Origin of the sequence: Bradyrhizobium lablabi (assembly GCF_001440475.1) — a bacterium.
In the GTDB taxonomy this organism is placed as follows: domain Bacteria; phylum Pseudomonadota; class Alphaproteobacteria; order Rhizobiales; family Xanthobacteraceae; genus Bradyrhizobium; species Bradyrhizobium lablabi.
The window spans coordinates 89,986-147,656 of sequence record NZ_LLYB01000034.1; the positions used below are offsets into that span (position 1 = coordinate 89,986).

Consider the following 57,671-nt stretch of genomic DNA (forward strand, 5'->3'; position numbering starts at 1 on the left):
AGCGCCAAACCGCGCGTCGAGATCGGCGAAATTCTGATCTGCTGGTTCACGACAGGCTTGCTGCTCGCGTTCTTTGCGTTTCTGCTCAAGATCGGCGTCGATTATTCGCGCGGCGCCTTCGTAGTATTTTATTTTGTCGCGCCGGTCGGGTTGCTCGCGGTCAGGAAGGGCACCAAGTTGGTCCTGGCGGCCGCCGTGTCACGCGGCATGATCGGCCGACGGGACATCGTGCTGATCGGCGATTTCGAGGAGATCGCCGCATTGGAGCCCCGAGATCTCCTGGTCTTCTTCGGAACTTCTGAAGTCAGCCGCTTCACGCTTAGTGCGGACGACGACCACGAGAAGCGCGAGTCGACCGACATCAACATCATCAACGCAGCTGCAAACTTCGTCAGGCGCAACAATTGCCGGGAAGTCATGCTCGCTGTGCCGTGGGAGGACGCGGGCCGGCTGGAGTTCATCCGCGAGCACGTCAAGATGCTTCCGGTCGCGGTACGGCTGTTGCCCGACATCCGGGTTCGGACGTTGACGAATTATGCGTCGTCGGCGCGCCAGCGCGTTCTGGCCATCGAAATTCAACGTGCGCCGCTCAGTGCCGCGGAGCGCTTCGTCAAGCGCGTGATGGATATTGTCATCGCATCGCTGGCGCTCGTGTTCTTTCTGCCCATCATGGCGCTCACGGCGATCGCCATCAAGCTTGACAGTCCCGGGCCGGTGATTTTCCGGCAGTTCCGAAAGGGATTTAATGGCAAGCAGTTCATGATGTTCAAATTCCGCACCATGATCGTGCAGGAGAACGGGCCTGCTGTCGTCCAGGCCACGCGTGACGATCCCCGGGTAACATCCATTGGCCGTCTGTTGCGATCGGCAAGCATCGATGAATTGCCGCAGCTATTGAATGTCCTCAAGGGAGACATGTCCCTGATCGGTCCGCGTCCGCACGCGCTGGCCCATGACAATTATTTCGAGACGGTATTGAGCGAGTATGCTTTCCGGCATCACGTCAAGCCAGGCATGACCGGTTGGGCACAATGCAACGGAGCGCGCGGGGGCACACCTACGATTGAGCACATCTCCGAACGCGTAAAACTAGATCTCTGGTACATCAACAACTGGAGCCTGTGGCTGGACATCCAGATCGTGATCAAGACCTTCTTCGAGGTATTGCGCAAGCGCAACGCTTACTGATCGAAGCAAGGTGGCAGGCGCTTGCTGGCAACCTTCCAAACACGACTGGTTCGGCCTGATAGCGAAAGGGAACTTTGCTACCTGCGGTCTAGTGAGCATCGCTCCGCTTGCGAAAATTGAGGAAAGTCTTAAGCAATGTTCGTGGCTTAGATCGCGATTTGAGAGATATTTGAACCACTTAGATTAGACACTCGGCAAATCCGCATTTCGCGGAGATTTTCCGCCGAATCTACAATTTTGCTGGAAAGGGCCAGCGCTGGATTTATAGTTCATTTCGAATCGTGATGGTCGCGAGCGGGATGAACAAGAAGCCAAATTTCGATGGAATGTCGGTAGACGAGTTGTGGCAGCTCCATGAGGAGCTCAGTCAGGTGTTGTCCGTTCGGCTGACGTCGGAAAAGCGCGAGCTTGAAAAACGGCTGGCGCAACTTCGGCGCGAGAAGGAAATGCGACAGCCGGAGTCAGCGGAGGCGCGAAGTGCGCCGCGCGAGCGCCGGAAGTACCCGCGCGTATTCCCGAAATACCGAAATCCGGACGAGCCTTCCGAAACCTGGTCGGGCCGCGGAAAGCAGCCTCGCTGGCTTACGGCAGCTTTAAAGACTGGCCACAAGATCGAGGAATTCGTGATTGGCAAGCCGGAGGGCAGTGGCGAAAGTTCTCGCCGCCGCCGCGCTTAGGTTTCGTCATCGCGAGAGCCGTATCATCGGAGGTCTCCATGAAGCTCGCGCTCTGCGCAGCGTTGTCCCTGCTGCTGATTGGAACCGCCACCGCAGGCCAAAGCAACGTCTCGATCGGCAAATTGCGCCTGGCTGATGCTACTACTGATGCCTGCTTTGCCAACTGCGCCAGCCAGAACGATGCCTGCAAGCGCGTATGTCCGACCACGCTCGGCGCGCCCTGCCAGAGCGCCTGTGACAGTCAGGCGCAAACCTGCCGGCAGAGCTGCCAGAGCAGGTAACAGGTCGTTGCAACGCCATCGCCGGGAGCGAACGTGACGTTAGCAACTATTTTGCGGCCTGCTTGTAGAAGTCGGCCTCGGCGTCCCAGGCGGATGCTTCGCTCCAGCCGAGTTCCGCCCCGTCAATCCGATCGGTATTGATCCGGACCATCGGTTCGGCGAATTCCTGCTGTTGCAGTAACGTGACGGGACAGGGCACCCCAAGGCGGGATGACATCTCGGCAGCGAAGCGTTGGGCGAAGGCGCCCTGGCTCTCGACATAGAAGCTCGGATTGAGCTTCGCTATGCCCTGACGCAGCGGCACGCTCTCGGCAAAGCTTGCGTAGGCTTGCGCCAGCAAATCAACATGAATGTTGTCCCGCACGTACAAGGGAGTTCGTACCGTCGGCACTTCGCCCTTGAACCAGGAGCGTATCAGATAGTTGCAGAACCGCGGCTCCTCGAAAGGGCCAATGGGATTCGCGATCACGAACTTCCCGAGATTGAAATTCAGGGTCTGGCTCAGGAAGCGATAGTGTTGCCAGGTGAGGCCCTTCGATAGTCCGTAGGGCGAGAAAGCCCTGAGTGGCGCGTCTCCCGCACCCTCGTCCTGCTCGAAAACCGAGCCGGTGAGCACAACGGCCACCGGGCCACGATCCATCATCCTCTTCAGGACCGCGACAATATTTTTCGTGTTGTCGGCGACGGCGCCGATGACGTCGAAGTCTGGATTGCGGTAGTCGCCTGTTTGAGCCGCATGCTGACACAACAGGTCCCATGAGCCGGTGCTGGCGAGATCGAGAAAGCGGTCCGAGCCAAGGGGACAGTCCTCGATGACCTCGGCAACACGGCGAAGCTCGGCAACGCGACTGCCGCGCAGCCCCGAATAGTCGCTGCCCCTGAGGGGGGCGACGACGGTATGGCCCTTTGCGGCAAGGCTGCGCGCAAACCACAGACCGGTGAACGAGCTGCCTCCGGTCAGAAGGATTCTCACGTCAGACCTCGCAGGGATTCGATGCCATGGAAGACAGGGTCGAAGTCCGGCCAGCTACGGTCCTTGTCCGAAATTTCCACCGGCTGCCGCGGCCACTCAATGCCAAACCGTGGATCGTCGAAGCGCAAGCCGCGCTCGTGCTCGGGCGAATAGAACGCGTTCACCAGATAAAAAGCCTCGGTGTCGTCGGTGAGCGTCATGAGGCCGTGTGCAAAACCCTGCGGAACGAAAATCATCGTTCGGTTTTCCGCGGTGAGCTCGACGCCGAACCATTTCCCGAAGGTCGGTGAGTCCGGACGCAGATCGACGATGGCGTCGTAGAGCGCGCCGCGAATACAGCGCACTACCTTGATCTCCGCGGCCGGCGCCAATTGATAGTGCATCCCGCGCAGGGTGCCGGCTTTCGCGCTCAGGGAGTTGTTGATCTGAACAACCGACATCGGCACGCCGGCCGCTTCAAATTCCTTCTGGCAAAAGAAGCGCGCGAAAAAGCCCCGATCGTCACCGCGCTTTTCAAGTTCGATCGTGTAGGCGCCATGAAGCGGCGTAGGGTGAAACTTCACGATGTCAGGCCTTTCGAGGATTATTGCCAGCGGAGATCGGTGGACAGGCGACCCACTGCAATGTGGTCCTTGAGCGTCTTCAGTCGCATCAGCGAGGATGTGCGGAATTCCTTGTCCGAGAACTTCATGCCGTTCAGTCCGGCATGGAGATTTCGGACGGACTGGGCGAGCGGGACCGCAGGCAGATGCGCCGGAGCCAACTCGGCGAACAGCGAAAAATCAACCTGATAGGAACGCAAATCCGGCGGCGCTGCCGTGTTGATGCTCACCTTTGTGCCGGGCAGTTCAGCGGCCACGACCTCCGCCAGATCGCGGACCTGATAATTTCCCTTGTTGCTGCCGGCATTGACCACGAGGACCCGTCCGCCCTGGTCGGCATCGCGCCCGATTGCCCATTCAATGGCCCGGGCCATGTCGGCCACGTCGATCAGCGGCCGCCATGGCGTGCCGTCGCTGAGCACGGTGATCTCGCCGGTGGCGAGCGCGCCGGCGACAAAGTCGTTCAGAACCAGATCCAGCCTCAAGCGGTCCGACATGCCGCAGGCGGTCGCAAATCTCAGGCACGTGACCGTCATCTCGCCCGCATTGCTCGCGCGAAGCGCATTTTCCATTGCGACCTTGGACCGTGCGTAGGCGGTGAGGGGATTGAGCGAATCGCTTTCGCGTTTGGGGCGGCCTTCGGCGGCGCCGTAAATACTGCAGCTCGAGGCGAACACGAAACGGCCGACGCCGCGCTGCTCGGCCATCTCCGCAAGCGCAACGCTGGCCTTTTCGTTGATCGCTTCGGTGACGCCTTCGAATTCCTTGCCCATCGGGTCATTGGAAATCGCAGCCAGATGGACGACGACATCGACGCCATCGAGCAACTCGGGCGGAAAGTTGCGGATATCGCCGAAATGCACACGATCAAGCAGCGACTCGGGCAGCCTGGTCGTTCCGGTAAGATTGTGGGCAAAGAACGCGGTATCGAAGCCGATCAGTTCGGCGTCTGGAAATTTCTGCCGGAGGTGACGCGTCAGGATGGGGCCGACATAGCCCATCGAACCGGTAATAAGAATACGCATGGAATCTGTCTTCGTTACCATTTTTTCCAGGGAGCCTTATTGCTTGACCAAAGATCTTCCAAATATCGCTTGTCCCGCAACGTATCCATCGGGTGCCAGAATCCGTCGTGGAGGAACACGCTGAGCTCGCCTTCATTCGCCAGTTTCGTCATCGGTTCCTTTTCCCACACGGTCGCGTCGCCTTCGATGTAGTCGCCGACCTTGGGCGACAGCACGAAGAAGCCGCCATTGATCCAGTTGCCGTCGCCGCGCGGCTTTTCCTGGAAGCCGGTAACGCGGGGGCCCTGATGGTTGATGGCGCCAAAGCGGCCGGGCGGCTGCGTGCCGGTCACGGTCGCAAGCCGTCCCTCGCGACGATGAAAAGCGATGCTTTCGGTGATGTCGATATCGGCCACGCCGTCGCCGTAGGTCAGGCAGAACGCATCGTCATCGCCGATGTAGGGCAGGATCCGCTTGATGCGGCCGCCGATCATGGTTTCTTCGCCGGTGTCGATCAACGTCACCCGCCACGGCTCGGCGTGCTTCTGCAGAACCTCCATCCTGTTTTCGCGAAGGTCGAACGTGACGTTCGACTGATGCAGGAAGTAGTTGGAAAAATATTCCTTGATGACGTAGCCCTTGTAGCCAAGGCAGATGATGAAGTCGTTGATGCCGTGGCTCGAGTAGATCTTCATGATGTGCCACAGGATCGGCTTGCCGCCGATTTCGATCATCGGCTTGGGACGAACGTCGGTTTCCTCGGCAAACCGGGTTCCCAGGCCACCAGCCAGCAATACAGCGCGCATTAATTTGCCATTCAATTCGTTGAGATTAATAGGTTTACCGGTATCACTACATGAAATGGGGAAGCGGCGCGAGGCCATGCCGTCATTTCGTGGCAGAATGGTTTATTTGATTTCGCCCGTCAATTTATGGGTTCCCCTGCGGTAATGACTGATAAATCGATTGCCGAGACCATGCGCGTTGAGGTTGAACGCAGCCAAGTAAGGTTGATGGGTTAGCTTAATCTGCGGCTTTAATTGAACCGATCATGGACGGAGCTATGATGAAGCATGAAGCGAAATCGCCCGCAACAGAAGGTTGTCACAAAGCGTAAATCGCGGGCTCGGCCCGATGATCTCGCGAAAAAATATCGGGAAGTGTGCGAGCTCCGGCGCAAACTCGAATGCATTACCGCCGCGGTGGCTTCTCTTCGTTCCAGACAAGTTGAGATGTGAACACGCCGCCGCCAGCGCGACCAGCACTTCCGTGCCGGAGTTAATCCGATGAACCGCTACAATCCGTTCCAGAGCACGTCGTTCAGCCCGGAGCGGGCGTGGGCGGACACCTGGCATCTCTGGACGGTCATGGTGCCGAGACGCTCGATTACCGGGCGGCTGTTGTGGGGCAAGGTATGGCGCCGGCACGACGGCAGGCGCTGGATCTACAAGAAGTTCATCGAATACGAGCCCGACGACCGCGGTTGATGGTTTTGGCCGATCGCTCAGGCGCTGCGGGACGTGCCACTGCGACGCTCGGCGCGAAGTGCCAGCGCAACGCCGATGGCGATGATGGTCATCGTCGCCAGCAGACTGGCCGGAGCGGTGCAGTTGATGCACGTTCCAACGATCGAGAAGGTCTCGCTCACGGGAGCTGCGACAAGGTTCGTCATACCGTCATCCCTGCATCCAGGCTCAAAAGGCCGGAATTAAATGTAGCAGCTTCGTCCTGATCCAGCCAGCGCCCCCAGCGCTCGCCCAAGTCAAATCAGTGATATTTACTCTACCTTGGGTGAATATTAATCGGTCCGAAACGGACCCATCGAACCCCTGATTTTTCTCGCCGCAAAGGCTGCTTTCGAGGCGTCGCAGCTTCGCGTCTCTCCCGTAGCGCGAACCCGATTTACTGTCGATTAACCATGATGTTTTACCGATTATTTACGCGCCAATTTATTTCAGGGCGCGAAGTTTATTTGGGGGGTTTTTCCTTTGTCGTTTTCTCGTAGCCGTGCGACGAGATTAGCCGCCTGCTGGGCGGCCACACTCGTTGTGTCGGGCTGCACCACCCCCATCGCAACGCCCCTGACGACGGTATCGCAACCCAGATTGACTTCTGGGCAGCCGGTGTCTCTGGAAGAAACCTATGCCCAGGCCGGCGGTCCGACCGGCGCGGTGCCGCTTCCGTCACCCTCATCGCAGGCGGTTGCCGTCATGGACGGCGGCAGCGGCAGCATGATCGGCGGGACCTATTCGAAGCGGAAGGCCGCCGGCGCCGACGGGAACGTGGTTCTCAATCTGGCGAGCGTTCCGCTTCAGCAAGCCGCCAAGACCGTCCTCGGCGACATGATCGGCGTGAACTACGTCGTCGATCCCCGCGTCGACGGAGTGATTTCGGTGCAGACGACGCGCCCGGTCAGCAAGGCCGAGGCGCTGGAGATGTTCCAGACCGCGCTGGTGCCGATCGGCGCGGTGCTGGTGCAAAGCCGCGGCACCTACCGCATTGCGCCGGCCGACCAGGCGGCAACGGGCGCGATCGCGACCGGCGACGGTCCCGCCGACAGCGCGATTGCCGGCAACGGCATTCGCGTGGTTTCCCTGAAATACGTTTCCGCCACCGAAGTCGCCCGCGTGCTCGAGCCGATGGTTCCGAAGGGCGCCATCGTGCAGGCTGACGACCAGCGCAACATTCTCGCGCTGAAGGGCTCTCCGGCGGAGATCGAAAGCATGCTCGACTCGATTTCGGTGTTCGATGTCGATGTCATGAAGGGCATGTCGTTCGCCGTCGTTCCGGTGAAAACCTCGCAGCCGGAAAAGATGGTCGACGAATTGAAGGCGATCTTCGCGGCCGAAAAGGAAGGGCCGCTCAAGGGGCGCGTGCGATTCATCGCCAACACCCGGCTTGGCGCCATTCTGGTCGTGACATCGCAGCCGAGCTACCTGCCGCGGGCGCAGACCTGGATCAGGCGGCTCGATGCCAAGGCCGCCGGCTCCGAGCGGCAGCTTCACGTCTATCAGGTGCAGAACCGGCCTGTCGCCGAGCTAGCCAGCGTGCTGCAGTCGATGTTCTCGAACGAAATGAAAGTGGTGAAGCAGCCGACGCGCAGCGTTTCACCGCGGTCGAGGCAGGCCAGCTTCTCGGCAAGCTCGGCCAGGTCGCCCGGACCGGGCGGCTCGGTGACGGATATGGATCAGAACGCCGCGGCCGGCCTGCTCCGGGGCGGGGTCAATCCCGGCAACAATGATCTGCAGAGCCTGCAGCGCGCGCTGAACAACGAGCCGGATGCACTGACGGCGGATCCGACGGAGCGACTTCCGTCGTCCGGCGGCAGTGCACCGGACGGCGAACCGCCGCTCAAGATCGTGGCCGACGAGACCAAGAACTCGCTCCTCATCATGGCCAATGACCGGGATTACCAGCGCGTGCTGCGCGTGATCCAGGGGCTGGATGTCGTCGCCAGCCAGGTCCTGATCGAAGCCGTCATTGCGGAAGTGACGCTTAACGACAAGCTGCAATATGGCGTGCAATGGCAGCTTTCGAAGAAGGGCACGCCGACCGCCTCGTTCTCGAACGCGCTGACCGGCGGCGTGGCATCCGTCTTCCCCGGCTTCAACTATGCCGTCAACGCCGCCAGCATAGCGTCGACGCTCAGCGCACTGAACGCGCTCACGCGCGTCAACGTCATTTCGACACCTTCGCTGATGGTTCTCGACAACAAGACGGCACGCTTGCAGATCGGCGATCAGGTGCCGATCACCACGCAGACCGCGACCAGCGTCGTGACGGCGCAAACGGCGATCGTCAATTCGATCACCATGCAGGACACCGGCGTGATCCTTTCGGTGACGCCGCGCATCAACGAGAGCGGCAGGGTGCAGCTCGAGATCGAGCAGGAAGTCAGCGCGGTGGTTAAGACCACGTCATCGGGCATCGACTCGCCGACCATCCAGCAGCGCCGCGTCAAGACCACCGTCGTTGTCAATGATGGTGAGGTCCTCGCGCTCGGCGGCATGATCCAGGAACAGGCCAGCAAGACCAGCAACCAGATTCCGCTGCTCGGCGACATCCCCGGGCTCGGCGCCGCGTTCTCCAACCGGGGCGATCAGGTTCAGAAGACCGAGCTCGTCATCCTGATCACGCCCAAGGTGGTCCGCGACGGCACCGAAAGCCGTCTTGTGACCGAAGAGTACCGACGCAAGATGCATGTCTACATGCCGCATACGACGTCGCGCGAGCGTACGCCAGCCAACACCTTTCAGCGGATAACGTCACAGTGAGGAAGCGAGCCGCAACCTGTTTGAGGAATTTCTCGCTGTCGGCGAGCCTGGTTTGCTCGCTGGCCGGCTGCGTGACCTATGCCTATCCGATCGTCGAACCGCCGCCGCCCTATGCGGTCCTGCCGGTCGATGAATCCATGAGCTGCAGCGGCATCGCGGCGTCCTTCCGTTATGCGGCGCGCCGTGCCGCCCGGCTGGAATATTGGCTCGCCGTGGGGCCGCTGGCGGGCTACGGCTACGAGCGTTATCCGCTCGATGCGCCCAAGCAGCTCATCGATGAACGCAGGCGGCTCGACGCGCTGGCGGATCTGCAGCGCTACAAGGGCTGCACCGTGATGGAGCCGGGCCCCGCCGTTGTCGAGGAGCGGCTGAAGCTCGAAGGCTCGGTACGTCCGCCACCGCCTCCACCTGTACCTCCCATGCCACCGCCGGTCGTGCTCAATTCAAAGGGCTAGCTAGGGCGTGAACCCATAAAATCAGAGTGCTCGGCGGACGTCCGCTTTGGTGCGCATTCCGGACTCAAGTCTTATATTGCGTGAGGTCCGAAAGGGCCAAAAACCGACATCGACAGCGTGGGGGCTGACGCTACGCGAACAGATCAGCACCGGCCGGTGTGAAACGCACATAAGTGCCGCTCTCATGCATCGTCAGCCAGCCGCGCTCGATGGCGAGCGCCATGCCCGCGCCGTATTCGGCCGAGCTGCCCTTGTCCTTGAACAAAAACGGGCCGTTGATCAGCTCGACGTGGAGGCGCCCGTCCTGCACCGGCTCGACGGTGCTGGCGATCTCAACGATGCGGGCGCGCGGCCCTCTCGGGATCAGCGTAGGGTCGAGCTTCGGAGTATTTCATCAACGTTCTTTCGATGAGCTACGGGCGCGACGCAATGCCTTTTCCAGCTCGCTCTTCTGCTTGTGCCAGCGTGCGTCTTCAGCCTGTGCCCGTGCTTCGATGTCGGCGCGCTCGGTCTCGATGACATCAACCCTACGGGTATGCTCCCGCTCGGCCTTATCAAGCGCGGCCTGAACTTTCTCAATGGCCCGCTCGCGACGCTGGCGGGCATTTTCCCTCGCCGCCTCTTCCTTTCGGCTCTCGGTGTCGCGCCTCCATTTCTCATAGGCAAGTGCCGCCTTGACTACCTTCTGGTCGATCTCGCGAGGTGACCGTTCCTTTCGCTCCCGCGCTGGCGATCCGGTCAGAACGTCCGCGAAGTATTCCTGCTCGGGATCGCCGCTCAGGTTGAAGGAGAGAACGGCGACCGAAGGTTTATCCGGAAGCGGCAGAGTGGCCTTCGGTGGTTCTATAGGGCTATCGTAGCCTGCTACGCCCGAGGGCTCTTGCGCTGCCCGCACTTGTCCAATGAAACGGAAGCCTCTGCGCGGCAGGGTTTTGATGAGGCGCTGTTCGCCGCCCGAATCGCCAATCGCGTTCCGGGCGACATTCAGGCGGGTCGTCAGCGCTGCATCGGACACGCTGCGCCCGTTCCAGATAGCGTTAATGAGGTCGTCTTTGCTAACAACGCGCGCCCTGTGGCGGATCAAGTATTCCAGCAAATCGAATACCTGTGGCGTGACAGAGACGACGTCCGCTCCGCGATACAGCTCGCGCAGGTTGGTGTCGAATGCGTAGTCCTCGAAGAGATAGCGCAAGGCGCGTGATCCCTTGGATGAGGGGCGATTTCACGGCCCGGCCGTCGGCCGGGTAGTCCAAGAATAAGCTTCTGGTGAGGAAAATGTAAGCTGCTGATCAAGCACGCCTGCCGATCTCCTGCCGCCTTGAATGGTGCAGCACCCTCGAGAGGCCCGAATGAGCACGATCAACGACATAATTTGGCTGGATAATCTCGCGCATGAGGTGAAACGAGCCAATGATCTCAGGGAAAACAGCAAGCCATAAAAGCCGTTGCACGGCGTAGGGCGCGGCTTCCGTTGTCAAAAGGCGACATCGCGCGGCTCCACATGCGTTTCTGTTTTACCCTTGAAGGCGGACATTCGTACGGCAGGTCGGTTAAGGGCCTAAGAGCAGACCTTTGGACTGTCGGCTGCGATGGCTTCGACTGGCGTTTCGGTCAGCTAGTTATCTCGCGTTCCGCTCCACCAACGCATCTGCTGCGCCTTGCCGCTCTGCTCCAAAATCATCTGCAGAGCTGCGGCAAGACGTTCGACCGTGTCGGTTGTTGGGATCTTCCTCAGTAGCCGTCGAACGAAAGGACGCGAAGGTTCGATGAAACACAGGAAGCAGTTCTCGCATTTCTGGTAATTGCCGCATCCGACCCAGACGGGAAAAGCAGGATTTTCGAGATCGATCCGCCACCCCCAATCCTCCGGACCCACGCGCGAAACCGCGAACCCGTGGCGCGGCAGCTCCTCCGACAAAAACTCTGCCAGTCGTTTTCCATACAGCCCGGGATTGACCTGTTCATCCTCGCCAGGCTCAGGCGGAAACGCTGTGGAGACGAATTCGAGATGCGTTCTCATTTGAGGGGCGTGGTTGGATCGTTGTGCCGGGCGGCGAGAACCAATACGGTCTGAAGGTTACCGAGCGATTGCGAAATCCTGAGCATTTGCAGAATGGCCGCTTTGGGTCACAAGCGGCGGTCCGACCACTCAGATCGTCAGGTCCGCTCTCGCCTTGCTCAAAGGGGCTGACGAAAATGCCGTCGATCCGGCGCGCCAGTAGTCGAGCGAGGTTGGTCTTTCGGAGGTGCAAGGGCAGTTTGCGAACGTCCAATTCATTTATCAGCATCTAGCTGTGGGTGCTGATCAACAATAGGAAAAATTAGGTCCCGCGCAACATAGCCCATTATATCCTCGATTGCGCGCTTGTAGCACGTCCGTTCTTGATCGTCGCTGATATTTTCGACCTCATCCAATATAGCCCCAATCGTTTTGTCTATGGAAATCGCTAACGCTATAAGTTTTTGGGCGGTTGCAGCATCCATTTTGAGACTCCGCGATCAAACGTTCAGCTAGTAATCGGCATTTGGCCTCAAGCATTTTCGTATACAGCGCCGATAGAGGCCAGGGCGATCGGATGAAGGCCAAGTCCCTGACGCCTCTATCAGGTAGACCTTCATTGCAGAACCTCGGTCAGTCAGAGACCCCCCACTTAATGGCAGAAAATGCCTTCTGGACGAGTTAATAGCTTAGGTCAAAGTCACCAAACTGTGGACTTCGGCTTCGGGTCATTCGCGTCGATTTTGGCATGTCCCCAGCATGTCCGGTTAGGGGTTAATCTCGGAAATGCCGGTTGTCCGATTTTGCCAGGTGAAGGCATCGGTTCGGACGTGATTCAAGCGCTCAAATCGGGGCCTCGAATCATGCGGGATGAACTGACGGACTTTGAATTGGTTGCCATCAGGCCGTTCCTTCCGAACAAGCCGCGTGGCATTCCCCGTGTTGACGACCGGCGCCTCGCATCAATCCGAATTTGGTTGTGGGCTAATGGGTCCGCGCCCTAGTTGCAGCTTCATCGTCGATGTGGAAGCTCAGCTTGCCGCCGCATCGCGAACACGCAGGCACGCACGTCCCGTGCCCTGGGCGCTTTCGTGCCGCGTGCTTGATGAATCGATATCGCCGCGTCGCCATTCGCGAATGACGAAGGGACGCCCGTTGCCGCCTTCCAGCGAGACCAGCGCCTCGCGTATGAAGCGGGTGCCGTCCGAGGCGCTGATATCCGCGCGGATGGTTATGCTGCCGCCTGTGGGCAGGCCCCGCTTGCCGGCCACCTGCTTCGGCTCGACATTCAGCAACCTCAGTGTCGCAGGAGAGGCGGCTTCCATGTCGGGCTCGGGCCGGCCGGAGCGAACCGTGACATGGCGAAGCGCCGCCCGAAACAGAAGGGGCGACATGCCGTCGATCTGATCGAGCTGCATCACGGTGGTGAAGCGTGCTTCATTGGGTCTCGCGCCTGGCGTGCTCTGCGCCTTGGGTTTGCGGAATTCGATGATCTGCGACACGATGCGGCTGCCTCTCGACTGATCGCCCGTGAGTGCGGTGAAGAAGCGCGTCAGCGCGGCCGGGCTCGCCGTGTTCAGGTCGATCTTCCCGGTCTCTTCCTCGACCGTGATGGTGGCGCGTTCGCCGCCGGGCAGCCGGCACCGAAGCGGAAAATTAACGGCTTGCTCGGGCGTTGGGGCCAGCGCCGCGGCAATTACCAGGTTGACGGCGCTTTCCGCGGCCATCTCGGCGGCGGCCACCGAAGCGTAGTTCGACGAGGTCTTGGTGCGGTAACGGGCACCGACGATGACGGCCATTCCGAGCAGCGTGATCAGGCCCAAGGTCCAGATCACCGCGACCAGCGCGAAGCCCGATTGGCTGGCCTTGCGGCGGCGCAGGGCAGGGCATTCCGGCCGGCCGGGGACGGAAAATCGGTTCGTTCGTGCCCGGTCTGCCATGGCGGCCGATTTTTACGCAGGAATGGCAAACAAAGCGTCAAAGCTTTGGTTAATCAAAACCTCCTAGAATCGCGACGACGGAAAATCCCGTGAGACTTGCCGAGCGCGCGAATGTCATTCGATATCCAGGAATTGCTGCGCCCGGCTGTGCCCCTGAGCCGGGCCATTGAACCGCCGGGACCAAAGGACGCCGGCTTCGCCCAGGCATTCTCCGATGTTCTGGTCGGCAAGGATCTGGTCGATGCCGCCGCCATCGGCCGGTCCCGGCGAGCCGCTGACGCCGCCTCCGAGCGCTTCGACCTCGTGCTGGTCAAGCTCGGTCTGATTTCCGAGGCCGACCTCTGTCTGGCCTACGCCACCTATTGCGGCCTGCCGCTGATCGGGCCGGCGGATTTGCCGGCACGGCCGGTTCTGGCCGACCGCCTGCAGCTCGCCTTCCTCAAGACCAACCGGATCCTGCCGATCTCGTTTGACGGGCGGCGCCTGTTGATCGCCACCGCCGATCCCTTTGTCGATGAGTCCGTCAAGGCCATCAGCTACATGCTCGACGTGCGCGTCGATCTCGCTGTGATCGCGCCGGCGGAAATCGAGCGCGCCTTGCGGACGCTGTATCAGGACGCGGCGCCCGAGATGCAGCCTGAGGAAACCGACGGCATCGCGCTTCCCGGCAATGACGGCAGCGAATTCGACGTCGAGCGCCTGCGCGATATCGCCAATGAGGCACCGGTCATTCGGCTGGTGAATCAGATCATTGCAAGAGCCGTCGAACGTGGCGCTTCCGACGTGCATGTCGAACCCGGTCGCGATGCCGTCGCCGTGCGATACCGTATCGACGGATTCTTGCAGCAGGAGCGTGTCGTGCCGGCGGCGCTGCGTGCCGCATTGACGACGCGCATGAAGATCATGGCCAAGCTTGATATCGCCGAGCGGCGGCTGCCGCAGGACGGCCGCATCAAGACGGTGGTGCGCGGCGTCGAGATCGATATCCGTGTCTCGACCTTGCCGACGGCGTTCGGCGAAAGCGTCGTGATGCGAATCCTCGACCGCACCCGGGTGGAGCTGGATTTCACCAAGCTCGGGCTCGACGGCAAGACGCAAGGATCTCTCCAGCGCCTGATGGCGCTTCCGAACGGCATCATTCTGGTCACCGGCCCGACCGGCAGTGGCAAGACGACGACGCTCTATACCGCGCTGAAGGATCTCAATCGGCCCGAACTGAAACTGTTCACGGTGGAAGATCCGATCGAATACCAGCTCTCCGGAATCAACCAGATTCAGGTCCAGCCCCAGATCGGTCTCGACTTCCCGACCGCGCTTCGCTCGATCCTGCGCCAGGACCCGGACATCGTCATGATCGGCGAAATCCGCGACCTCGAAACCGCGCGCATCGCGATCCAGGCGGCGCTGACCGGCCATCTGGTGTTCTCGACCCTGCACACCAACAGCGCGATCGCCGCGATCACGCGCCTGATCGACATCGGCCTGGAGCGTTACCTTCTCGCTTCGACGATCGCTGGCGTGATGGCGCAGCGCCTGGTCAGAAAACTCTGTCCGGCGTGCTCGCGACCGCATAGCGAGAGCGAACGGGCGCACGGCAAGCTCAAGATGGCGATAGCGGGCCATCCGCAAGTGGATTGGTCGCACAGCCGGCAGTCGGTTGGCTGCGAGGCCTGCGGCAACACCGGCTATAGCGGCCGTACCACGATATCGGAACTGTTGATCATCGACGACAGCGTTCGCGAAGCCATCGGCAGAAGGAGCCAGGACCAGCGCACGGTCGAGCAGCTTGCGCGCGAAGCAGGCTTTCACACGCTGTATGAGGATGGCCTCATGAAGGTCGGGGCCGGCGAGACTTCGCTCGAAGAAGTTCTTCGCGTCACCCGCGCAGCCTAAAGGGAGAACGGGCCCTTGGCGACCTTTCACTACAAGGCTTACACGGCGCGAGGTGCGATCACGGCAGGAACGATCGTTGCTGAGGGCGTCGATGCGGCGATCGATGCGCTCTATGGCGCGGGGCTTACGCCGTTCGAAACCCATGGCGTCGCCGACCATGCGCCAGCACGCGCGAGCCAGCCATCCGCGTCGCCGCAAGAGACGGAAACGTCGGTCTGGAAGCGGGAGGTCGTTCAGTCAAACCGGTTCAGCCTGAAGGAACTGACGGCCTTTACGGTTGAGCTGGCTTCGCTGATCAATTCCGGACTGACGCTCGATGCCGCATTCCGCATCATCGCGGGGCCGGGCGCTGCGCCGAAAACCGCGCGTCTTGCCAACGGGCTTCTCAAGGACGTGCTGGCCGGATTGCAGCTCTCGGAAGCGATGGCGCAGCGGGCGGACGTGTTTCCCTCGGACTACCGCGCCATTCTGGCCGCCGGCGAAGCCGGAGGGGGCACCGGGCAGGTGTTGACGCAGATCGCCGAGCTGTTGGCGCGCCGGCTTGAGATCCGCAACAAGATCACGTCGGCGCTGGTCTATCCGATGGTCCTGATCCTGATGTCGCTGGTCTCGGTCGTCGTCATCGTCTTCGTGCTGATACCCAGCATCTCTCCGATCTTCACCGACGCCGGCCTTCCGCTGCCGGGCATCCTGCATTTCTTCGAGGAAGTTCAGGACAATTGGCTGATCGTTCTGCTCGTGGCCGCGCTTTGCGGCGCGGCGGGTTTCGTGGCATGGGGCAGGGCGAAACAAAACCCCGAGATCATGCTTGGCGCAGACCGGTTGAAATGCTCGCTGCCAGTGGTTGGTCGGATCGTGCAAAGCCGAGAGGCCGGCGGCTTTGCGCGTGCGCTCGGCACGCTGCTCGTTGCACGGGTGCCGTTGATGTCGGCGATGCAGACCGCGCGTGCGCTCGTCACCAACCGGCATCTGAATGCGCTCTACGGGAATGCCATCAAGCGTGTTCCGGAAGGCACGCCGCTGCATCGCGCCTTCGATAGTGACGGCCTGTTACCACCCGCATCGCTTCGGCTCGTTGCTGTCGGCGAGGAGTCCGGTCAGCTCGGCCCCATGCTCATTCAGGTGGCCACCGTGATCGAGGCCGACCTGCAGCGGCGCATCGAACGCATGGTCGGCCTGCTGACGCCGGCTTTGACGCTTCTGATCGGCGGCGGCATCGGCGGGCTCATCATGCATGTGATGAGTGCGGTGCTGTCGATCAACAATCTCGCATTCCAATGAAGCGCCCTGCGCCATCCTCAGCCGGGTTCACGCTGGCCGAACTGCTCGTGGTCATCGGCATCATCGCCCTTGTTCTCGCTGGCACGCTGTCCGCGAAACCGAAGGCCGCGGCAACGCGTGTCGCCGTCACGGCCCGCTCCGTCACGGCGACGCTTCAGCTCGCCCGCGCGCAGGCGATGTCGAGCAATGCCGAAACGCTGTTCCGCATCGACGTCGAGAGCGGCCGGTTCGGCTTGCAGAACTCCATGCACGCGCTGCCGCGCGGAATGGCTGGCGCGGTGGTGGTTGCCGAGACGGAACGTTCCGGCGACACGGGCGGCATCAGATTCTATCCGGACGGCCAGTCGTCCGGCGGCGAGATCGCGCTGACGCTGGACGGGCGGTCGGCGCGGATCGCCGTCAACTGGCTGACGGGCGAACCGCGATTGATCCAGTGATGGGCGCGCGATCCAGACGGATACTGGCAAAGCGCAAGGGCGAGCGCGGATTTGCGCTGCTCGAAATCCTCGTCGCCTTCGTCATCCTGGCGCTGGGGCTAGGCGCGATATCGACCGGCGTCGTGGTGGCGATGCGTTCCGACGCGCGCACGCAGGTCTATCGTACCGCGCTGCGCGTTGCGCAGTCCCGTCTCGAAGCCGCCGGCATTTCCGAGACGCTCGTGGCGGGCACCCGCGAAGGGCTGGTCGCGAACAAATTCCGGTGGCGGCAGACGGTGACGGAAGTTCGTTCCGCCGACTATGCGCGCGCGCCGCAAGGCGCACGGCCGGCGCCTGCAAATGGCGCACTGCGGTCGTTCTGGGTTGAAGTCGCCGTCGAGGCGCCGGACGGCACCGCCACGAAACTTGCGGCATTGAAGCTTGTGGCAGAGGCGAGACAATGATGCGGGCGGTGAATAGCCGGCTGATTTCTCGCGTCGCTGCCCGCAGAAGAGGTGAGCAGGGGCTGACGCTGATCGAGCTGCTGCTGTCGCTCGCCATTCTGGCGATCTTGACCGGCTTCCTGGCCGGCGGATTGTCGATGGCCCGGCGGGCCTTCGGCGCCGATCGCGCCAGCGAAATCGGAAGCGAAACCAGTGCCGCGATCCAGACCGTGGCGGCGCTGGTCGGGTCGGCGCTGCCGGTCCGGTTTGACGGGGCAGGTCCAAAGGACGCGATCGGGTTCGATGGCCGCGGCGAGGTGATCTCGTTCGTCGGATTGAGCGAGGGGCGGTCGCTACGGGGTGGGCCGCACAAGATCGTGCTGCGGCGAAGCGGCAGCGATATCGTCGTTGATTTTGTCGCCGTTCCCGGAGTCCGATCGAAGGAGGGCTCCGAGCCATCCCCAACCCGCGTCGTGGTGCTCAGCGGCGTGCGCGAAATTCGCGTGGGATATTTCGGTACCGTGGACGCCAAGGTCAAGCCGGCCTGGCGGACCGACTGGATTCGCGCCGAGCGGCTGCCGGATCTGGTTTCGATCCGGATCGAATTCGAGGACGAACGGCGCAATGAGCCCGCCACCATCGTGGCGCTGCGTCAGGGCTAATGCCTCACCGATTTTTTCGGAACATCGTGCCCGAATAACGAGATGAGCCGATAACTGAATGCAGTTAAAGCGGGCTGTGAGGTGCGGCCGAAGCCTTACACGACCGGGCTAGGGCCCAAGGACCAGGTCAGTCGATCGCCTGCCAGGCCCTTGACGGCTACTTTGCATGGGGTTGTTTTCGATATTTTTGTTTGGGCGGGTCAACACAGCATTGGGCCGGACCCGATCTCATCATGCTCCAGGGCCGCTCGTTACCCTTCGTAAAGAATTAGTAAATAGGCTTCGTCCATTCGAATCGAATGTCCCGATCCGGGAAGTGACGATCATGCCTGTCGCCGATCTGCCCGCACCTCAAGCCGGTGGCCTCCACGTCCTCGCGGCGTGGGGCAGCAGCTTTGCGCAATGGTGGCTGGCGGGTCTGCGCGATGCGGTTCCCGCGCACTGGCGCGAATGGGCTGCCGGCGAGGCGAGACCGATCATGACGCTTTGGCGGGATGGCGACGGCGTCACGTGCCGCTTGGCGTCTGCCGCCGGTCCGGCGGAAATCCGGATTCCCTTATCTCACTTCAGCGTGGCCGCACTCGAACAGTGGCTCACCGAACAGGGCGTTTCGCGGGATGCCGTGACGGTCGCACCGGTGATTTCGCGCGAGCTTTTCTTTCTGCGCGAGTTGAGCGTGCCCAGGGCCGCTTTCGGTGCCCTGCCCAGAATCCTCGAGCAGGACATCTTGCGGCGAACCCCGTTCCAGCTTGCGGACATCTGGCACGCAGCAACCGCCGTTGGAGAGGAAGCGGACGGCGTCGTGCCGATGTGTCATTGGATCATCCGGCGCGATCGCGCTGAGGCCGCCTTGTCGGAACTCGGTCTGGCATCGCGGGATGTCGACTGCCTGGCGGTGACGGATGCCGGCGGTGAGACCGTTCCCGTGATCACGTTCCGCACTGTGAGCGACGAAGACCCGGCGTGGGCGCAGCGCGCGGTCCGGCTGCTGGCGGTCGCGGCCCTCGGGGCCGTCCTGCTTGGGCTGGTCGTCTTCGAATGGCGGCAGGCCAGCGTTGCCGCCGCGCTGGAGACGGCGCTCATCGAGGCGCGGCAATCGGCTCAAAGCGGCCGCGACGGAATGGATCCCGCCGCGCGCCTGTTCGCGATGAAAGCCGACAGCGGTGTTCTCGCCGTGTGGGACGAGCTGTCGCGCATTCTGCCCGATCATACTTTTCTGACGGAAACCCGCATCGCCGACGGCACGGTGACGCTTTCGGGCTTTTCAGCTGATGCCGCAGGTCTGGTTCGTATCATCGACCGGTCGCCGCTGTTTTCCGGCGCGACGCTGACGTCTGCGATCACGACTGACGCGAACGAGCGCAAGGATCGCTTCAGCATCCTGTTCAAGCTGCGTGGCGCCCGTGCGGCGCGGCCGGCCGCAAGATCCCGGGCCGTGCCATGATTCAGAATCTGAAACTGACGCGCGCAACGCCGTTCCTGGCATTCAACGCCGCCGCGATCCTCTTCGTTCTCATCTTCCTCGTTGCACCAATCCTGGGGCACTTCGCCGTCAGGAGCGAAGAGATTTCCGACCATGCGGCACAGCTTGCGCATTTCCAGAATGTGACGCGCACGGCAAAGAAGTCGGCCGGCAGCGTCGGGCGAACAGGCGATCCTTTCCTTCCCGGCACTGAAGAGCGCGTTGCCAGTGCCGATCTGCAGGCCAGCCTGAAGTCGATGGCCGCGAACGCCGGTGTCAATCTGCTCGCGATACGGGGATTGCAGAATGGCCGGGCCCAGTCGCTGTCCATGATCGCCGTCAGCGTCGAGCTCGAAGGGCCGTTGAAGACCGTTCGGGACATGATCTTTGCGATCGAGAATCAGACGCCGCTGTTGTTTGTCTCCTCTGCCTCGTTCCGCAGCCTGGCGGACGGGGAGGACGGTCCGATCAGGGCGGAGCTCAGGGTTCAGGGCGCGATCCGGGACGGTTCGCAACCGCCCGGTGACCGGGCGGTGGATCAGCAAGCCGGCCGCCGTTCGACCGTGGTGGAGCGGACGCCATGACGTCGTTGGCGCAGATGGTTCAGCTCCGGCTGGCGGGCATGAGCGGCTCGCCGCGGCAATTCGTAAGCTCGCAGCTCGCGGCCATGCTTGGGCGGGCCGAGCTGCCCGGCCGAAGCGAATTGGTGGCGCTGCGGCCTGCGAAGCGTGTCCTCATCATCGGCTTTGCGGCCCTCATCGGGCTGGCCGCGGTGGCAACGTTCAGCGCGGTGATTTCCCTCGAGCTCTCGACGGTCACGGCTCCCACATGGCTTGGCGGCCGCGGCTCGGCCGTCAAGGCCGCCGGCGCCCGCGCCTCCGCAGGAGGCTTTGAGAATATCCTGCAGCGCCCGCTGTTCTCGCGGAACCGGCAGGTTCTCGTGGCGGCGGAGCCGGCCTCCGCGCCACCGCCGATGGCGGCGGCATTGGATTCCGGAATTACCCTGAAAGGGGTGTTCATGAGCGACGGGGTGGCCAAGGCGTTCCTGATGTCGTCGCAAAACCCGGTTGGCGTGTGGGTTCAGGTCAATGAGCAAATTGACGGCTGGCGGGTCGCGGCCGTTACACCGGAGCAGGTCGTGTTGGAGGGGCAGGGCGAGAAGCTGACCGTTCCCCTGAATGCGAGCGGGAGATGATTCGCGCGCTCCGAAAGACCTGCGACCGTACCGGCCGCTTTTTCGGCGACACGCTGGCGTGGCAGCCGTCCGGGCGGCAATACATTGTCGTGGCATGGGGCCTGATCGCCGGCGCGATCTGGCTCGCCATCGGCCTTGCAGGCGATCCTGGCTGGACATCGCCGGCCTTGGCCGGCTGCTACCTTGTCGTGCTGTTGGCCTCTGTATGCGCCATAGACGGCCGCTACGGCATTATTCCAGACAGCATGGTGCTGGCGCTGGCCGCAGGCGGCGCGCTACAGACCTATCTGTGGGGCTCGGCAGACGTCTGGTCACGTGGGTTGGAGGCCACGCTGGTCTTCGCCGCCGCGGCCCTGTTCCGCGCCTGTTATCGCTGGCTGCGCGGCCATGACGGCCTGGGTTTCGGTGACGTGAAATTTGTCGCGGCGGGCACCCTTTGGATCGGCGTGGAAGGAATTCCGGGCCTGCTGCTGATCGCGGTAGTGTCTGCGTTGGCCAGCTTGCTGATTCTGAGATCGGAAGGGCATGAGCTGGATCGCAAGCAGGCGATCTCGTTCGGCCCGCACCTCGCCATCGGCCTCTGGTGGATCTGGGTGTTGGGACAGCAGGCCGCTTAGAGCCAGGCGTCTTTTATCGAGCCGTAGTGGGGGCAATAGAAAAGCCGCCCGAAGGCGGCCCTTCGCTTCATTGAGGAAGATGGGATCAGGCGGCCAACGCGGCCGGCCGCGATTTCCGGCGATAGGCCATGAAGCCGACGCCGGCGAAGCCCAGGATCAACATCGCCCAGGTCGATGGCTCGGGAACGGCGTTGACCTGTATCGAGACGTCGGCCAGTTGCCGGTTTTCCGCGCTAAAGAGCTTGAGGTCGAACGTGTAGACGCCGGAAACATTCGGATTGAAATTGATCGGGCCGCCCAGAAAGGCGAAGCCGAGATTCTCGCTGTTCTGATAGAGCGGGCCGCCGATCGGCGTATTGTCCCCGATTATAATAGGATCGAACGCCAATGATCCTCCGGGACCGGTAATCGTCAGCAGCGAATGGGTGCCTGTCAGCGAGCCGGGATTGACCGAGAACTCGAAGTTCCACAGCGCCTTGCCGGACGAGTTACCCGCTGGGGCGATGTACAGATTTCCGGTTGGCGTGATCGGACCGATAAATCGAAGCGAAGCACGCAATCCGAGCTCCACCCCATTGTCCTCGCTGTCGACTGTGAAATGGCCGTTGCTGGTGCCGCTCCCCTGGGTCCAGCCCGACGCCAGATTCTGATTAAACGTGACGACCGCCGAGGCGGAGCTGACAAACGACGTCAACGCCAGCGCGGCCCCCAGACCGATCAAGCCCAGCGACGAAAACCGCATAATACCCCCCCCATTTATTATTGGTTGTATTTTCCTTAAACACGTTATTTTAATTAGAGTCAATCTTCGGTGGGGATAACACTTCGTTGCACGCGAATCGGCCTACTTGTTTCGCATTGCGGAATCGGCATGTGGTCGGCCGCCTTGGGGATTAAATCAAGCCGGCTGCTAATCTCAGGATGACTTGTCCTTGGCAGGCCATAACTGCCGAGCAGTTCTCGCAAATAGGATACCAGCCGCGCCGCCTGCTATTTTCTCAAACGCATCGATCAACGTGCCGTGCCGGTCCGGTGTCGTGGTCTGCAATATCTCGAGCAGCACCGCGGCGCCGAACACGATGCAGCAAACAAGAATCAGGCGCCGAGGGTAGGCGAACCCGAACAGGGCGCCGAGGATGGCGAACGCGATCACGTGCTCGAAATGGGCATAGGTCTGCATCGCCGGCCGCATCAGGTACGGCGCGAGCTTGAAATAGATTGAATAGACAAAGCCGACATGCGTCAGCGTGGCGTAGGCAATCACGATGACCGCGATCCATGCCGCTACCGGCATTAGCCTGGTGACGAGATTCCGGTTCATACCGGACTTGCGCATTGGCGATCGCTTTCGTGCGAATGATTTGGGCTGCATAACCTTATCGCGTCTCGGCTGTCGAGCCCCACGCTCGACCGCAGGAACGCTGGCTGTTCCTTCGGAGCATGCGGTGGTGCACAGGGCTTTGCGCTCGCCAAGTAATTTTCACCCAAACGGGTCCGTGCGTTTACTGGCTGGCGGTTCTGATTCGAAAATGTAGGGGGCGGCTCGAATTTTGCCGTTCCCTTGTCGCGTCAATTAGAATCGGAATTTTTAATATCGATTAATTAAATGCGGCGCGTGATCAGAAATTTAAATTCACCTCGCCAGCCAGGCTGTTGGGCAAAAAAGAAGCCGCCCGATCGGGCGGCTTCCAACTCAGATACGGCTGAGATCGTCAAGCGAGACGAAAGCCGATCTTCTTCGAAGTTTCACGGCGACGATAGGCCAGAAAGCCAACGCCGACAAAGCCCATGATCATCATCGCCCAGGTCGACGCCTCGGGGACAGCCGCCACCGACGCGTTATCGACCACAAAATCTCCCGCGGGCACGCCCTGTCCGTGGAAATTCAGCGAGAAAGTATAGGGTCCGGAGCTAGCCGAGAAAATGGCCGAATAGACGGTCCATCCGCTCGCCAATGTCTTGGCAGTGAAAAGNTGGGGAAAGCACGCCGTCTACACTCGACTGGAGGGTGGCATCGAATGCGTTANCGCCGACCATTGTTGGGGGAGTAGACTTCGAAGCTGACCTGGTAGCTCTGACCCTGCGTCAGGCTGATTGCCTGGGAGATCGACTCGTTGGTGTGGTCCGAAACAAAATAAGCGCCATAATTGCCACCATTGGGCGCGGTGGGGATCGGTTCCCCGAACGCGCCGGTGGGATAAGCGCCACCTTGATTATAGGCAATGACAACCTGAGGGTAGGTGCCCTCACCGCCGGTATTCACCGTCCAGCCCGAGAAATTTCCTGTTTCAAATCCGCCATTTAGCAGCACATTCGCCTGCGAGGCGCCGCTCTGAAGAAGAACGCCAATTAATGCAGCGCCAGTAAATTTGAGCAGCTTATTCATTTTATCTCTCCTGGAATTTAATAAGATATTAATATCTGCGAATTCAAGCCAAGTCAACCGCGGCGTATGAAATTCCAATCATTCGCCTATCCGTTCTTTAGGCATTTTTGCCCATTTTTTGAACGTGGAGCCAGTTTCGGTGTTTTATCNACCTCAGTTCAACTCAACCAGCCGATTGCAGACTAATATCTTTCGAGAAAAANCCCATCTCAAAATACACACTATTCAAAATTTCGATCCTTTTTCAAGGCGCAATTAACGTTATTCACCCTGCGATCGCCGCCCTGGGAAACTCCGAACGTGAAGCGCTATTGCGGGGAAACCGAAATAGTTAAAAGCTGAGACCAAAACTCTGAGGTTGACGCGGCTAAGTGGCTATTGTCGAAGTAGGCCGGTCGCCCTTCGATCGTTGCCGAACAGGAGCCTGTTCGGCAAAGAGCTCGCGAAGGTGAGACGGTGGCCTCTATCGACGGCTCGCTTTGCTCCAGGACGTCAAAGAAATAATCGAACTTTGACCGGTATTGTTGACTCGTGAACTCTAACGATTCGGTGAGCGGCTTGTTGGGGTAAGCCTTGGCTAGCGCCTCAGGAACGCTTTGCTTTGCTCCCGGTAGAGGCTCCCATATCACGACTCGTAGCCCCATTCTTCTTAGGTGGGCGACCGTTGCCGGAAATTGGCGCTTGAATAGCGCGATCGCTTCTTCCTTGGGTAAGCTTACAGTTTCCGAGGTCGTGAGAAATCCTTCTCGCGCCTGCAGCCACGTCGATACCAGCAACGTATTCTTGATCTCGGGCGACCTGTTGAGAAACTCAAGCACTTCATTATTGAATTCAAAGCAGCCCCGATTATGCACGAGGTGAATTCCCTGCAACGGCGGACAGGAGTGTCGAAAGATAAAGAAGGCGGATTCCCCTCTCGTATTTAGCCACTTGTCGAACGCCCCATATGCGGCCCATGCATGCGAGTCCCCGTAAATCAGCCAGGTTGGCTTCGTATCGGCCGCTCCAATCTTGCAAAAACTAGCAAGGTCGATTTTGCCCGACTTGAATTGGCATGGAAGCTCGCCAGTTTTGTCGGCGGCAAAGCCGGCCAATTTGATTGCCTCGGGAGCATAACGTTGCGGGAGGCCGTTCCCTGCGTAGATCCAGAAACAGATGATGGCCGTTGCAGCAAGCGCGGCAAGATAGCCAGTGCCCAAAGACCGAGCGGACCGTAAAATGCGGCTTGTCCGGACCGGCTCCTCGACCATGTGGAATATCGCGGACGCGATCGCCAGCGATAGTGCGAAAGCGAACCATTTGGCCGGTTTGTTGTAGCTTTCCGCCATGAGCCGCGCGGCGAAGATATGGACCGGCCAGTGCACCAGGTACAGTGGGTACGAAATTTTGCCGATATAGGCGGCCGCCGCATTGCTCATGCAGCTTGAGAAATACGTTGTTTGACCGGTCGATGCCAGAATCACGAGTGCCGCGCCGATTGTTGGCAGCAGAGCAAAATAGCCGGGAAAGTAGAAGGCTTTTTGATAGCCTAGCAGGCTCCAAGCGATCAGACCGATACCGATGACCCCTGCAATTTGACTGGCCAGTGGTCGAAGGGTGAACCGGGCGCGCAGCCCCACGATCAATGCTCCCAGCAGTAATTCCCAAGCGCGTGTCGGCAGGAGATAGAAAGTGGCCTCCGGCTTGAGTTGAACAAACAATACGTTCAGGAAAAATGAGAGAAAGAAAATGGCGAGTATTATCTGCCAGATATGGCGCCTCGCGTATCGGTAGATCAAAATTAGAAAGAGCGGATAGATTAGATAGAATTGCTCTTCAACGGCGAGCGACCATGTGTGGAGCAAGAAGGCTGAACTGCTATCGAGCCCGAAATAGTTTACAGTCCTCCAGTAGTAGATATTAGCAACGTAAGTTTGCGCGACGATTGCCTGCTTCGATAGTTCAATCAAATTGGACGGATACAGGCAGACAAGCCCCGCCAGAAAAACAATGAGGAGTGTGGCAAGAAGGGCGGGGGCGAGGCGGCGGATGCGATTCAGGTAAAAACTGCCAAGACTGAATGAGTCGGCATTGATTTGCCGGCTGATTATCGAGGTGATCAAGAATCCCGAAATTACGAAAAAGACGTCGACACCCGTGAATCCACCTTGGCTTAATTCCAGCAGGTCAAAATGGAACACCAAAACCATCAAGACAGCGATTGCCCTCAATCCGTCGATGGCCGGAAAGTATCGATCGTCAGATGCGCGATCGGCGGTCGTGCCCTTGCTGTCGAATATGAGCGAATGAGAAAATATCTTCATTGATGGATGCTGGGCTTTGAAAAGTGAGATTGTTCGAGCAGACCTTTGAAGATCGAATGGCTCACCTATGGCGCGCTCATCAACAGAAGTGGAAGGCCCAATGGGTCAGTCTGGGTCCGTGCTGGCATTCAGATCAGCCTCGATAATTGTTTTGAACGATGCATGCTTGGCAAATTGCCCGATCTTATTTCGCTACCCGACATTCTCGTAGCAAGGATATTGTCCTCAATTGTTCCGCCATTTGGTGATTTGAGGTAAGTACTACCCAGCCCCTTTTTGCGCCCGTTTCTTCCCTTGATCTGGTGGTGGGGTAGAAGGACGACAATTCCGGAAGGTCGGACTTTTCAACATAGGCGAGGGATAGTTCCTTGTCCGGCGCGTAATGATCAAAGCCATAACCCGCATCGTCCTCCACCTTGAAATCGTCGATCAGGACGACGGCGTTAGTATAGTGATTGAAAATCAATTCGAGTTCTTCCCGCAGGGGGAGGTGATTTTCCCAATGAGAATCCAGATAGAAAAATTGTCGTGCGTCCTTCGCCACTGAGTCGCGGGCAATCCGTTCCTTCAAAAACGGGACTGAGGACTGCAGGTAAATTTTCGCATTCGCGAATTTGGCCAACCGTGCCCGCGAAAAAGCCCAATAGCGTTCCGTAAGTTCTACGGTTTCCAGTGGAAAGCCAAATTGAGCAAACCATTCGGCCGTGGTGCCGCGAAATGTTCCAGTCTCGACAATTCTTTCGATGGCGAGCGCGTGAATGATCTGGCGGGTGGCTTCCAATCTGGAGGTCATGCCGTTCATCGCAAAACCCCAAGGATAAAACTTGCCTTTGCTGCGAGAATAGTAATCCGCAAGGCCAATAACGCGTTGAAAACTCATAACCCCACCGCAAAGTGATGATGCAAAGTGTGACGCTTTCCTGCGCAGGTTAACTTCGCGAGATCTGCATTTTTAGGCGCTTCTGAAAACAAATCCATAGGTAAATCTGTCTTGTGTTTTTGGCGAGTTTGATATTCTGATTGTAGGGTTATCTGCACGATCGCGATAAATATCGCCGCAATGCGGTGCTCGCCTTATTTGGGCCCTTGTATCCGGTTCAGGGCTGCTTTCGTGGCAATTGAATCTTTAACCTTACCTTTGGCCGGACAAGTCAGAGGGGGCGCCCGAGCCTTGTTGGCTTGGCTAGCGGTAGCGGTAAACGCTCCAATAAGGAAAACCATCGACTGCGGGGCGATCGCTTAGGCGAAGTCCAATGGATTTTCGATAAGGTTGCCGAAAGACAAAATCAACGAATATGGATGGGATCGAGTGTTTGCGGATCGGCGAAAAAGCGAACGTCGCGCCTGTCATGGGGCGGCAAAGATTCAGTTGGGGGTCGGCTCGCTGCCGCGCGATTGCACGATCACGGACATCTCTGACGGCGGCGTGCGGGTTATCGCTGAAAATCTCGATGTGCCCGAAGAGTTCACGCTGATTCTTTCGACAGGTCGTCCCCGCCTGTGCCGGTTGGCCTGGCGCATCGGATGCGAGTTCGGCGCCCAGTTTATCGATCATTTGGCCAAGGCTCCATCAGACCATTCTACTCCGCAGGGTAGTGCAAGGACGCCGGAATATGCGTAAAGCAAGTTCAGCCTTGTTTGCGCTTTGCCTCGCGCTCACGATCGTCCCCGAAGTCGCGGCAGCCGGTGGCACGTATATCGTCACGCCGGGATTCCGCGGGATTGGCTATCCAGGGGCCTACGGCTACGCGCGCCTCTATGGTCATCCATTTGACGATGGCTACGACTATCCGTTCGGCTATGGCGAATATGCCGAGTACGGTCCATGGGCTTATCGCAGCGAGGCTGCCTGCTATGTGCTGCGCCGTGTCTGGACCAGCAGGGGCTGGCGGCAGCGGGCGGTCAGAGTCTGCGACTGAGCGCAGGCCTCGAGGCGGCGCGACGTCCGTCCGTAGACCAGCCTAGAAATCAAACGCCCAGGCGAGGCTATGCAGAAGCAGCCACGACCAGGCGATCATGGCTGTGGCGATGGCAAACAGGTAGGCGCACCTGGTAGCGGTCGAACGCATGTTACTTCGCGGCGAGCCGATTGACGGTGGCCGGCGCCTGCAGCGCGGCCTGGGTCTGGCAAATGGCTCGACGCAACCTCAGCACTTCAGCGTAGCGGTCTCTCAGCGACTTCGTGGCCGGTAATGCCCGGACGTTCTTGGGTCTGCTCAAAGGCTGGCGCTTCACGTAATACCCCGCAAGGTGATGCAATCAATTCGGCCGAATACGGTAACTCGAAAACAACCATAGTTTTTCGCAGGCCATTCGCAATGCAACTCGCGCGTTAAGCTTGATAGCCGCGGAAAAAGTTAAATCGGGAACTTTGCTCTGACGGGCGCGCAGAATGGACGAACTTTAACCTGAACAGTGCCCCATAATCTGCGGCACGTTCCAAGCCCGATTATCTGGGCGACGCCGCCGGCACTTTGCCGACGCTCGAACGCCAGGGCCAGGTCGAAAGTATACGCTCGGCGTCGGCTTCGAGGACTTTTTGTTTCGCGATGACTTCCTCCTTCACCGCTCTCAGATCCTCGTCCTGATAGAAGAAATCGGAGCAGCGTGAATTGTAGTCGTTTGCGAGCGCGTTATAGGCACGGATGTCTTCGGGGCCTCGAACCTGTTGCTTCACGACACGCAGCCGTTCTTCCTGGAACCGGCAGTAACGAACATATTCCCGCGCGAAGCGCTGTCCCTTGCCGACGGGAGGAAGCAATTCCGGCTCCGCCTTCGCCTCGGACGGACTGGGTGCTGAGGCGACGGAGAATGCCGCTTCTCCGTCGAAAGTCCAATACGCAACCAGAAGTCCAAGCATGACCAGCAGCGCCGCGGCTGCGAGCGCGGCCTTTCTGACATGGGGGAAGCCGCGGCTCCGGACCGGCACCGAATGGCCCGGGTTCTGCACGATAGCGGTCGAACCGGCCTGCAGCATTTCGCGCAGTATGTCCCCGACTTCGGTGAGGCGTGCAGCCGCATCCGGAATTGACCCGAAAGCGACGAGGGCGTGTTCCAGAACCTGCTGTGCTGCACTGTAATGTCGTTGGCTGCTGAGCTCGCCGAGCAAGTCGAAGACGCGATCGGGAGTGACATTCGTTTCGCCGTCGCTGAACCCCTGGCGTGCGTCGAGCAACAACAGCGGCTCGCATAGCGAGGTCCAGACGTGCAGCGCTTCTGCCAATCTCTCAACCGACAACGCGTCGCCCGGTTGTTGTTCCAGCGCCTGGCAAGCGCTGTCGACCCGCTGATCGGCGTTGATGCGCACTTTCGCAGTCGCTTGCCGATAGGCTTCCAATAGCGGCGAATGCGTTTGGATAAGCCGCGGTTCGCGGGTTGCGAGGATCTGGTGTGTGGCTTCCAGCAGTGGTTCTGCGGCTGCTTCAATCGGATCGTAGGCCTCGATAACGGCCACGCAATGCGCGTCCAGGAGATCGTCAAGCCCATCCCTCACGCTCGCCAGGGAGGGCGGAGGCCAACCGGCCCGATTCCGGAGCGCTTGCAGGGTCTGATAGATCTCCATCACATCGATGGAATTGTGCGCGTCGATCAGGCCAAGGAGCAGTTCGCCGGAGGCGCCACGCCGGGCCGCGTGACGTGCAATGAAGTTGGCCATTGAGAGTGGAGCAAACTGGGCCGATGTTTGCAGGATGTCGTCATCGGAAGCATCGACGCGCCCTTCAGCGTAAAAGAGATCGACGCGATCGGGCGTGCTGCCGAGCGGATAGCAGAGCTCGCTCGCCAGCCGTTGGGCCGGGTCCAGAATAGCTGCAGACGCCTCCGCCAGAATCTTCCCTGGCGCGATATGCGTCTCGCGTGCCCGGCCGAAGGCGGACTGGATTTCCGATGCCGTTGCGCCGGGATCGATTCCGAGGAGGCGGAACGGCTGAGCTGACGGACCAAACCCGGGAGGCAAGACGTTGTTGGCCGAATTGATTGCCATATCTGGGATACTCGACGTGTTCTCCGCTGGCGCAACCCTGTGGAATGGTTACGACGAGCCACTGGTCGAGACGGTGAACGCATAAGCCACGTCGAAGTCGTTTCTGAGCCGTACGCCGATCTCTTGCACCCGGGAACGCCAGAGCTCGCGATCGATACGGGGGCCAGCCTCCGGCCGAATCGTCAGCATGGCATTCCATGGGTTTGACCCATAGACCGTAACGGCAAATCCGCGAGCAGGGCAACCATCGATGGTGCTCAGCGACTTCATGATGAGACCGGCGATTTCATCCGCATGACGAATCTGTTTACCATCGGTGCTGACGGTCGGGGCGGGCTGGATGTCCGGCTCGGGTTGCTTGCTGGCGGGAAGCGGGGGCGGCAGGCTCCGTTTGCGGATTTCAGCTGCAGCGGACGAGGCCATATCGGAGGCGTCGGGCGGTAGCTGTTCGGTGGGCGCATCGTTCGCAATAGTCTTCGGTATGGCTGCGATCTTTTGGGCAAACTCCACAAGGCTTCGATCAATCCCTTCGTCGACGGACATAACGAAATCCAGGATCGGGTTTGAAAATCACGAGGTCAAGGCTGGATTCTTGACGTCGATCACCTTGAAGCCTTTGAAAAACACGCTGTGCCGGATTGAATCGGAAAGGTGCCACGGAGGCGTGGTATCTTCCTTTCCCGTGAGAATGACCCGCAGCCGCCAGAGTGACAGGCCCGCAATCCTGCAAATGTCGACCATGGCCGCGTAGAATGCGCCGTAGTTCTTCAGGAAGTGGCGTCTGCGCGCTTCCAGGAGATATGGTGGCAAACGCTTCGGTTTGCTGTTCACGCCGGTGGATTGACCGACAAGGTGGACCACGCGGCTTGCCGGAACGTACCAGGTCGGCCATCCCTGCTTCCTGGCATTGAAGCAATAGTCGATATCGTCGAAATAGGTGAAGAAGCCTTCGTCGAGCAATCCCGTCGCTTCCATCGTCTCACGCCGGATGATCATGCTGGCGCCGGCAACCCAATCAGTTTCGAACGCGCAATCGACCACAGGAGGAGCTACGATCCAGCGGTCTAGCAGCCTGCTTACCGGTCCAATTTTCAAACTGCCTTCAAGTTCTCCCAGCGGTGACTGAAAGCGGAACGCAGACCGTTGCGGCGTGCCGTCGGGATCCTCGAGCCGGCTGCCGGCGATGCCGACTTGCGGATTCTTGTCCATGAAGTCGATAAGCGCCTTGAAGGCGTTTGGCCGCACGATCGTATCGGAATTGAGCAGCAGGAAATATTGCGGCTTGTCGGCGGATTCCAGCGCCGGTCGCAGGACCGCATTATTGCCGCCGGTAAAGCCGAGGTTCACGTCGAGCGCCTTGAGCGTGCACCAGGATGACCAGCCATTGTCCTGGATCGTGCGCTGGAGGAGTCCGGCGGAACCATCTCCCGATCCGTTCTCGCAGATCGCGACATGGATGCCGGGAACGCTGTTGATTTCCTTTGCGACCGAGTGCAGGCAATCGATCGCAAGCTGGGTGACGCGATAGTTAACAATGACAACGAGCAATTTCACGGGTGCGAGACCAGTTGTTACAAACAATCGGCGATCATTAATCTTGCGGACCGGAAAAGAAAAGACGTCTTTCGGGCTCTTATTTAATGCATTGGGATAAACGTTAAAAGCGGCCATTTGTGCCCGCTGCGCGCACCGACCTGCTTGCATCGTGGTGCAGGCCTATCGCAATGCCGACGGAGACGACGGTGACATCGGCGAAAGCGTGTCGCGGGATCGCAGTTTTTGGCGCAGCCGGTCGATCAGCAGATAGATCACCGGCGTCGTGTACAGCGTCAGAATCTGGGAGACGAGCAAGCCGCCGATGATGGTGATGCCGAGAGGCCGGCGCAGCTCGGTTCCAGGACCGGTGGCGATCACCAGCGGAATGCCGGCAAACAGCGCCGCCATCGTCGTCATCAGGATCGGGCGGAAGCGGGCGCGGCACGCCTCGAAGATCGCCTCCGCCGAGGACAGGCCGCGGTTGCGCTCGGCGTCGAGCGCGAAGTCGACCATCATGATACCGTTCTTCTTGACGATGCCGATCAAGAGAATGATGCCGACGAAGGCGATCACGGTGAGCGGCGTGTTGNGTCACCTGCAGTGCCAGCAGCGCCCCTAACCCCGCCGACGGCAGCGTCGAGATGATCGTGATCGGATGCGCCAGGCTCTCATAGAGCACGCCGAGCACGATATACATCGCGACCAGCGCGCCGAGGATCAATAGCGGCTGCCGCCCGCTGGTCTTGTTGAAATCGCCGGCGTTGCCGTCAAAACTGCCGCGGATGCCTTCCGGCATGTGCAGTTCCTCGACCGCGCGCTGNAATGTTCGAGATCGCGGCCTCGATCGGCACGTTCGAGACGATATTGAAGGATACCGTTGTCGATGGGATCGACTGGGTATGGTTGATCGCCAGCGACGCCAGGCCGCGGTCATAGCGGACGACGGCAGACAACGGCACCTGGGCGTCGTTGGCGCCGGCCACGAAGATGCGATCGAGATTGGCAGGGTCGCTCTGGAATTTCGGATCGATCTCCAGCACCACCATGTACTGGTTGCGCTGGGTGTAGACGATCGAAATCTGCCGTTGCGCGAACGCATTGTTCAAGGCGTCGTCGATGTCCTTGACGCGGACCCCGAGCGTGGCGGCCGCATTGCGGTCGATCATCAGCGTGAGCTGCAGCCCGGCGGCATCGCGATCGGTGGAAATGTCGGTAATGCCCTCGACGGTTTCCATGCGCTTGGCCACGATTGGCGCCCATTTCTTCAAAAGGTCGATGTCGACGCTCGAGACCGTGTACTGGTAGTCGGAGGAGCTGCTTTGACGTCCGCCTGCCCGAATATCCTGAGCAGGAAACATGTAGAGCCGTACACCGGGCATCGTTTCCAGCTTCTTGCGCAAGCGATCGATCACGATCTGCGTACTTTGTCCGGGTCTCTCCTGCGGCGGCTTGAGGCTGATGAAGAAAAGTCCCCGGTTTGCGGTCATGCTGCCGAGGATCGAACCAACGCCGGCGACGGCGTTGTCCGATTCAAGGGCATCCTCGAGCTGTTGCTGAAATCGGGTCATCGACTGGAACGAGGTGTCCGATGAAGCCTGCGAAGCACCGACGATGAGGCCGCTGTCGTCGAGCGGGAAGTAACCCTTCGGGATCTTGATATAGAGCACCACTGTCAGTGCGATGGTCGCAAAGAACACCAGCAGGGTAAGAAACGGGAAAGCCAGCACAGCCCGCAGGGTCCAGGCGTAGAGGGCGACGGTGCGCGACAACGCGCCCTCGACCAGGCGGTCGAACCAGGTCGCGCGATCCGACGTGGCTTCCTTAATGTAGTGCGCGCAGATCATCGGAGTGATCGTCAGCGAGACCACGGTCGAGACCAGAACAGCAAAGGTCAACGTCAATGAGAACTCGCGGAGCAACCGGCCCGCGATCCCATCCATGAAGATCAGTGGCGTAAAGGCCGCGACCAGGGACAGGCTGATCGCGAGCACGGTAAAGCCGATCTGCCTGGCACCCTCCAATGCAGCCGGGTAGGGCGCCATACCGCGTTCGAGATTGCTATACATGTTCTCGATCATGACGATGGCATCGTCGACCACGAAACCGACCGAGATGGCGAGCGCCATCAGCGACAAATTGTCGATCGAGAAGCCGGCGAGCCACATCCCGGTGCAGGTGCCGGCCAGCGCCAGCGGCACCGAGACGCCGGCCGCAACGGTCGGCGTCAGCCGCCGCAGAAAGGCGAACACCACCATCATCACCAGGATGACAGCCGCCAGCAGTGTGAACTGCATGTCGAGCACGCTGGCGCGGATGGTACCGGTGCGGTCGACCAGCGTCGATATCTCGAGGCCGGCAGGCAGCCATCGCTTCAACTCCGGCAGCAAGGCCTTTACGCGGTCGACGGTGTCGATGACGTTGGCGTCGCCCTGCTTGGTGATCTGGATCAGCACCGCCGGCTGCTTGTTGAACCAGNCTTGAGCGGTGGTTGCGGACGGAGTCCTCGATCTCGGCGACATCGGAGAGGCGGACAAAATTGCCGGCCGAGCTCTTGATGATGATGTCGCGGAATTCGGCTGCGGCGCGCATCTGCCGGTTGGTGGAAATCGTCTCGCTCTGGCGGCCGCCGTCGAAAATGCCGACGGGGCCGAGCGGATTGGCGTTGATGATGGCGAGCCGCACGTCATCGGTTGCGATATCGGCGTTGGACAGCGCCACCGGGTTGAGCGCGATCCGCACTGCCGGCTGGTCGGCGCCGGAGACGGTGACCTCGCCGACGCCGGGCACCTGCGAAATGCGCTGTGCGATCACGGTGTCGGCGACGTCGTACATCGCGCTCGCCGGGAGCGTCTTCGATGTCAGCGCCAGCACGAACATCGGCGTCGCCGACGGATTCGCTTTCTTGAAGCGCGGCAGCGATGGCAGGTCGGCCGGCAGATCCACCAGCGACGCATTGATCGCCGCCTGCACGTCGCGCGCGGCGCGGTCGATGTTGCGGCCGATCGCAAATTGCAACTGGATGCTGGTAGAGCCGAGCGAACTCGTCGAAGTGATCTGCTCGATCCCCGCGATCTGGCCGAGCCGTCGCTCCAGCGGCGCGGCAACGGTCGCCGCCATTACCGCGGGATCGGCGCCGGGGCGGGNTGGCAAACACCCGGATCATCGGAAAATCGACGTTGGGTATCGCCGAGACCGGNCAGGAAGACATAGGCGACCATGCCGACCAGGAAGACCCCGATCGCCAGCAGCGTGGTCCCAACCGGCCGGCGGATGAAGGGCTCGGAAATCGAGGCCATACTCTATGTCGTCCATGGCGCCGGCGGAGCCGGGCGCCGCATGTGGTGCTCCAGTCTGTCGAACCTGCCTGAGGGCTGAATTTAATTATTACCCGGCCGGTGTCCGTTTAATAAGGTATTTACCAGATGGCGGCGGCCCTGAATAAGCCCTTCCGCAAATATAATTAGCTTTCCTGATGTCCGTTACTTGACGTTGACCGTTTTCCCAGTGGGTTCCATTCGTAAACCCTTTGAACACCGGTGGCCAACAGTATCGATCCTGGAAATTCACGAAGATGAATTCAGGGGCGATCAGGATGTTGGCAAAGATACTGGACAGGGGACGACCCCGTGTCGGAAAGCCGTTCCGGGGTGGAGCATTGCGGTCCCGCGCCCGTAAAAATGCAGGTTATACCCTGCTCGAATTGCTGGTCGTGATGGGTATTCTGGCGGTTCTGACAGCGATCGCGACGCCGCAACTGATGGGTTATTTCGGTAAAGCCAAGACCCAATCGGTGCAGCTGCAGATCGAGAATATCGGGACAGCGCTCGAGCTATATTATATGGAAAACGGCACCTATCCCAGTGCCAGCGCCGGCCTGAAAGCCTTGGTCGAAGCCCCGCCGGAGGCGCCGCGCTGGAACGGCCCGTATCTCAAGAAGGCGAAGAACCTGCTTGATCCGTGGGGGCGGCCCTATCAGTACGCTATCTCTGACGGCCAGTATGAGGTCTATTCGCTGGGGCCAACCGGCAAGGCAAAGTCGGCGAGCGCGGGAGCAGCCCCGGGGTTCCGGGGAGGTTAATGAAATTAAATAGTCCTCTGAAGTTACAGACTAGCGTGAATGACGCGGCCTGCGGTAAAATCACTCGGTCGCGCAGTCAATCGTCTCGAATTTTATCCTAACTGATGATTGGACCTGACTATGACGTCGAGAATGGACCGTAGAACATTCCTGCAAGGCACTAGCATCGTCGCCATTTCCTCCCTGTTGCCTATTGGTACGGAAGCGGCCACGCTTGCGGCACCACTCGTTGGGCCTACGCGAGGATCCGCGCTCACAAGCGCCAGCTTCGCGGCGAAATTCAATGGGGGACGGTCCCAGGTCAATTTCAACTTTCTGTCTTTCGGTGCGGCCTATCCGTTTCTGAATTGCATGAAAACTGCGCAGAACTGGACTCTCAGGGACAACAGCGGCTGGCCCGCGCCCGACACGCTCGACTCCGACGGGTATCCCATCAAGATCGTGAATGGTGGTGTGTATACCGTCTTCGACGTTCCTTCCCAGGCTTCGCGGCCAGGGAACTATGTGATTACCTGGGATGGTAACGGCACGATTTTCTGCGGTATGAGCAATGTTGCCGTTAGCGGGAGCAAGACCAGCACCGGTGGCAGCGGACGATACGTTTTCTCGACGACCGCATCCCAATTCAGCGTCGGTATCGCCGCGATCGGAAATCCTTACATCACCAACCTGCAAGTTTTTCACGTCGACGACGAGGCTGCACTAAAGGCGGGNTCAGGTTTTCGGGACGAAATTCAAGCAGAGATTGCTTGAAGCCAATTTTGGCNGTCATTCGCTTTCTCAATTGGCAGGCCGGAAACACCACCAACGTGACCACTTGGGCGACACGGAAGCCCGTATCGTATGTGTTCTATGCCGCGCACGAATTCCGTCCCAGCCTCTATGCTGGACTGACGACAAATTCCGGCGGGGCTTATGTGGCGACGCTCCCCAACTTCAAGCTGGTCGACAAAGCAACTGTCACCGTCAAGTTCAACGCAAGCTATGCCGGCCCGTGCACGCTGAACGTGAGTGAAACAGGACCTATCAATATTCTAAGCGAATACTCGCAGCCTCTCAACTCGAGTTCTTATCCGATCGGGGGAACTTGGCAGAGCTTCGCGACACTGGTCTATGATGCTGCTTTGAATGCGTGGATCAAACAAGGCGCTGACACCGCCCGTGGGAGTTGTGGCATCGACAACGGTTGCCCACCAGAACTGATGGTGCGTCTCTGTGCTGAGGTCGGCGCACATCCGTACTTTGTGACCCCAGCGTTGGCGATTGATCCCGCGACCGACTATATGCCGAGCCTCGCAGCACTGTGCCGGGACTATGGTCCTTCCTGGATGATTCCGCGCTTTGAGGGACCGAACGAGACGTGGAATAACGCCAGCGGTTTCTATTCGACAAAGTATGGTCTTGCTAAGGCTGCAGCGTATGGTTGGGGTGCCGACGTGCACAACTGGTACGGCAAGGTCATGTCTGTGCTTGGTCAAATCGTAAGCATTGCTTACGCCGGAAATCGAGCCAGATATCAGGTACTATGTGGGGTGCAGACGGCTACGGGCGCGACCCCCTCAGGTACTGCGTCGAGCAACGCCAGGCTTGCGTCTACCAAATATCTTGCGCAGTCGGTTTCCCCACAAACTCCGTATACCAAGAGCGCCGCATCCAACTGGGTTACTCACGTCTGCATCGCCCAGTATATTACACCTTCTGCCTATAACACGGCGGACGAGAGNTGTATATGCAGCCGCATACGCGGCGGCCGCCGGAAATTCGAGTTTGCAGGTANGATATCGCAACCGCTTATGCGAACACTGTGAATAGCGGCACGGGCTACTTTACGCTTCCTAAGGCGGCCACCTGGTACACCAACTGGAAAGCTTGGGCGCTGGGTTTTGGTATCACCAAGATGTGCGGGTATGAAGGAGGGTACTCCCCCGACTACACTGGCGGCGGAAAGACCGCCGTAGACATTCTTCGTGCTGCTTCCAAGAATTCTATATCTCTGAATGGGTTCACCACGACCAATTATAACAATTTCATTGGGGTGTCAGATAGCAAGTTTACTGCGGAATTTCCTTCCTGCTTCCAGCTGTCAGGACGAGCGCCTTCTAATGGAGCATGGTCTGTGCTTGAGGACATCTACCAGTCGCCCAATCCGCCGCAGTGGAATGCCATTGCCGCGTTCAACCGCGTTTAGTCGCGGACACCGTTATCATGCCGGCAAAAGCGCCTACGGGCGCCTTGTCTGGCTGCATTTGGATAGACCCATTTGCCGGAACGAACTGATAGATTGAGCTAACCTGAGGAATGGCTCGGGTAGGCGCGACGCGGCATTCCTTATCAATTCTCGTCGCGGCTAAACCGAGTGATGGGAACGACTTTTCGTGGCGAGCGGTCTATGGAAATTTCCTGCGCCGTCTCGAAATCATTCAACAAGCCTACGCCAGTAATCTCAGGCGCGTGTTGATTCTGGAATATGGTGCGATCTTCAGTCGGCAATTCGACAAGATGCCACGCGCGCTATTCTCAGGCGCTGCAAATTAAATTGCCGATGCCGTCCGTCTCGTTCCCACGTCGTGTTTGTCAGGTTAAAGACGTTCCAAAACCAGTCTTGGTTCTTCGAACTGGTATGACAAGGAGACTTTCCTAGAGATTCTGGCCTCGCTAACAAGATGAGCTTGCGACGAACTTTGGCGATACGGGGTGATTCGGGTCGGACCGAACGGCGATCGACTGACGCGAATTACTTTCGCCACCGTAGCGTGCGTCGGGTTTGGTCGATATCCTGAGTCGTGGGATGTGGCTAGAAAGCTTCAAGACGCTTGGCGACCATCTCGATATAGTGGTCGAAATCGTAACGTCGCGCTACAGATTCATAGCCCCGCCGAGCCTGAACCATCGCGCTTTCCGGATTTTCGAGCAACCAGATAATTGCGGCCCGCATGGCCTTGGCGTCGCACGGCTTCACCGTCGTAATCTCGTTGGGAAGCAGGGTAATCTGCAAGGCCGACGGTTCGCGAAGCAACAACAGGGCGCGCGCATGCCAGTGCCTCTACTAGAGTCGTTAGACCAGCGTATTTGTTGGGGAACGTCGATACTACAACTACGTCAGCGTTGCGGTATAGCTGCACAAGTTCTGCAGGTGTGCCAGTGCAATACTCCATGTTGGGCGGGAGTACCGACGGAAATGTCTTGGCCATCTTACGCGCGTTTGGAGACCATGCATCGACGCGAACGTCGGCGTCGAGGTCTTTGACGGCGGCTGCCAGCGTGACGTAATCGCGGCGTTCGAGGCCGACCGAGGCAATCAGGGGACGCCGTTTGCTCGCAGTTGGCTGCCCACGTGTGTAGAACTTGTTATCTACGTGTTGAAGCAGGAGCAGCGTTCGATCCTCTCCGACATTGAATCGATCCCGAACAAACTCGAGCTGGCTCGAGCAACAGGACGTGAAAAGGTCAACGCTGTCGGCGATGCCGAAAAGCTTCGTGCCGAGCCAGCCGCGGGGGCGATCCAGATTATGCAGATAGACAACCAGCTTTGGCCGATCAGGCTTGCCTCGGAGCATCGCTGCTATAGGCACGCCGACCTCTGTGTCCAGACAGAATATGACGTCATTCGGGCCCAACTGCGGAGCCATCGCCCGCGCTAACGACCATCCCTGCGGGCTTCCAAGCAGCCGCGATCGCAATTTATCGCTCGACGAGTATGGGGAGGCATCCAGATTCGTTTGGTACAGTTTCGCTCCAAGCCGCCGTGCCAGTATAGGTACCGAATGCCTTGGCCTCTCCATTCTTGCTGCCCGCTTTTCGATCTCGACAAAATCGTTCGCGCCGCTCATCGCGATGTGAAAATTTCGCACAACCGTCCCCTCAAAAAAGCTCAATAATACACCGGGTAACCAATCTCGCTAGGACCTTCTTTTCACCGGTCGGCGTCATCGCTGGATGCCTCTTGGCGAGTAGGGTGCCAGCGCTGAACCTAAAATGAAGAATATTCACTACCAGTGATGCGATCCCAGGCAGTGTTGTGCAATTTGATCATCCAGCCGTAGCTTTCGTACTTTCTTTGGCTCGAGGCGCATTGCGAGGTCAGCCCCCAAAATGACGAACGTCATTGAACTGATATCAACGCGCGCCGCTGCCGGCGCAAAAGGCGAGCCCCCATGTTTGATCGATTAAAGTGATAGCCAGCGCGTTGAGAAGTGCGTTTCAGAATCGCTGCGGAAGTCTCCAACGAAGTGTTGCGGCGCTTCGGCGTTGCCGCCCAATCTTGGTGTCTCCGTCCTCAGTTGCAATCTAGGGCAATGGCCAATGAATGAAGGTCAAACCAACAATTAACCCCACCGTCACCAGGGAAAGGCCAACGGCTAACGCCAACTCCCCCCGCTTGTCGTTGAAATAGGAGGCTCTATTGCGGGCGATGGCTAGATCGACATAGCGATAGTGGAGCCAACTCATCACTATTGCAACGCCGAGNACCCACAGGCCAAGCAACAAGCGCACCGGCTGATTTAAGTAGTCCATGGGCGNACGAACAGGCCGATCCAGTGATTCAAATAGAATGAAAAAGACATGCCTCCCAGGGTCTTTCCTGCCTGATTGGCTTGTCCTTCGAATGCCAAGGATCCGATGATGGTAACTGCTATCACGGGAAATATCTTGGAGTATGCAACAAGGCCTAAGGCCATTAAAAGGGTGGATAGGGCGCCCACAATCAATACGGCCGTAAGGCCCCTGCGGGTCAGATACCAATCACCGAATCGTTTGCGGCTAATCGCCAGCAAGACTCCCAGCGCAATTGCAGCAAAGTCGTGTGGGTAGAAAAAGTTCACCACAAATAGTGCGACCAGCGCTAGGATCAAAGTCTGATGAGATACGAACAGCAACAAAAACGGCGCCAAAAGGTAAAACTGTTCCTCGACGCAGATCGACCAAAAATGATTCCCTGTTCCATTCAGTGGCATCCGCAGTACCGAAGTAGCCAATTGCGGTGGCCCAAACCAATTGTAGACGAACGTCACGTCATAGAAAAAGAACTCCCAAATTTTGGGATCGGCGAGGCTTTGCCTAAGCGCCGTCGCTGCAAACAGCAGCACAATAGCAATGCCGTACGGGATCCAGATGCGTGTAGATCGATTGTAATAGAAGCGCGCAAGATCAGCCCTGCTTGAACGGAGAAGTATTCCGCCGATGAGAAAGCCACTGAGCGCAAAAAAGATTTGAACGCAGGCGTTCCCGAGATTGCCGAATTCCCGAGCATGCGAGATAAATACGCCGATCGCTATGACGATTCGAAGATAATCGAATGCCGGAAAATATTCCGGCTTTGCAGTCTCTTTGAATAGATTTCGCCCGGCAATTGCACTCTGAAAATTCATGTCCAAAGGCTACCTGACACCGCNACCTTTCGGCTAGTCCCAGCCATTATGGCGGTTAATTTGATCGTCCATATTGNNNCCTTGGAACGAACAGCAAAATCGAAGTGTTGCCGCTGACTTGTTTCTCGGGGTTGTGTTCTTAAAGTGCACGCCCAAGGCGGCCGATAAGACATTGGGGCCGATCACGTGAGCAGTTGCCCTGCCGATAGCTTGCGAAATTAAGCCAAAAAAACGAAACCTATGGCTGGTTTGATGCCATTTCGGTATCTTGCCGACAGACTACGACCGGCGAGAGCCCTTTTCTGGAGTTAGTTAATTTCGATGACGGCGAACTGGTTTGCCACAGTTGTTATTTTCGCGTGGCCAGCCGTATCATTCGCGCTGTATCGGACGCGGCCATTTTCGGAGGCTACACTCTGGACGATCTTGGGCGCGCTACTACTGCTCCCGTCGAACGTATCGGTCAAGTTAGAGATGATCCCGGCGTTCGATAAGAATACGATTCCGAACCTCTGTGTCGCGGTAGCGTGCTTTGCGTTGGCTCAACGTCAACGCGTAGTAAGGCCGCATCTTGGAGTCGCTGAAATCCTTGCGGTCGCTTGGATCGTCGGGCCCGTTTTTACATCTGTGTTGAACGGCGACACGCTCGTCTATGGACCGACGATTCTGCCTGGCGTCGGATATTATGATGGAATTTCCGCGCTACTTGGTCAGCTCTTGCTTTGTCTGCCATTCTTTGTCGGGCGCGTCGCGCTTCAGCGATCGGCCGACACCGAAGCGATCCTGCGCGTTCTGTTGATTGCGGGGTTGCTGTACTCTGTTCTCATGCTTTTCGAGATCCGAATGAGTCCTGTGCTCTCAAGTTGGGTATATGACTATTTTCCGTCCGGATTTGTTTCTGAAATGCGTTATGGCGGATTCAGGCCCGTCGTGTTCATGAAGAACGGCCTGGCGGCAGCATTTTTCATAATGACAGCGTTCTTGGCAGCGGTCGCATTCTGGCGTCTCAAGACAGGCATAATCAGATCGTTTCCGCCTGCGGGGGTTTCCGCGTACTTGGCCGTCGTGATCATACTTTGCAAGTCAGCGGGTGCCCTCATTTATGCTGGTTGCATTGGATTTTTTGTGCGGTGGTCTAAGCCAAAGACGCAAGTGCGGATTGCGGTTGTGATCGTCACAATCGGAATTTTCTACCCGGTTCTTCGGATGACCAACTATTTCCCGACCAGCGCCTTGCTTGAGACGGCGATGGTGTTCAATCGGGAGCGCGCAGAATCTCTGCAAGTGCGCTTCGATCAGGAACAGCAACTCCTAGCTCACGCTTCACAGCGTTTTCTGTTCGGCTGGGGACGTTATGGGCGCAACAGAGTCTACGAGGAGAATTTTGGCAAGGACATAAGTATTACAGATGGCGCCTGGATTCAGGTGCTGGGGCAATTTGGGATCATAGGCTTCGCAGCACAATTTGGCTTGCTCGCTCTGCCCGTTTTTCGAGCAATGTCGGCCTTTAGGTTCGTAGGGTCGGCACGCGACAGGGTCTCCCTGGCCGTTCTGGCACTGATTGTTGCGCTAAACCTTATAGAACAGATACCCAATTCATCGATGAGTTCGTGGAATTGGCTTCTCGCAGGAGCGCTATTAGGCCGTGCTGAATATCTTAAGGCTGTCGCGAGTAGTCCGCGGAAACCAGTTGGCGCTGCAGGCTTTGGTGGGCAATCCTTGAGGTCGGGGGAGTGAGACCTCTGTTGCGATCCGATACGGCGGCTTGGGGGCAGGAGGCGTGTTCAGCCGGTAACCCGTCAACCGGCTCTTTTCGCGCTACGAAAAGTACGATGCCATCCAGGCAAATTGAACGGCTGTGCTAGAATGTCTCTATCCGAGCAAATCTCCCTCAAACAACGGGTAATGAAAGCGGGCATATGGAGCTTGGGGGGCTTCGCGCTTTCGCTCGCCATCCGCTTGGGTAGCAGTCTACTGATGACCCGTCTGCTGGCTCCGGAAATGTTTGGAGTTATGGCCGTCGCTTCAACCTTGATCGTCGGTCTCGCAATGTTTTCCGACGTAGGGTTGAAGCAGAATGTCGTGCAGAGTAAGCGCGGTCACGAAACTTCGTTCCTCAACACGGCGTGGGCTATCCAGATTTTGCGCGGCGCCCTGTTGTCGGCGGCTGCGCTCGTTTTATGCGCGGTTCTTGTCATCCTTGGCCGGTCAGAGCACATACCCGCGAACAGCGTCTACGCGGCTCCTGTCTTGCCATACGTTGTTGCCGTCTTGTCGTTCTCAACGCTGATCGCCGGCTTTGAATCCACGAAGGTGCTGGAAGCCAATCGCAGCATCCTGCTCGGGCGCATAACCGGCATGGAGATTGTTTCTCAGGCGGTTGGGTTGGTCTGTATGGTTGGTTGGGTTCTGGTCGATAGGTCGATATGGGCTTTAGTGGCAGGCACGATCTGTTCGTCACTCATCAGGACCGTCGTAAGCCATCTGTGGCTGCCCGGGGTTGCAAATCGCTGGCAGTGGGACAGACGTGCCGTGCACGAAGTCATCCATTTCGGCAAGTGGATCCTGTTGTCGTCGGTCCTCGGCTTTCTTGCGAGTAGCGGTGACCGTTTGTTGCTTGGCGGACTGGTGGACTCGACTGTGCTTGGCCTCTACGCAATCGCATCTCTGTTTGTGATCTCGGCCGACGGGGTTCTCTCGAAGATCATGACCGATGTCGCGTTTCCGGCCCTGAGCGAGATCGTGCGAACAAAGGGAATGGACCTGAAGAGGAATTACTACAGGCTCGTCGCCATTATCGCTTGGGTCTCGTATTTCTTAGCGGGATTCCTGATGACCTTTGGGCCGTCCTTGATCCGATTGCTGTACGATCCACGATATCATGAAGCTGGCTGGATGCTCGCAATTCTTGCCGCAACCCTGGCAACGATGCCGTTTCGTCTCGCAGTTCAGGCGTTTCTGGCTCTGGGAATGCCGAGGATTCAGTCAAACGTTATCCTGGTTCGGCTCGCTTCACTGTATGTGCTTGCTCCCCTGGGATTCTACTTCTTTGGCCTCGATGGAGCATTGGCCATGATCGTATTCAGTCAATTTGCGTATCTTCCAATCATCATCTTTTATAGTCTCAAGCATGACCTGTTCGATCTTCGTAAGGAGCTGTATTTTCTTGTCTGGATACCGATTGGCCTTCTGGCCGGTAAGATTTCCGCTTTGATAATCGGATATTCTCTATGAGTAGGTACGGTAAGCAGCCGCATCAATCAGGGGGCGCCTTGGTTGTTGGGCGATTATCCACGCTGTCGCTGCGCCAAATATCACTTCAAATCGAGGGCCGTCATTCGTGGCGGCGGTACGAATTCCAATGAACAAACTGAAAACTGCTTTTATCGAAGCCTTGAAGATCGTCTTGCCTAATCGGATCAAGACGTCTCTCCTACATGTGTCTTTTAATATAGCCAGGGACGAGTTCGATCGATTTGCCTATGATTACGGCCTCGCGCCGAACATGAGGTTCGGCTTGAGCGCAATGGCTAAGCGCGGCTTTTCGCCAAGAACGGTCGTTGACGTCGGAGCATTTGAAGGAGATTGGAGCAGGCTTGCGCGAGAGATATGGCCTCAAAGCCGGATAGTGATGTTTGAGCCCAATGTTCAGAAACAAGCACGTGTTTCCGTCGTTGCCGATGCGCTCGGTGCGTCTCTTTTCTGCGAGTTGTTGGGAGCCAACGACGGCGCACCGGTGTCGTTCAATGTAATGGAATCGGGTTCCTCTGTCCTGAGTGAGCGCAGTCCGCTTGATCGAACTGTAGAAAATCGCAAACTGCGTCGGATGGACACTGTAATCGATGAGTTGGAGTCGCCCGTATTGGTTAAGATCGATACGCAGGGGTACGAACTGGAAGTGTTGAAAGGGGCCCAGAGGATCTTGCCGAAAATTGATGCGATCCTGCTTGAGGTCGCGATCATTGAGATAAACGAAGGGGCACCTCTACTAGATGAGGTGGTGGCATTTCTCAAACTTCTTGGGTTCGTGACCTATGATATTCTTGAATTTCACCGCCGGCCTCTTGATGGGGCGCTCAATCAGATTGATATTTTGTTCGTTCGAGAGAATTCTACACTCATTTCGGACAAACGTCACTTTGCGTGAAAAACCCTCGGGTCCTCTGCATTCTACCCGAGGGATCATTCGAGTTAGCATTGATGCGCATCACGTTCGTTTTGCCGACAGTTTCGATGGCAGGAGGTATCAGGGTCGTTGGCATTTATGCGCGCGAACTGATGGAAATGGGGCATAGTGTCTGCCTTGTCTCGCCGCCGCCCAAGCCTCTGTCGCTGAGACAAAAGTTTAGATCATGGAGAAAGGGTGACGGCTGGCCGAGGTATCAAGTAGCGCTCCCATCCCATCTTGATGGCGACAGCCTTGACCATCATGTGCTTGATGTATGGCGCCCCGTGAATGACGCTGACGTTCCGGATGCCGATGTCGTCGTCGCGACCTGGTGGGAAACAGCCGAATGGGTTAACGCGCTCAGCCCTCAAAAGGGAGCTAAGGCGTACTTCATTCAGCACCATGAGGTATTCTTCTATCTGCCCATTGAGCGGTGTCGGGCCACGTATCGACTGCCGATGCACAAAATTGTCATTGCCCGCTGGCTCAAGCAAGTCATGGAAAAGGAATATGGTGACAATGCCGTCGATCTAGTTCCAAACAGCGTTGACAAGAGTCAGTTCTTTGCTTCTGCGCGCGGAAAGCAGGAAGTCGCAACGGTCGGGTTGCTGTACTCGAGTGCGTCATTCAAAGGGGTGCGTACGTCATTTGCCGCACTTCGTGATGTTCGCAAGAAGATGCCAGATTTGAGAATAGTCTGTTTCGGGAGCGAGTATCCGAATAGTGAGCTGCCTTTGCCTGCCGATACAGAGTTTATCCTATCACCACCCCAAGATCAGATTCGAGACATCTATGCGCGTTGCGATGTATGGGTTGCTGCGAGCACAAGTGAAGGATTCAACCTTCCTGCGATGGAAGCGATGGCTTGCCGAACCCCGGTGGTGGCCACGCGAACCGGATGGCCTGATGAGGCGATTAGAACAAAGCGGAACGGTGTTCTCGTGGATATCGATGACGTATCCGGACTTGCTGATGGAATTGAGTGGGTGCTTACACGAAACGAAGACGATTGGAGAAAGTTGTCTTCGAATGCTTATGCGACCGTCGAGGAAAGCTCCTGGAAATCGAGCGCGTCCATGTTTGAGGAAGCGTTGAAGAATGCCTGTCGCCGAGCCGCACGAAGGGAAGTTGGTGGCGATTGCACGGTTTGCGAGGTTTAGCGCGGGCAGTTCAGTCGATCCTCGAGGAATGGTGGGCTAGTGAGATAGGTAATGCAATTCAAGTCGCCTATTGGCGAGCATGCAGGAGGTGAGTAGATGGGCCAGTTGCAATCGTTCAAATCTGCCTTGAGTCGTCGGAGTCTTTTCGGACCTCTTGCGGGCGCAGCGGCCACATTTGTTGTAGGAGTTCACTTCGGTCGAGATCCCGTGGTTATGTCGCAATCGCCTGGAATCGATAACGCGGCGATGGAGTTCACGATCGTGAATGGCTGGGTTTTGAGCCGCCAAGACATTGCGGCCGAGGAATGAACCTCCCATGATCTTTGACTTTAACGAAGCTTGGACTCGTGTTTCCGAGGGGAATTACGACGCTTGCGTTTGCGGGGCGGGGCCAGCGGGAATTACAATTGCCCGGAAGCTTGCGTCTCGCGGCAGGAAGGTCTTGCTGCTTGAGGGTGGGGGTCTCGAATACAGCGATCAGTCGCAACATCTTTACGATGGCAAGAGTATTGGAAGGCAGTATTGGTTTGTTGAGAGCGGCCGGCTTAGATATTTTGGCGGTACGTCCAATCATTGGAGCGGGCGGTGCAGCGTTTTCGATCCAATCGATTTTGAGGCCCGCGAATATTTCGGGATGCCGGGATGGCCGATTTCGTACGATCAGGTCATCAAGGGCATGGAAGAGGCTCAGGAAATCGTGGACATCGGAGGTAAGGATCTCTCGCCCTTCGACGACGCTCGTTTTGCGTCTCGATTGTTCAGGCAGAGCGGATTTGCTTTGAGTCCTCCCACCCGTTTTGCGGAGAAATACGACGCCGAAATTCGTACATCAGAACGGATTGATCTCTTTTACAATGCGAACCTTACCGACGTGAAGCTAACCGATAGCTTGTCGCGGGTCCGCGGTCTTGTCGTTGAGAATTTCAATGGTCAAAAGTTAGAGGTCTCGGCGCCGAGATATGTTGTGGCGCTCGGGGCAATCGAGAATGCTCGAATGTTGCTCAACGCCAATCGACAAATACCGAAGGGGATTGGCAATGGCAAAGGCTGGGTCGGTCGCTGTTTCATGGAGCATTTGAACGTCCCCATCGGACGATTCATTGTAACCGACACGAAATTCTGGCGAAAGGAAGCTTCGCTGTCTCCCACCGTCGAGTTCTTGCGACAACACAATATCGGTAACGGGATTGTAACCTTCGGCCCTAATTCGTCGCCGCAAAGCTATGGACGGCTTCGTGTGCTGAAGCAATTTGCCCGGGAAACTGGCTGTGCCTTGCCACGTATGGCTGAAATCATGAGGCAGGTGGTGGACTTCGATTGTCCCGGTGATGGTTTGGTCACCTCGTTGATCGAACAATCGCCGAATCCCGACAGCCGAGTTACGTTAGCCAACGACACCGACAAATTTGGGTTGCGTCGGATCCAGTTGAACTGGAATGTGAACGAGCGGGACAAGAAGACCATACGTCTACTTGCCATCAAGACGGCGGAGGAGATGGCCAAGCTCGATCTTGCGCGCGTACAGCTCGCGCCGTTCATAACGAATCCGAGTCTGGATATCGAGGTCGGCGCCCATGCCCACCATATGGGTACGACACGCATGGCGACAGCGCCGGAATTCGGGGTTGTAAACGAGAATTGTCAGGTCTTCGGGGTGGATAATTTGTATATCGCCGGCAGTTCGGTTTTTCCTACCGGTGGCGGTTGCAATCCCACGCTCACGATCGTGAAGCTTGCTCTGCGCTTAGCGGAGTTCTTGGCTTCGCTCGACTAGGAGCGTTGGCTATAGCCGAATCGCCGTCAAAGCATCGAAACTACTCTCTCAACATCCCTCCGGCCACGGTGTCGCCGACACCACAGTAGAAGAAACCTCGCCCTTTGGGCCGACACTAATTAGCCCCCGGCGCCAACATTCGTCGCGAACGTTTCTGGCCATTGCGGCCAGCGCCCTTGCGGGTCCGGACCGGTCATACCACGGCGCTGAATTAAGACTACTTTGGGAGCCTTTCTGAATGCTCAGGCACGGGGAGCTTACGAGGCAGATTATTTCGGGGTTGCGCCGCCGGAACAGCGTGTGCGCGGCGTCGATAAATAGTTTCCCGCCATCGGCGTGACCTGCCGGCCGTTCGATGGTTTCCCGAAAGTATTCCACCATCCTCGGCATGATCCGGCGGTGTACCGCATAGCAGTGCGCCCAAAGAAAATCTCCGGAAAGCTTCACGAGTCCGGTTTTGGATGATGGTAGCCCGCTCGTGATGGAATGACCGAGGAACAGCTCATCCCAATCGCGTCTCCGTAGATGGTCGGCGATGGAGGCCTGAAGACGATTGAAGGAGTGGCTGAACAAGGCGTCGTCTTCTAGAACAAGAACGGAGTCGAGACCATCCCGATAGGCGCGCTCAATGATATCGAGATGGCTGAGGAAATTGCCGTACNACCCCCCGGGATGGAAAGCCGTTTGTGGTCTCGGAAATGGGAGCCTTCGGAANTTCGGACCTTGGGACCATCGATGTCCAGCCCGACGCGCGCCAGCTCGGCGCGCAGTGCCGCCAAGCGGTCGGTTCGTTCAGGCAAATGGATGATCTCGATGCGATCAAAATATTCAAACAAGGCGCCCTTGGACATGCCGTACCTCATGTGAGCTGTTCTGCCAGGATCCGGTTTCCGATCCGGATCCGTCGTTGGTCTACTGGTCTCACCCAATGCTTCACTTGTACTCAATGATTCGGGGCCGAGATTGCAGGAGGTTGTCGCGATAGAACTTGAGTTGGCCGATGCTTTCCGGAAATCGTGAGAGCAACTCAAAGAAAGCCAATTGAACTCGAACACGCCACGTTCCCGGAATGCGAAGGATTCTGCGCCCGAGCTGCAGCGGATAGATCAGGAAGGCCAGGAGGCCTGGCAATCCAAAGGCTACGACAAGGACGATCCATATCAGGGGAATCATGAGGCCCCACAATATGGCGCGTCGGCTTTCCCAAACCCAAAGCCGTTCGGGGGGCGAGCCATGGAGATGGGCCCCGTTTGCGAAGGCGTATCCGCTGCGTACGTGCCGACGCCACCATTGCTCAAATCGCGCAATCGCGGCGTCATGCAGGGTCATTTCCTCGTCAATTCGCCAGATCAGCCAGCCGGCGGCGCGAAGTCGAACGCTGAACTCCGGCTCCTCACCCGCGATCAGTTCGTCGCGATATCCTCCAGCCCTTGTGAGGGCAGCAGTCCTCATCATTACGTCGCCGCCGAAGAAGCGAGCCTCTCCGATCGGTACATTCCATTCGCGATCACAAAGTTCGTTGTAGAGCGAATGGTCCGGATGACGCTCGCGACGTCGGCCGAATACGGCGCACACCTTTTGATGAGTATGCAGAAACGCAATGGAGCGTTCGGGCCATTGCTCCGCCAGTTCGCAATCTCCGTCTATAAATTGCACGTACTGCAGATCAGGCCGCAGCTCCATCAGGCGGGCAAAGCCAGAATTGCGTGCCCGTGCGGCGGTGAAGCCCGTCTTCATGTCGAGGTCTACGACTTCGACACCGCGGTCTTTGGCCCAAACGACCGAGTCGTCGGTCGAGCCGGAATCGACGTAAACGATCAAATCGGAGCTTTGCGCGGACGTCAGGCATTGCTTCAGCCGCTCGCCTTCATTGCGGCCGATCGCGACGACGCCGTAGCGGTATGGCCGTTCAGGCGTCACGAGCTGGAGGCAGCGGTCGATTGCTGGCGACGCGGCTTGACGACAGCGGGCACGCCGATAGCTATGCTGTTTTCGGGAACGTCTTCGATCACGACGGCGTTGGCCCCGATAATTGAATTGTCGCCGATTTTAATCGGACCCAGCAATTTGGCTCCTGCGCCAATGTCGACGTTGTTGCCGATGACAGGAGCGACGGGCTCCTCGACGCGTTGCAGTCCGACAACCACGCCATTCCGGATGCGGCAATTGTCTCCGAAGCGAGCGTAGCCACTGACAATAATGCCACCAAAATGATCGATGACGAAATTGCGACCCACGATCGCCTCGCAGGGCAGCTCAATTCCGGTAATGATCTGAATGATCTTGTAGAGCACCTTGTAGATGAACGAACACAGCTTGCGCAGCAATGCCGGGCGCACGCCGTACCGCCATCGACCAAATCGATAGACCACCATGGCCCAAAATCCCTGGGCTCCCGCGTCGCGGCCGTGGGCGTTAAAATCGGCTCGAATATTGTCAAACATTGCAATGCAGCCCAGGCGACCAACTTGCGGGGTTCAAATAATCAGTCATGCTGTACCACCATGGTGGATTGAACGGGAACCGCTTTTGGTTGCATTGAGCGCTCTGATGGCCGGTGTCGGCGACACAATTGGGAGGTTAGTTAAGATTAGTGATGAACGCGGACCGGCGGGTGCTGTGCTGAGCAGTCTGATGAAGCCTGGCTTCGGCAGCAGGGAATCTGCCATTATCTGCCGAATGCAATTGGCGACGGGTGGTCGGACCATGGTCCGATGCTCCCGAGATCGGAGCTGTTTACGAGATCGGTTTCTTGCCCATTCCTCCGGGGTATCCCGTCGCCACCCCATATGGCTCGACATCGGCAATCACCACCGCATTCGCCCCGATCTGCGCATGCGCGCCGACCTTGACCGGCCCAAGGATCTTGGCGCCAGCTCCGATGTCGACATGGCCGGCAACTTCGGGAACTCCGCCGCGGCCGCGGCTGCCTAATGTGACCTGGTGGAAAATCAGGCAGTTCACGCCAATTTTAGCGTTCGGATGAATAACGATGCCGTTGGGGTGGGGGACCAGAAGCCCGCCGCCGATCTGGCAGGTGAGCGGGATTTCGGCGCCCGTCACCACGCTCCAGAAGCGATGGCGCAACGCTATGATCTTGCAGCAAAGCCGCCCGAATGGACCGCCGCGGGCCTGCCAGAACTGGTAGCGCCGAACCGCCAGCAACAGCTTGCGGCCCGGGTCCCAGAATTGCCGGGGCCGTTCCCGCGTCCAGTCCGGAATATCGGCACTGATCTGTTCGTTAGCCTGATCCACCTGTGTGCACCTGTCCTAGAGGTAAAATCAAATAGCGAGGGGTTCAGTGCATTGGAAGCCGTCCGGTGTTCAGGCCTTCAAATATCGCCCATCGATCGTCCGCGGCCCACCATAATCCCCGTGCGCACCCGTCCGCCCTTTTGGGATTGGTATTTTTATTCGGGGTGGGTATTAATCACATATATTAAATCGAATTCACTAGGCAGCAATTTCGTAGTAGATCACTTACTATTCGTTAATCATATGATATGGCCCGCCGGAGTGCCGGGCGAAATTTGTGGTTCGTGGGAGCTTTTATGTTGAAGACACTGTGCACTCCTCCGACCTCGTCCGGCTTTTCCGAGCAATCTGCGAACGTACGTTCGGAATGCGCCTCTCCGGACGACCTTTCGCGTAATGTATTTGGCTTCCTCGGCATTCCAGTGGATGCGCTCGATTTTCCATCGCTGCTGCTCTCGATGGAGCTTGCAACGAATGCCGGTGTGCCATTTCTGATTTCGACGCCCAACGTCAATTTTCTCGTCAAAAGCCAGATCAACGACACGTTCCGCGAGTCCATGCTGCTGAGCGACTTGTGTCTTGCGGACGGCATGCCGCTGATCTGGATCGCCAAGCTCTTACGTATTCCGATCCATGAGAGAGTCGCCGGCAGCGATCTGTTCGGCCGGCTCAAATCGTCCAATGGGACAGGCCGGCGTCTGCGGGTCTTCCTGCTTGGCGGCGCCGAGGGGCTGGCGGCTGCGGTCGGCGCCAAACTGAACGCCGAGAAGGGCGGGCTGGAATGCGTCGGCGTGCTTAACCCTGGTTTCGGTGCGATCGAGGAGATGAGCTCGCCAAAAATAATCGATGAAATAAATGCCGCCAACGCAGATTTAATTGCGGTATTTTTCGGCGCCGAGAAAGCACAGGCCTGGCTGCTGCACAATCATTGGCGGCTCCGGGCGCCGGTTCGCGCCCAGTTCGGGGCCACCATCAATTTCGAAGCCGGAACCGTCCGCCGGGCGCCGCGAATGCTTCGAAGCACCGGCTTCGAATGGCTTTGGCGCATCAAGGAAGAACCGTATCTCTGGCGGCGTTACTGGAGCGACGGGAAAGCGCTGCTCGAGATGCTGGTGACCTGCGTCCTGCCCCTTATGCTGAGTGAGCGGCGGACGCGGAACTTGGCCAGGCTGTCGATCGCCCGAAGCGAGGATCACGGTTCCGTCACCCTAGCCCTGTCCGGGGCCGCGGTGGCGGCACATGTCGACGGCGCGATTGGACAGCTCCGGGACGCGCTCGACAGCGGCAAACGCCTGATCGTCGACGTCTCGAATACGCAATACATCGATGCTAGGTTTTTCGGCTTGTTCCTGATGGTTCGAAAGCAATTGGCCAGCCGGGGGCAGAGACTGCTGTTCAAAGGCGCGTCCGCCGGCCTGCGACGAATATTCCGCCTGAACAGATTCGAATTCCTCCTGTCACAGGAAGTGTGATAGCGGAACAAATGATTGTCCGGTCGGGTGTTCGGCCGTCTGACACATGCACTCAGGGCTAGAGATGAAGCAACAAGTTGGTCAGGCCTTTCGCATTCGCAGCGCTCTTGCGCTCCTGCTCGTGACGGGCTTAGCGGGCTGTGGCTCGCCCGAGCAGAACGCGCAAAAATATTACGAGAGCGGAATGGCTCTCATCGAGAAGAAGGACGACCTCGAGGCGCGGAAGGAGCTCCTGAAGGCCATCAAGTACAAGAGCGACAAGGTCGAAGTCTGGCGGGCGCTCGCAGGTGTCGACGAGCGGACGAAGTCGACTTCACTCTTCCTGGATTTGCGCCGTATCGTCGAACTGGACCCGAACGATCTGAATGCAAGATTGAGGCTTGCCCGAATTATGGTGGGCGGAGGGGCCGCTGAGGCCGCGCTCCGGGTCGTCGACGCTGCGAACGAGGGCGACAAGCCGAATGCGGAACTCCATGCTTTGCGGGCGATCATTCTCCTGCGAACCAACGACAATCCTGGTGCTATCCGTGAAGCTCAGCGCGCCTATGAGATCGACCCGGCAAACATCGATGCGATCTCGTTGCTCGCGTCGAAAAAAGTCGCGGATGGCGATCTGGATGGCGGACTGAAGCTTCTGGATTCGGTTCCTGCCGACAAGGACGAAGCGCGCATTACACTGCAGAAGATCGACACGTACGCACGCAAGAAGGATTTGGGAAAGGCGGAAGAGCTGTTGCGCAAGCTGATCGCACAGAATCCTCGAGAGGCCGCATATCAAGCTCAGCTTCTGCAATTTCTCATTGCGCAGCGAAAATTTGTCGAGGCGGAAAAGGAGTTCCGGGCGAGGGCCGAGGCCAATCCGACCGATAGCAAGCTCGGGCTCGACCTTGTTCGCTTCTTGATCGCTACGAAAGGCGCGGACACCGGCAGAGCCGAGTTGGAAGCTCGGATCAAGGCAGGGGGCGATGATTTCGACTACCAGATCGCATTGGCCGAATTGAATCTCGGGCAGAATCGGGTGGACGATGCCGTGCAGGCTTTGCAGAAGCTGGCCAACACCGCGGCAACTCCCGAGAAGAAGCTCTCTGCCCAGGTAAAGCTAGCAGAGATCCATGTCGCCAAGAGCAACAAGGCGGCAGCGGAGCCGTTGATCGCGGACATCCTCTCGAAGGATCGTCGAAACGCCGGTGCGTTGCGATTGCGGGCCGCCATGAGCATCGACAAAGGCCAGTTCGACAGTGCCATTTCCGATTTGCGCGAGGCACTTAACGATCAGCCGAAGTCGGTTGAGCTGCTGTCGTTGATGGCAGTGGCGTATGAACGCAGCGGGAAGGCCGAGTTGGCCGATCGTCAGTATGCCGACGCGTTGAAATCGTCCAACTCCAATCCCGATGTCGTGCTCCGCTACGTCGCGTTCCTGCAGCGCAAGGGCGATGCGGCTCGCGCCGAAGAGATTTTGACGGAAGCTGCCAGTCGCAATTCCGGCAATCTCCAGATTTGGTCGGCGCTCGGGCAGGTCAGACTGAGCCGGCAGAACTGGGCGGGAGCCTTGGCGATCGCGGATGCCATCGGACGCGTCGATGAAGGCCGCGTGGTTGCTGAGCAGATCCGCGCGGCGGCGCTCGCGGGCCAGAACAAGATCGAGGAAAGCATCGCGGCGCTGGAGGCTGCGCACAAGGCAGCGCCGGACGCACCACAGCCGGTGCTTGCACTTGCCTCGGCTTATGTGAAGCAGGGCAAGCCGGACAAGGCTTCAGCACTGCTGCAGGCGATGAGCAACAAGTTTCCGGCCAATGCCCAGCTTCTCGTGTTTCTCGGACAGGCCAAACTGGCCGAAAAGAAAAACGATGAGGCGCTGCAAAGCTTCAAGAAGGCAGTCGAGCAGCAGCCGAAAGAGCCGGCGGGATACACTGCGCTGACTGATCTCTATGTTCAAGGCAAGGACTTTGATGCAGCTGACAAGGTGCTCAAGGCTGGACTCGCGGAGTTGCCCGACAATGTAGCTTTCCGTCTCTCCTTGGCGGGATTGCAGATCCAGCGGGGGAACAACGACGCGGCAATATCCCAGTACGAAACGATTCTGCAGGACCAGCCGAATTCAACAGTGGCGATCAACAACCTCGCCAGCCTGCTGCTGGACAATCGGAGCGACAAGCCAAGTCTCGAACGTGCGTTTGAGCTGTCGGAAAAGCTCAAGAACGCCAACGCGCCGCAGTTCCAGGACACGTGGGGATGGGCCCAGTACAAGCGCGGCGACTTCAACGGAGCGATCGCCACGCTTGAGGCGGCTGCAGTGGCAATGCCGAATCTTGCGGCGATCCATTATCACCTGGGGATGAGCTACGCGGCCGCAGGACAAAATGAAAAGGCGGCCGAGAAGTTCAAGGCGGCGTTTTCCCTGGAGCCGGACGGGACACCGCTCAAGGACAGCATCCGCGCAGCGATGAAGTGAAGGCTCGCCGGAGTAGGTTCCGGAAACGTGACAGCAATTTCCTTCCGGGCAAGCGCACCATGTTTGCCCCGAGATGGTACTCAACCCAAAAAGATGGAGCGGATGACGATACGAGTAAAGGTCGTCACGCGTTAATTGCCGGAAGGCAGCACAGTCCAGTTGTGTGTCACGACGAACATCAGGCTGTGGGAGTCCGCAGGGCCCGTGCCGGAAACCGTTGGCGTGCCGGTAATCGGGTCGAAAATGGTCGTGCCGGTGCTTGCGAACCGGTGCAGGTAGCGATAGGTGGCCGACGCCAGCCATTCCCGGGTCAGGTTGTAGCTGTAGGTCGCCGACGCTGAAGCGAAATCCGTCGTCGTGCTCGAGATCTGCCGGTTTCCGCTCGCTGAGAACGACAGGGTGGATCGTGAATTGATGCTGTGGCTCAGCGATGCCGTGATCGAATCCCGCTTGAACAGAGAGCCGACGACGCTCGGGCCAACCGACTGGCTGGCGATGACGGACAAGGTCGTGCTCTTCAGCATTCGATAGGTCAGGACAGCGTCGCCGATCCAGTCGGCCACTGAACTCGATACGGGTGTGGCAGACGTCGTGCCGCCGAATGCCGTACTCGAAACCCCTCGATCGGTCACCAGATAGGCAGCGCCCACATTGGCACGAAAGGAAAGCACCGCCGACAAAGTGGCGTCGAACCCGACCTGCTCACGAAAAATCTGGACTTGGGTGTTGAACGCATTGCCGTATTCAAGCAGTTCATATTCGGAGGACAGGTTGATCGCTGTGACCGAGCTTAGCGATCGGCGCCAATTGCCGCGCGCAAGTGTGTCCGTAAACGGCGTGCCGCCGCTCGACGGTTCGTAGCTCGTGTGGCTGGACGTCGCAAACAGCGACACCGTATCAATTGCGGTAATCGAACGATCGACACCGCCGGTCGCCGTGAGTCGATCGAGGAAGCCTGACGTCGGAACGGAAACGCCGAGATCGTTCAGGATCGCGAGCGCCGTGCTCTGTTGTCGCCAGCTTGCCTCGACATACTCCCTATCGAATCTGGTCTTTTCCCTCTGCTCGTAGCGCGCCCTGAATCCATAGTTGAGGAATTCCGATGCGGTGCCAGCGGCGCCCGGACCCCAATACTTCTTGTAGGTGCCGTCGCCTGCGAAATTGAACTTTGATGTCGGAGTACGCGCCTCCGCGTCAGCGTTCAGCGTCGTGTAGGACCCCAGCGATCCCGCCGGCGAGCTACGCAGGAATTGATTGCTATTCAGCTCGACCGTTTCGGTCTCGCTGGCCTTTATCGACCAGTCGAACGCAAATGCCACGGACGGCGCCATGCCAAAGCATACCGAGACTGCTATGGCAGCTCTCTTCACGTTGCTTCTCGCCCCCGCCGAACGTCAGGTCACTCAAACAAGCGTCGCTCCGGAACCATGATGACGTCGCCGGCCCGCAAGGTAATATTGCCTTCCAGATCGTCACCAGCTTCGTAAGCTCTATAGTTAAACATGAAAATTGTTTCGTCGCCGCCGGGGCCCTTGCGTCTCACCTGGATGCGATTCTTTGCGGCAAACGGCCCGATGCCTCCGGCAAGGGCAATCGCCTGCATCAGGGTCGTCTTCTGTCGGACGACATAAGAGCCGGGCTTGATGATCTCGCCGGTGATGAAAACTTTCGGCTTGAGGTCGTCCTCGGGGATCTCCTTGGGCGCGGCGATGACGGCGACCGTGACGTCGAGATTGTCGTCCTTGTAGTTGTTCTTCAGCTTGTTCTTGAGAATGTTTTCGAGCGCCAACGGCGTCAGCCCGCGTGCCCGGATATGGCCGGCGAGGGGAAATGCGATTTCGCCTGAGGGGTCGACAACGACCGTCCGGTCGAGCTTCGGGTCCTGCAGGACCGAAATGCTGAGGCTGTCGCCTGATTTCAGGGTCTGCGCGTTTGCCCCCGGGGTCAGCAAGGCAACAAAAAGCAGTGCCAGCAGGATTCGCATGTCAGTCCCCCTAACCATCGGCAAAAAAGCCCGTAAACAAAGACATTTAGGCCGTCGTGAAGGGATTTTTCCCGAACACGCGGCCATTATTTAGCCACGGGGGAAACTAATGGGATACAAGGACTTAGGGAACCCGCGAGAACTTTTTTACCGGAAAAATGCTATACTGTTGCTTGTCTGCAATAACGTCCCGCACAATGTGATCCGAAATAACCCGCTGGTCGTTGGCAAAGCCGTAGACCAGCGCCGTGTCACACAGAACATTAATCATCCGAGGTATGCCGCCGCTTGCTGAGGCAATCAGCGAACAGGCCTCCTGGGTGAACAGTGGGCGGCGGGCGCCCACCGCCTGCAGCCGGAATGCGATATAATTGGCGACCTCCCGGTCAT

General features: G+C 58.4%; 51 protein-coding genes and 7 pseudogenes (1 of these 58 running past the window's edge). 26 read left to right on the forward strand and 32 right to left on the reverse strand.

Annotated elements, in window-relative coordinates:
- From CQ14_RS01870 to CQ14_RS01880, 3 genes are all read left to right on the forward strand, one after another.
- A partial coding sequence (locus tag CQ14_RS01870) for an undecaprenyl-phosphate glucose phosphotransferase (RefSeq protein WP_245320121.1) occupies nucleotides 1-1,188 on the forward strand: 1,188 nt, incomplete at its 5' end.
- 284 nt (nucleotides 1,189-1,472) lie between these two features.
- Entirely contained in the window at nucleotides 1,473-1,865 is a 393-nt protein-coding gene (locus CQ14_RS01875) for an H-NS histone family protein (protein WP_245320122.1), read from the forward strand.
- A gap of 38 nt (nucleotides 1,866-1,903) precedes the next feature.
- Nucleotides 1,904-2,146, forward strand: coding sequence for a hypothetical protein (locus CQ14_RS01880; protein ID WP_057856246.1), 243 nt, complete (start codon nucleotides 1,904-1,906; stop codon nucleotides 2,144-2,146).
- Nucleotides 2,147-2,192: 46 nt separating this feature from the next.
- Here CQ14_RS01880 and CQ14_RS01885 read toward each other — a convergent pair whose 3' ends face one another.
- The 4 genes from CQ14_RS01885 to rfbF are packed head-to-tail and all read right to left on the reverse strand — an operon-like array spanning nucleotide 2,193 to nucleotide 5,531.
- On the reverse strand, nucleotides 2,193-3,119 hold the full coding sequence (locus CQ14_RS01885; protein ID WP_057856247.1) for an NAD-dependent epimerase/dehydratase family protein: 927 nt from the start codon (nucleotides 3,117-3,119) through the stop codon (nucleotides 2,193-2,195).
- Nucleotides 3,116-3,682, reverse strand: coding sequence for a dTDP-4-dehydrorhamnose 3,5-epimerase (gene rfbC, locus CQ14_RS01890; protein WP_057856248.1), 567 nt, complete (start codon nucleotides 3,680-3,682; stop codon nucleotides 3,116-3,118). Before rfbC ends, CQ14_RS01885 begins: the two co-directional genes overlap by 4 nt.
- Before the next feature lie 20 nt (nucleotides 3,683-3,702).
- Nucleotides 3,703-4,746, reverse strand: coding sequence for an NAD-dependent epimerase/dehydratase family protein (locus CQ14_RS01895; protein WP_057856416.1), 1,044 nt, complete (start codon nucleotides 4,744-4,746; stop codon nucleotides 3,703-3,705).
- 14 nt (nucleotides 4,747-4,760) lie between these two features.
- Nucleotides 4,761-5,531 carry a glucose-1-phosphate cytidylyltransferase gene (gene rfbF / locus CQ14_RS01900; protein WP_057856249.1) on the reverse strand — a complete coding sequence of 257 codons (771 nt, stop codon included), beginning with the start codon at nucleotides 5,529-5,531 and terminating at the stop codon, nucleotides 4,761-4,763.
- Between the two features lie 480 nt (nucleotides 5,532-6,011).
- Between rfbF and CQ14_RS01905 the strand changes: the two genes are divergently transcribed.
- Nucleotides 6,012-6,212, forward strand: coding sequence for a hypothetical protein (locus CQ14_RS01905; RefSeq protein WP_057856250.1), 201 nt, complete (start codon nucleotides 6,012-6,014; stop codon nucleotides 6,210-6,212).
- A 17-nt stretch (nucleotides 6,213-6,229) separates the two neighbouring features.
- Here CQ14_RS01905 and CQ14_RS43125 read toward each other — a convergent pair whose 3' ends face one another.
- Nucleotides 6,230-6,397 carry a hypothetical protein gene (locus CQ14_RS43125; protein WP_156434616.1) on the reverse strand — a complete coding sequence of 56 codons (168 nt, stop codon included), beginning with the start codon at nucleotides 6,395-6,397 and terminating at the stop codon, nucleotides 6,230-6,232.
- Between the two features lie 451 nt (nucleotides 6,398-6,848).
- Here CQ14_RS43125 and gspD point away from each other — a divergent pair, with 451 nt between their 5' ends.
- Together gspD and CQ14_RS01915 are read left to right on the forward strand one after the other, a co-directional pair.
- Nucleotides 6,849-8,999 (forward strand): type II secretion system secretin GspD, encoded by a 2,151-nt coding sequence (gene gspD, locus CQ14_RS01910; protein ID WP_057856251.1) that lies wholly within the window; start codon nucleotides 6,849-6,851, stop codon nucleotides 8,997-8,999.
- Entirely contained in the window at nucleotides 8,996-9,454 is a 459-nt protein-coding gene (locus CQ14_RS01915) for a hypothetical protein (RefSeq protein ID WP_156434617.1), read from the forward strand. Before gspD ends, CQ14_RS01915 begins: the two co-directional genes overlap by 4 nt.
- A 130-nt stretch (nucleotides 9,455-9,584) precedes the next feature.
- Here the strand turns inward: CQ14_RS01915 and CQ14_RS01920 are convergent, their stop codons facing one another.
- From CQ14_RS01920 to CQ14_RS01940, 5 genes and pseudogenes are all read right to left on the reverse strand, one after another.
- The gene (locus CQ14_RS01920; protein WP_347337106.1) at nucleotides 9,585-9,764 is read right to left on the reverse strand and encodes a hypothetical protein; all 180 of its coding nucleotides are present in this window, start codon (nucleotides 9,762-9,764) and stop codon (nucleotides 9,585-9,587) included.
- Between the two features lie 435 nt (nucleotides 9,765-10,199).
- Nucleotides 10,200-10,646, reverse strand: a pseudogene (locus CQ14_RS45510) (winged helix-turn-helix domain-containing protein); the annotation flags it as partial.
- 423 nt (nucleotides 10,647-11,069) lie between these two features.
- Nucleotides 11,070-11,474, reverse strand: coding sequence for a hypothetical protein (locus tag CQ14_RS01930; protein ID WP_057856254.1), 405 nt, complete (start codon nucleotides 11,472-11,474; stop codon nucleotides 11,070-11,072).
- A 254-nt stretch (nucleotides 11,475-11,728) separates the two neighbouring features.
- Nucleotides 11,729-11,938, reverse strand: coding sequence for a hypothetical protein (locus tag CQ14_RS01935; RefSeq protein WP_057856255.1), 210 nt, complete (start codon nucleotides 11,936-11,938; stop codon nucleotides 11,729-11,731).
- Nucleotides 11,939-12,484: 546 nt separating this feature from the next.
- A complete protein-coding gene (locus CQ14_RS01940; protein ID WP_057856256.1) occupies nucleotides 12,485-13,393 on the reverse strand; it encodes a type II secretion system protein GspK in 909 nt (302 codons plus the stop codon).
- Between the two features lie 111 nt (nucleotides 13,394-13,504).
- Between CQ14_RS01940 and CQ14_RS01945 the strand changes: the two genes are divergently transcribed.
- The 9 genes from CQ14_RS01945 (at nucleotide 13,505) to CQ14_RS01985 (ending at nucleotide 21,362) form a co-directional block, all read left to right on the forward strand.
- Entirely contained in the window at nucleotides 13,505-15,286 is a 1,782-nt protein-coding gene (locus tag CQ14_RS01945; protein ID WP_082649654.1) for a GspE/PulE family protein, read from the forward strand.
- Nucleotides 15,287-15,301: 15 nt separating this feature from the next.
- Nucleotides 15,302-16,567: a type II secretion system F family protein gene (locus CQ14_RS01950; RefSeq protein ID WP_057856257.1), complete on the forward strand. Its 1,266-nt coding sequence runs from the start codon at nucleotides 15,302-15,304 to the stop codon at nucleotides 16,565-16,567.
- The gene (locus CQ14_RS01955; RefSeq protein WP_057856258.1) at nucleotides 16,564-17,004 is read left to right on the forward strand and encodes a GspH/FimT family pseudopilin; all 441 of its coding nucleotides are present in this window, start codon (nucleotides 16,564-16,566) and stop codon (nucleotides 17,002-17,004) included. Before CQ14_RS01950 ends, CQ14_RS01955 begins: the two co-directional genes overlap by 4 nt.
- Nucleotides 17,004-17,447, forward strand: coding sequence for a type IV pilus modification PilV family protein (locus tag CQ14_RS01960; RefSeq protein ID WP_057856259.1), 444 nt, complete (start codon nucleotides 17,004-17,006; stop codon nucleotides 17,445-17,447). Before CQ14_RS01955 ends, CQ14_RS01960 begins: the two co-directional genes overlap by 1 nt.
- Entirely contained in the window at nucleotides 17,447-18,088 is a 642-nt protein-coding gene (locus CQ14_RS01965) for a prepilin-type N-terminal cleavage/methylation domain-containing protein (RefSeq protein ID WP_057856260.1), read from the forward strand. The genes CQ14_RS01960 and CQ14_RS01965 overlap by 1 nt, the downstream gene beginning before the upstream one ends.
- A gap of 325 nt (nucleotides 18,089-18,413) precedes the next feature.
- Complete coding sequence (locus CQ14_RS01970; RefSeq protein WP_199805413.1) at nucleotides 18,414-19,532, forward strand: PilN domain-containing protein; 1,119 nt, start codon at nucleotides 18,414-18,416, stop codon at nucleotides 19,530-19,532.
- The gene (gene gspM / locus CQ14_RS01975) at nucleotides 19,529-20,134 is read left to right on the forward strand and encodes a type II secretion system protein GspM (protein ID WP_057856262.1); all 606 of its coding nucleotides are present in this window, start codon (nucleotides 19,529-19,531) and stop codon (nucleotides 20,132-20,134) included. The genes CQ14_RS01970 and gspM overlap by 4 nt, the downstream gene beginning before the upstream one ends.
- A 5-nt stretch (nucleotides 20,135-20,139) precedes the next feature.
- Nucleotides 20,140-20,745 (forward strand): hypothetical protein, encoded by a 606-nt coding sequence (locus tag CQ14_RS01980; protein ID WP_156434618.1) that lies wholly within the window; start codon nucleotides 20,140-20,142, stop codon nucleotides 20,743-20,745.
- Nucleotides 20,742-21,362: a prepilin peptidase gene (locus CQ14_RS01985; RefSeq protein ID WP_082649657.1), complete on the forward strand. Its 621-nt coding sequence runs from the start codon at nucleotides 20,742-20,744 to the stop codon at nucleotides 21,360-21,362. Before CQ14_RS01980 ends, CQ14_RS01985 begins: the two co-directional genes overlap by 4 nt.
- An 85-nt stretch (nucleotides 21,363-21,447) precedes the next feature.
- Here CQ14_RS01985 and CQ14_RS48015 read toward each other — a convergent pair.
- The 5 genes and pseudogenes from CQ14_RS48015 to CQ14_RS02015 form a co-directional block, all read right to left on the reverse strand.
- Nucleotides 21,448-21,549: pseudogene (locus tag CQ14_RS48015) on the reverse strand (PEPxxWA-CTERM sorting domain-containing protein); the annotation flags it as partial.
- Between the two features lie 729 nt (nucleotides 21,550-22,278).
- On the reverse strand, nucleotides 22,279-22,698 hold the full coding sequence (locus tag CQ14_RS01995) for a VanZ family protein (protein WP_057856265.1): 420 nt from the start codon (nucleotides 22,696-22,698) through the stop codon (nucleotides 22,279-22,281).
- 376 nt (nucleotides 22,699-23,074) lie between these two features.
- A partial coding sequence (locus tag CQ14_RS45170) for a PEP-CTERM sorting domain-containing protein (RefSeq protein ID WP_156434638.1) occupies nucleotides 23,075-23,335 on the reverse strand: 261 nt, incomplete at its 5' end.
- Between the two features lie 721 nt (nucleotides 23,336-24,056).
- On the reverse strand, nucleotides 24,057-26,051 hold the full coding sequence (locus tag CQ14_RS02010; RefSeq protein WP_057856268.1) for an acyltransferase family protein: 1,995 nt from the start codon (nucleotides 26,049-26,051) through the stop codon (nucleotides 24,057-24,059).
- Between the two features lie 184 nt (nucleotides 26,052-26,235).
- Nucleotides 26,236-26,931: a hypothetical protein gene (locus CQ14_RS02015; RefSeq protein WP_156434619.1), complete on the reverse strand. Its 696-nt coding sequence runs from the start codon at nucleotides 26,929-26,931 to the stop codon at nucleotides 26,236-26,238.
- A gap of 429 nt (nucleotides 26,932-27,360) precedes the next feature.
- Between CQ14_RS02015 and CQ14_RS02020 the strand changes: the two are divergent.
- A pseudogene (locus CQ14_RS02020) lies at nucleotides 27,361-27,603 on the forward strand (PilZ domain-containing protein); the annotation flags it as partial.
- Between the two features lie 61 nt (nucleotides 27,604-27,664).
- Nucleotides 27,665-27,970 carry a hypothetical protein gene (locus tag CQ14_RS02025; RefSeq protein WP_063800280.1) on the forward strand — a complete coding sequence of 102 codons (306 nt, stop codon included), beginning with the start codon at nucleotides 27,665-27,667 and terminating at the stop codon, nucleotides 27,968-27,970.
- Nucleotides 27,971-28,500: 530 nt separating this feature from the next.
- On the opposite strand, the gene CQ14_RS02035 is transcribed toward CQ14_RS02025, so the two are convergent.
- From CQ14_RS02035 to CQ14_RS45535, 7 genes and pseudogenes are all read right to left on the reverse strand, one after another.
- On the reverse strand, nucleotides 28,501-30,033 hold the full coding sequence (locus CQ14_RS02035) for a hypothetical protein (RefSeq protein WP_057856272.1): 1,533 nt from the start codon (nucleotides 30,031-30,033) through the stop codon (nucleotides 28,501-28,503).
- A gap of 48 nt (nucleotides 30,034-30,081) precedes the next feature.
- Entirely contained in the window at nucleotides 30,082-30,576 is a 495-nt protein-coding gene (locus CQ14_RS02040) for a hypothetical protein (protein WP_057856273.1), read from the reverse strand.
- A gap of 27 nt (nucleotides 30,577-30,603) precedes the next feature.
- The gene (locus CQ14_RS02045; protein WP_199805415.1) at nucleotides 30,604-31,587 is read right to left on the reverse strand and encodes a glycosyltransferase family 2 protein; all 984 of its coding nucleotides are present in this window, start codon (nucleotides 31,585-31,587) and stop codon (nucleotides 30,604-30,606) included.
- A gap of 162 nt (nucleotides 31,588-31,749) precedes the next feature.
- Nucleotides 31,750-32,158: efflux RND transporter permease subunit (locus CQ14_RS45520; protein WP_245320124.1), on the reverse strand; the 409-nt coding region annotated here is incomplete at its 5' end.
- A 1-nt stretch (nucleotide 32,159) separates the two neighbouring features.
- A pseudogene (locus CQ14_RS45525) lies at nucleotides 32,160-32,389 on the reverse strand (efflux RND transporter permease subunit); the annotation flags it as partial.
- A 1-nt stretch (nucleotide 32,390) separates the two neighbouring features.
- Nucleotides 32,391-34,044, reverse strand: a pseudogene (locus CQ14_RS45530) (efflux RND transporter permease subunit); the annotation flags it as partial.
- Nucleotide 34,045: 1 nt separating this feature from the next.
- A pseudogene (locus CQ14_RS45535) lies at nucleotides 34,046-34,712 on the reverse strand (efflux RND transporter permease subunit); the annotation flags it as partial.
- A gap of 512 nt (nucleotides 34,713-35,224) precedes the next feature.
- Between CQ14_RS45535 and gspG the strand changes: the two are divergent.
- Nucleotides 35,225-35,647 (forward strand): type II secretion system major pseudopilin GspG, encoded by a 423-nt coding sequence (gene gspG, locus CQ14_RS02055; protein ID WP_057856275.1) that lies wholly within the window; start codon nucleotides 35,225-35,227, stop codon nucleotides 35,645-35,647.
- Between the two features lie 2,864 nt (nucleotides 35,648-38,511).
- Here gspG and CQ14_RS43140 read toward each other — a convergent pair.
- From CQ14_RS43140 to CQ14_RS48020, 3 genes and pseudogenes are all read right to left on the reverse strand, one after another.
- Nucleotides 38,512-39,522: a glycosyltransferase gene (locus CQ14_RS43140; protein ID WP_156434623.1), complete on the reverse strand. Its 1,011-nt coding sequence runs from the start codon at nucleotides 39,520-39,522 to the stop codon at nucleotides 38,512-38,514.
- 412 nt (nucleotides 39,523-39,934) lie between these two features.
- Nucleotides 39,935-40,114: hypothetical protein (locus CQ14_RS45175; RefSeq protein ID WP_210183141.1), on the reverse strand; the 180-nt coding region annotated here is incomplete at its 5' end.
- A gap of 54 nt (nucleotides 40,115-40,168) precedes the next feature.
- Nucleotides 40,169-41,016: pseudogene (locus CQ14_RS48020) on the reverse strand (acyltransferase family protein); the annotation flags it as partial.
- Between the two features lie 321 nt (nucleotides 41,017-41,337).
- On the opposite strand from CQ14_RS48020, the gene CQ14_RS02085 reads away from it, so the two are divergent.
- The 6 genes from CQ14_RS02085 (at nucleotide 41,338) to CQ14_RS02105 (ending at nucleotide 48,118) form a co-directional block, all read left to right on the forward strand.
- Nucleotides 41,338-42,753 carry an O-antigen ligase family protein gene (locus CQ14_RS02085; protein WP_057856281.1) on the forward strand — a complete coding sequence of 472 codons (1,416 nt, stop codon included), beginning with the start codon at nucleotides 41,338-41,340 and terminating at the stop codon, nucleotides 42,751-42,753.
- A 168-nt stretch (nucleotides 42,754-42,921) separates the two neighbouring features.
- Complete coding sequence (locus CQ14_RS02090) at nucleotides 42,922-44,250, forward strand: oligosaccharide flippase family protein (RefSeq protein WP_283807186.1); 1,329 nt, start codon at nucleotides 42,922-42,924, stop codon at nucleotides 44,248-44,250.
- A gap of 127 nt (nucleotides 44,251-44,377) precedes the next feature.
- Entirely contained in the window at nucleotides 44,378-45,163 is a 786-nt protein-coding gene (locus CQ14_RS02095) for an FkbM family methyltransferase (protein ID WP_057856283.1), read from the forward strand.
- 53 nt (nucleotides 45,164-45,216) lie between these two features.
- The gene (locus CQ14_RS02100; protein ID WP_057856419.1) at nucleotides 45,217-46,344 is read left to right on the forward strand and encodes a glycosyltransferase family 4 protein; all 1,128 of its coding nucleotides are present in this window, start codon (nucleotides 45,217-45,219) and stop codon (nucleotides 46,342-46,344) included.
- A gap of 96 nt (nucleotides 46,345-46,440) precedes the next feature.
- Nucleotides 46,441-46,653, forward strand: a complete 213-nt coding sequence (locus CQ14_RS43145) for a hypothetical protein (protein ID WP_156434625.1) — start codon at nucleotides 46,441-46,443, stop codon at nucleotides 46,651-46,653.
- A gap of 7 nt (nucleotides 46,654-46,660) precedes the next feature.
- Entirely contained in the window at nucleotides 46,661-48,118 is a 1,458-nt protein-coding gene (locus CQ14_RS02105; protein WP_057856284.1) for a GMC oxidoreductase, read from the forward strand.
- 48 nt (nucleotides 48,119-48,166) lie between these two features.
- Here CQ14_RS02105 and CQ14_RS48025 read toward each other — a convergent pair.
- From CQ14_RS48025 to CQ14_RS02125, 4 genes are all read right to left on the reverse strand, one after another.
- Nucleotides 48,167-48,779, reverse strand: a 613-nt coding sequence (locus CQ14_RS48025; RefSeq protein ID WP_430650123.1) for a hypothetical protein, incomplete at its 5' end; no start/stop codon positions are given.
- Nucleotides 48,780-49,051: 272 nt separating this feature from the next.
- A complete protein-coding gene (locus tag CQ14_RS02115; RefSeq protein ID WP_057856286.1) occupies nucleotides 49,052-50,038 on the reverse strand; it encodes a glycosyltransferase family 2 protein in 987 nt (328 codons plus the stop codon).
- On the reverse strand, nucleotides 50,035-50,562 hold the full coding sequence (locus tag CQ14_RS02120; protein WP_057856287.1) for a serine O-acetyltransferase: 528 nt from the start codon (nucleotides 50,560-50,562) through the stop codon (nucleotides 50,035-50,037). The genes CQ14_RS02115 and CQ14_RS02120 overlap by 4 nt, the downstream gene beginning before the upstream one ends.
- Before the next feature lie 292 nt (nucleotides 50,563-50,854).
- On the reverse strand, nucleotides 50,855-51,373 hold the full coding sequence (locus CQ14_RS02125) for a serine acetyltransferase (RefSeq protein WP_057856288.1): 519 nt from the start codon (nucleotides 51,371-51,373) through the stop codon (nucleotides 50,855-50,857).
- Nucleotides 51,374-51,669: 296 nt separating this feature from the next.
- Here CQ14_RS02125 and CQ14_RS02130 point away from each other — a divergent pair, with 296 nt between their 5' ends.
- Together CQ14_RS02130 and CQ14_RS02135 are read left to right on the forward strand one after the other, a co-directional pair.
- The gene (locus CQ14_RS02130; protein ID WP_199805417.1) at nucleotides 51,670-52,845 is read left to right on the forward strand and encodes a WecB/TagA/CpsF family glycosyltransferase; all 1,176 of its coding nucleotides are present in this window, start codon (nucleotides 51,670-51,672) and stop codon (nucleotides 52,843-52,845) included.
- Between the two features lie 64 nt (nucleotides 52,846-52,909).
- Nucleotides 52,910-55,297 carry a tetratricopeptide repeat protein gene (locus tag CQ14_RS02135; protein ID WP_063800281.1) on the forward strand — a complete coding sequence of 796 codons (2,388 nt, stop codon included), beginning with the start codon at nucleotides 52,910-52,912 and terminating at the stop codon, nucleotides 55,295-55,297.
- 131 nt (nucleotides 55,298-55,428) lie between these two features.
- On the opposite strand, the gene CQ14_RS02140 is transcribed toward CQ14_RS02135, so the two are convergent.
- The 3 genes from CQ14_RS02140 to CQ14_RS02150 all read right to left on the reverse strand — a co-directional run.
- Complete coding sequence (locus tag CQ14_RS02140; protein WP_156434626.1) at nucleotides 55,429-56,616, reverse strand: porin family protein; 1,188 nt, start codon at nucleotides 56,614-56,616, stop codon at nucleotides 55,429-55,431.
- An 80-nt stretch (nucleotides 56,617-56,696) separates the two neighbouring features.
- A complete protein-coding gene (locus CQ14_RS02145) occupies nucleotides 56,697-57,281 on the reverse strand; it encodes a polysaccharide biosynthesis/export family protein (RefSeq protein ID WP_057856292.1) in 585 nt (194 codons plus the stop codon).
- Nucleotides 57,282-57,405: 124 nt separating this feature from the next.
- On the reverse strand, nucleotides 57,406-57,671 hold the end of the coding sequence (locus CQ14_RS02150) for an ExeA family protein (RefSeq protein ID WP_057856293.1). The gene runs 571 nt beyond the window's last position; 266 of the gene's 837 nt are visible here — the last part of the coding sequence; the start codon falls outside the window, past its right edge; the stop codon is at nucleotides 57,406-57,408.

Coding starts and splice junctions, on each gene's coding strand:
- CQ14_RS01875 (WP_245320122.1), top strand. CDS start 1,473: ATGGTCGCGAGCGGGATGAACAAGAAGCCAAATTTCGATGGAATGTCG.
- CQ14_RS01880 (WP_057856246.1), top strand. CDS start 1,904: ATGAAGCTCGCGCTCTGCGCAGCGTTGTCCCTGCTGCTGATTGGAACC.
- CQ14_RS01895 (WP_057856416.1), bottom strand. CDS start 4,746: ATGCGTATTCTTATTACCGGTTCGATGGGCTATGTCGGCCCCATCCTG.
- rfbF (WP_057856249.1), bottom strand. CDS start 5,531: ATGCGCGCTGTATTGCTGGCTGGTGGCCTGGGAACCCGGTTTGCCGAG.
- CQ14_RS01905 (WP_057856250.1), top strand. CDS start 6,012: ATGAACCGCTACAATCCGTTCCAGAGCACGTCGTTCAGCCCGGAGCGG.
- CQ14_RS43125 (WP_156434616.1), bottom strand. CDS start 6,397: ATGACGAACCTTGTCGCAGCTCCCGTGAGCGAGACCTTCTCGATCGTT.
- CQ14_RS01930 (WP_057856254.1), bottom strand. CDS start 11,474: ATGAGAACGCATCTCGAATTCGTCTCCACAGCGTTTCCGCCTGAGCCT.
- CQ14_RS01935 (WP_057856255.1), bottom strand. CDS start 11,938: ATGGATGCTGCAACCGCCCAAAAACTTATAGCGTTAGCGATTTCCATA.
- CQ14_RS01940 (WP_057856256.1), bottom strand. CDS start 13,393: ATGGCAGACCGGGCACGAACGAACCGATTTTCCGTCCCCGGCCGGCCG.
- CQ14_RS01945 (WP_082649654.1), top strand. CDS start 13,505: ATGTCATTCGATATCCAGGAATTGCTGCGCCCGGCTGTGCCCCTGAGC.
- CQ14_RS01955 (WP_057856258.1), top strand. CDS start 16,564: ATGAAGCGCCCTGCGCCATCCTCAGCCGGGTTCACGCTGGCCGAACTG.
- CQ14_RS01960 (WP_057856259.1), top strand. CDS start 17,004: ATGGGCGCGCGATCCAGACGGATACTGGCAAAGCGCAAGGGCGAGCGC.
- CQ14_RS01965 (WP_057856260.1), top strand. CDS start 17,447: ATGCGGGCGGTGAATAGCCGGCTGATTTCTCGCGTCGCTGCCCGCAGA.
- CQ14_RS01970 (WP_199805413.1), top strand. CDS start 18,414: ATGCCTGTCGCCGATCTGCCCGCACCTCAAGCCGGTGGCCTCCACGTC.
- gspM (WP_057856262.1), top strand. CDS start 19,529: ATGATTCAGAATCTGAAACTGACGCGCGCAACGCCGTTCCTGGCATTC.
- CQ14_RS01985 (WP_082649657.1), top strand. CDS start 20,742: ATGATTCGCGCGCTCCGAAAGACCTGCGACCGTACCGGCCGCTTTTTC.
- CQ14_RS01995 (WP_057856265.1), bottom strand. CDS start 22,698: ATGCGCAAGTCCGGTATGAACCGGAATCTCGTCACCAGGCTAATGCCG.
- CQ14_RS02010 (WP_057856268.1), bottom strand. CDS start 26,051: ATGAAGATATTTTCTCATTCGCTCATATTCGACAGCAAGGGCACGACC.
- CQ14_RS02015 (WP_156434619.1), bottom strand. CDS start 26,931: ATGAGTTTTCAACGCGTTATTGGCCTTGCGGATTACTATTCTCGCAGC.
- CQ14_RS02025 (WP_063800280.1), top strand. CDS start 27,665: ATGCGTAAAGCAAGTTCAGCCTTGTTTGCGCTTTGCCTCGCGCTCACG.
- CQ14_RS02035 (WP_057856272.1), bottom strand. CDS start 30,033: ATGGCAATCAATTCGGCCAACAACGTCTTGCCTCCCGGGTTTGGTCCG.
- CQ14_RS02040 (WP_057856273.1), bottom strand. CDS start 30,576: ATGTCCGTCGACGAAGGGATTGATCGAAGCCTTGTGGAGTTTGCCCAA.
- CQ14_RS02085 (WP_057856281.1), top strand. CDS start 41,338: ATGACGGCGAACTGGTTTGCCACAGTTGTTATTTTCGCGTGGCCAGCC.
- CQ14_RS02090 (WP_283807186.1), top strand. CDS start 42,922: ATGAAAGCGGGCATATGGAGCTTGGGGGGCTTCGCGCTTTCGCTCGCC.
- CQ14_RS02095 (WP_057856283.1), top strand. CDS start 44,378: ATGAACAAACTGAAAACTGCTTTTATCGAAGCCTTGAAGATCGTCTTG.
- CQ14_RS02100 (WP_057856419.1), top strand. CDS start 45,217: ATGCGCATCACGTTCGTTTTGCCGACAGTTTCGATGGCAGGAGGTATC.
- CQ14_RS43145 (WP_156434625.1), top strand. CDS start 46,441: ATGGGCCAGTTGCAATCGTTCAAATCTGCCTTGAGTCGTCGGAGTCTT.
- CQ14_RS02105 (WP_057856284.1), top strand. CDS start 46,661: ATGATCTTTGACTTTAACGAAGCTTGGACTCGTGTTTCCGAGGGGAAT.
- CQ14_RS02120 (WP_057856287.1), bottom strand. CDS start 50,562: ATGTTTGACAATATTCGAGCCGATTTTAACGCCCACGGCCGCGACGCG.
- CQ14_RS02130 (WP_199805417.1), top strand. CDS start 51,670: ATGTTGAAGACACTGTGCACTCCTCCGACCTCGTCCGGCTTTTCCGAG.
- CQ14_RS02135 (WP_063800281.1), top strand. CDS start 52,910: ATGAAGCAACAAGTTGGTCAGGCCTTTCGCATTCGCAGCGCTCTTGCG.
- CQ14_RS02145 (WP_057856292.1), bottom strand. CDS start 57,281: ATGCGAATCCTGCTGGCACTGCTTTTTGTTGCCTTGCTGACCCCGGGG.